This is a genomic window from Streptococcus sp. bf_0095, assembly GCF_004166885.1.
In the GTDB taxonomy this organism is placed as follows: Bacteria; Bacillota; Bacilli; order Lactobacillales; family Streptococcaceae; genus Streptococcus.
On record NZ_RCYU01000001.1, the window covers coordinates 286,901 to 344,571 of the forward strand.

Here is a 57,671-nt window from a genome sequence, read left to right on the forward strand (position 1 = left end):
ACAATGAAACGGAGAACGTATGAGTAGAGAATCAGAAAACCTATCCTATCATGAACAAAAGAGATTGGATTACCTTTATTCCAACTACCATTACCTGAACGAGAAAGAGCAGTCGGAATACAAGTACCTAAAAAATAAATCAGAGGGACGTTTCCAAGATGACCCCGTTTCAGCAATTGCTGAAGAGTCTGAGGCTTCTTCAAGTAGAGGAGAAAATGAGTCTGATGAATTACCTGTCTATCCATCACGTAGTCGAAAGGATAAAGCCAAATCCAATAAAAAGAATCGAGAGGAAGTAACAGGTCTTCCCAAACGTAAGAAGGGAAGAAAAATCCGCTTCAAACGTATTTTAAAGTGGATTGCTGTTTTCTTATTATTGGTTCTTGGTGGGATGGTCTTTATGTTTCTTAAGGGCTTGAATAGCAAACCTGGTGGAACCAATGCTCAACCAGCTGTTAAAGAGTATTTTAACGGACAGAAGACCAGTGACGGGGTCAATATTCTTATCTTGGGTACAGATGGTCGAATAGGGGAAAGCTCGTCTGAGACTCGAACGGACTCCATCATGGTGGTCAATGTCAATAATAAAGATGGCAAGATCAAGATGGTTAGCTTTATGCGGGATACTCTGGTACATATCGATGGCGTCAGCCAGCAAACAGATCCAGATTACTCAGACTACTATGACCAGAAGCTGAATACAGCCTTTACCATTGGAGAGCAGAATAACAACCAAGGAGCGGAATTGGTCCGTCAGATGCTCAAGGATAACTTTGACATTGATATCCAATACTATGCCATGGTCGATTTCCAAACCTTTGCGACAGCCATCGATACCCTCTTCCCGAATGGGGTGGAGATGAATGCGCAATTCTCCACCATTGATGGTGAACCCGTTTCTGAGGTTGAAGTTCCTGATGACTTGAATATGAAGGATGGGGTCGTTCCGAATCAGACCATTAAGGTCGGAAAACAACGGATGGATGGCCGGACCCTCCTCAACTATGCTCGTTTCCGTAAAGATGATGAGGGTGACTTTGGACGTACGAGACGCCAACAAGAAGTCATGTCTGCCATTGTTCACCAAATCAAGGATCCAACTAAACTCTTCACTGGTTCTGAAGCACTAGGAAAGGTCTTTGCTATGACGTCGACAAATGTACCGTTCTCCTTCTTGTTAACCAACGGGATTGGCTTAGTCGGAAGTGCCGGCAAGGGGATTGAACGCATTACCATTCCAGAAAATGGGGATTGGGTCGATGCCTATGATATGTATGGCGGTCAAGGACTGCTGGTTGATTTTGACGCTTATAAAAAGAAATTGTCCCAAATGGGCCTAAGATGATATAATTAAGGGATAGAGGCTGGGACAAAAGTCCTAGCCTCTCAATTGTCTTTAGATTGTCGAGCAAGACGCAGTGGTTGAGTGGTCTCTACTACGCTGATTTCATCAGCTTTTACAGCCCTACCCAACTGTGCGGAGGTGGGACAACGAAATCGAATTCTAACGAATTACCGATTTCTGTCCCACTCTCATTCCTTTTAATTTGTAGAAAGATAAAAAAATGCTAAATAAGAATGAAATTGTAACCGTAGAAATTGTTGATTTGACCCATGAAGGAGCAGGAGTGGCTAAGGTCGATGGCCTGGTCTTTTTTGTGGAGAATGCCCTGCCAGGAGAAGTCATCCGCATGCGAGTGCTCAAGGTCACTAAAAAGATCGGCTACGGTAAAGTAGAAGAATATCTAGAAAAGTCCCCTCATCGTAATGAGGAGCTAGACCTGGCTTACTTGCGTACAGGTATTGCTGACTTAGGCCACCTAGCCTATCCTGAGCAATTAAAATTTAAGGCCAAGCAGGTCAAGGATAGTCTTTACAAGATGGCGGGAATCGCTGATATAGAAGTACCCCTGACCTTGGGGATGGACCATCCTGTCCAATACCGCAATAAGGCCCAAGTCCCTGTTCGTCGCGTCAATGGTCAGGTCGAGACAGGCTTCTTTCGGAAGAATTCTCATGATTTGATGCCAATCGAAGACTTCTATATCCAAGATCCAGTCATTGATCAAGTGATCTTGGCGCTTCGGGATTTGATTCGTCGTTTTGATCTAAAGCCTTATGATGAGAAGGAACAGTCTGGCCTGATTCGTAACCTTGTCGTTCGTCGTGGGCACCATTCTGGAGAAATTATGGTCATTTTAGTCACTACTCGTCCCAAGGTTTTCCGTGTGGACCAGTTGATCGAGCAGCTGACTAAACAATTTCCTGAGATTGTATCTGTCATGCAGAACATCAACGACCAGAATACCAATGCTATTTTCGGGAAGGAATGGCGGGTTCTCTATGGTCAAGATTACATTACCGACCAAATGTTAGGCAATAGTTTCCAAATCTCAGGACCAGCCTTTTACCAGGTCAATACCGAAATGGCAGAGAAGCTCTATCAAACAGCCATTGATTTTGCGGACTTAAAAGAAGATGACGTCGTGATTGACGCCTACTCAGGAATTGGGACCATTGGCTTGTCAGTTGCTAAGCATGTCAAGGAAGTTTATGGAGTAGAAGTCATCCCCGAAGCAGTAGAAAATAGCCAGAAGAATGCAAGCTTAAATGGTATCACCAATGCCCACTATGTCTGTGACACGGCTGAAAATGCTATGAAGAATTGGCTCAAGGAAGGCATCCAACCAACCGCCATCTTGGTCGACCCACCACGCAAGGGCTTGACTGACAGCTTCATCAAAGCAAGTGCCCAAACAGGAGCTGACCGCATCGCCTATATCTCCTGTAACGTCGCCACCATGGCGCGTGATATTAAACTCTATCAAGAGTTAGGCTATGAATTGAAGAAAGTACAGCCGGTGGACTTATTTCCGCAGACGCATCATGTCGAGTGTGTGAGTTTGTTGGTTAAACGCAGCTAATCCTCAAAAGGTTCACTGAACCTTTTGAGTCCCACAAACGCACCATGTTGAGGCGGTTTCACTGCTTGTACGAGCTACGAAGTAGCATAGTAGAAACGGAAGGCCCACCATATTGAACTAATATAAGTATTAAAAATCCTGTAGACCAATGCAAATTTTGGAGGTGGAGTATGGCTTCAAGTAAAGAATATTTAGATTTCATTTTAGAACAATTGTCCGAGTTGGAAGAGATATCATATAGAGCAATGATGGGTGAGTATATAATTTATTATCGAGGGAAAATCATAGGTGGAATTTATGATGATAGATTTTTAGTGAAGCCTGTCAAATCTGCAATAGCGTATATGCCGAATGTAGAATACGAATTGCCGTATGAAGATGCAAAGGAAATGCTATTGGTAGATGATGTTGAGAACAAAGAATATTTAACTGGCTTATTTAATTCAATGTATGATGAGTTACCTGCACCAAAACCAAAGAAAAAGAAATAATAAAATCTCAGTTTATCTAGGTAATACCATTTAACGATAACCTTATGCTATCGTCAAAAAGTTTATAGAACAGACAAGATTACCTGGCATAATTAGTGTTCGCTCGTTTCATGCTGAGGCCGTACCACTGCTTGTCCGAGCTGAGGCATCAGCGAAGTAGAAGAAGATGTTCTGCCCATGGGATAGGACTCGTAGAAAGAGGAGAGAAACCGACGAAATGATACGGTAAGTCCGAACCGCTGAGTGCGTGGCTCTGCTCTTCCTATCTGAGACAGTCGAAAAGTAGAAAGGGATGGTATTGGTATCAATTAATGAGTAACAAAGTAACAGCATGATTCGAAACATTTGCTTGTAATTTGCGGAGGAACATCAATATGGATGGAATAACAAATGATTCTATAAAAACGGCTAAACTAATGAAACAATTATGGCCCCAATTGACCGATAAAGAAGCTATTGATGAAGTAAAAAAATATACGAATGGCAAAAATACTGCAATCTTTACTGAAGTTGAAGGTGACACAATTGTAGGTCTAGCACTATGTTCACTCAGATTTGATTATGTTGAAGGTTGTAAATATAGTCCTGTTGGATTCTTAGAAGGGATTATTGTCGACGAGGAATATCGTTTAAAGGATATTGCTAAAAATCTCTGTACAAAATGTGAGGAATGGGCGAAAAATAAAGGATGTAAGGAATTTGCAAGTGACTGTACTTTAACGAATACCGATTCTATAAGATTTCATCTCAATATTGGATTTCAGGAGGCAAATAGAATTATTCATTTTAAGAAAAAATTATAATTTCAGAACGTGGCCAACATTTATGTATCTTTAGAAAGTGTGATAACTTGAAAGAACAAATTTTTTTGATGGGTGGGAATCCGCCGATAAAGAACCATACGATTGTTAATAAAATTGTGTCATCAAGGAAGATCGAAAGAATTATCATTTTTACAGTTTTTCGTGAAAATTGGGAACCGTACATGAAAAAGTACACGGAAGTTTTTCAAAGTCATTTTCCTAATCTAAACGTTGATTACCTGCTCCTGGACACTGAGCAGATTGATTTTGATAGCTATCTAGATGCTGATCTAATTATCATCGGTGGTGGAAATACGGAAAAATATATAGCTACTTATGTCAATCAGGAGTTCAAAAAATATATCGATCATATGCTTAATAAAGAGGCGAAAATTATAGGATTTTCTGCAGGAGCCCTATTATTAGGAGAAAAAGTCTATGTCTCACCAAATGATAATTCAGATCATCAGATAAAGATAAAAGATGGATTAGGACTCTTTAATCAGTTTTTAATTAGTGTCCATTACGATTCATGGAATGATAAAGCTAATAGGGATAAAGCTGAAGAACTCGTTAATGTTCCCATAATTCCACTAAATGATCATTCCTGTCTTGTATTAGATAAACTTGGAAATATTATTGAGAAAATTGACTAGTTTTCATTATCTAAATCTTGATTTAGGTAACTAAAGTGTAAACGAACATTTAGATGAAAGGTTTAGAGTAAACATGAGTCTCTTATTTGAAGAATTTAAAACCATTTGTTTCCATTTAAATCGAGTCGGAATTACACCGACACTGATGGGTTCTTTGGGATTGGAGTTTAGAACGAAAGAAAATTGGGGGCCGTCTGACATTGACATTCATGTGCCTGGTGACCCTAGAGGTTGGGAAGCACCTGATCATCTCAGAATTTATGACTGGGACAAGATAATGAAAGTGATGAAAGACTTAGGCTACGTCTTAATAGATATTCATGAGCATGAATTCCAAAAGGATCGAGTGAGTGTTGAATTTGGAAGTATCGATTCCTTACCTGATTTTGCAGGAGTTTCGGAATCGGATATAGAGCTTATTCACATTGAAGGAATCACTTTTCGTTTTCCAAGTATGGAGCAGTATCTAAGTATTTACAAAGCTTCTTCTCAAGACTCCTATCGAAATGATCACAATGACAATAAGGATTTTAAAAAGATCGAGTGGCTGGAAAGACATTTGTAAATTATCATATGAAAAGTAGTAAGTTGTAAAACTGACTGCTATGTTATTTTTATTATCATTTTTATTGGTCATTAAATTTATACTATAGAAAAATCTGTCCAATTGATCTAATCATAATCAAATAACAAGTAGGAACATTCATGTTTAAATCCAATAAGCTGATTATTTTTTTAATTTCCCTTCCTTTCCAGTGCTTTCGACAAAGTCAAAGCAATTTTTGATGATGCTGGTGTTGATGTGGACTGGTTGTAAAAACTTACTAAAGAGGATCCATTGTTTTATTTAATCAAACTAAAAATTGAAATCTAAACCGAATTTCTATGTTTGTAACCGCTTTTTTCTGCTATAATAATACTAGATAGTAATGCGGGAGTTTATTATGGTTATAAAAGGTTTTTTTAAAAATGTCATCGTTGGGATAGTCGCGGTTTTCATGTCCTTAACCTTTGTTCATGGGGTTCAAGCTCAGCAAACTGGACTCGATTACCAAAGTCTTAACCTGCTACCTTTTACTGGTAATAAGCAGCTCGTTCTAGGTGAGTTTGATCATTTAGGTCGTGCAACTTCAGCACATATACAGTTACAAGACAAGGATGAACCAAAGCAGAAAAGAGAGCCACGGCTTACCTACAATCCAGTAGGCTGGCATAATTATAAGCTGTCCTATGGAAACAAAGGGAAGAAGGCCTGGTTGTTCCATAGAGGGCATCTGGTCGGCTATCAATTTAGTGGCTTGTCTAATGAAGGGAAAAATTTAGTTCCCTTAACTGCCTGGACCAATAGTGGAAATTATAGTGGCACTGCTGATAGTAATAATGAGGGGATGCTCTACTATGAAAAGCGCTTGGATAGTTGGTTGGCGACTCACCCTCATTATTGGTTAGACTACAAGGTGACTCCGGTTTATGAGGGTGATGAATTAATTCCGAGACAAGTCATCTTGCAGTATGTTGGGATTGATCAAGAAGGAAATCTACTCCGTATAAACCTAGGAAGTCCAAAAGAATCTGTAGATGCTTATGGGATTACCACTGTTACCTTGGACAACTACTCTAAGAATGCAACGATTGATTATGTAAAAGGAACAGCAACTCCATCACTGGTTCCGACTGAGCCAAGTAGTCAAGCACAACCTGCCAGTCCTCCTGTAGAGACCCAACCAAGTCAAGCTCCTCAACCGAGTCAATCAGTAGAGCCAGCTCAGCCAGTTCAACCTGTGGAGCCTACAGAACCAAGTCGTCAATTGGCTCCAGTAGTATATGTGGCAAGAAATGGGAGTGCGGATGTTTATTGGTATTCTTTAGACAACATGCCTCGCAATACTAATTTTTCTAAGGTTGTTCAGATGTCAGAAGAGCAAGCACTAAGTCTCGGAAAGAGGCATACAAGTAAGGAATGAGGATCAGTTATTTTGATAATAAGAAAGCCCAATTGCTGGGCTTTTTGTTGTAGGGTAAGTACTAAATAGGAGAACTAAAATGATTGAAAATATGCTATAATAATAGGACGGAGGTAGAATATGACCTTAGATGTAGATAAAGAAAAAATGATGATTATGGGTGTGGTTTTTGACAACAAAAAGGTTTTTAAGAGCGTCTGGTTTGCTCTGAGCACCAATATGATTGAAGGATGGCATCCCACGGTAGAAGACGTGGAGCGACTGAGAGAAGAGGCAGTTGCATTAGGAGTTGGATAATGGTCAGAAAAATATATGATGGGTATGATTATATAGACCCTGATAATTTGTACACCTATCCCCATTCATCTGTTCTCATAAATAAATTTAATGAGAAAAATGATAATAAAGCACGAGAATTAGAATATCGTTTAGTAGCAAGTCAAAGTTTAAAACTGTTTATTAATCCAATTGAAGTAAATACTGTTTCAGATATTTTAAAGATTCATAAGTTTCTTTTTGAAGGAATGTATACTTGGGCAGGTCAATACCGTCAAGTAAATATCTCTAAAAGTGGAAATGCTTTTATGCCAGTTCAGTCTTTTGATATGGCAGAAAAATTTTTAAATACTTTGCTTTCAAACTATTTACTTAACGCAAATAATAAAATTGAGATTTGTAAAAGTTTAGCTGAGATATTAGATAATCTAAATTATTTTCACCCATTTCGAGAAGGAAATGGTCGTACTCAACGAGAAGTTATCCGTTCTTTAGCTTTGATGAAAGGTTATGAATGTGAAATTTCAATTGGTTTAGATGATGATATCTATCACTTATATATGGATGGAACAGTTTATGGAGATACTAGTAAGCTCGAACAACTGTTCAATAAACTATTAACAGAAATATAGAACTGTAGTATATTTTAGTAGGAAACAGTATAAAGTGATGCTTATAAGGTAAAGTCATTGCTTCAACAAAAATCTTTAAGCCCAATCGTTGGGCTTTTTATGTGCAATACAATCTTAAAAAAGTTAGAAGTTATGAATGATCTCCTCTAATATCTTGCAAACCTTTTCATAAAGTTGTATACTAATAAATGATTTTGTGTAATCGTTTGCATAAATTGATAAATGATGAGAAAAGAAATAAAAGTAGGAGACTAGACAGATGGAATTAACAGCTATTTATCATCGGCCTGAATCGGAGTACGCCTATCTTTATAAGGACGGCCAGCTCCACATTCGCATCCGGACCAAGAAAGAAGATATCAAACGGATTGTCTTGCACTATGGGGATCCTTTTATTTTTATAGAGGGTCTTTATGAGGCATCCAAGGAAATGGATAAAGTGACGACAGACGACCTATTTGATTACTGGCAAGTGTCGGTATCTGTTGGCCATGCTCGGATCCAGTACCTCTTTGAATTAGAAGATACAAAAGGACAGAAGGTCTTGTACGGAGATCGAGGTGTGGCTTCCTATAACAAGGAGAACCTTGAATTCGTCATGAACGGATTTAAGCTTCCTTTTATCCATGAGATTGATGGTTGTGCTGTTCCAGATTGGGCGGCGCAGACGGTTTGGTACCAAATCTTCCCAGAACGCTTTGCCAATGGGAATCCAGCCCTTTCTCCGGAAGGCGTTCGCCCTTGGGATGCATCAATTGCTCCTAAAATATTGGATTTCTTTGGTGGAGATTTACAAGGGATTATCGATCACTTAGATTACTTGCAGGAGTTAGGGATTACAGGGCTCTACCTTTGCCCGATTTTTGAATCTCCGAGCAGTCACAAGTACGATACCATTGATTATTTTGAAATTGATCGACATTTTGGTGATAAGGAGACCTTCCGACAGCTAGTGAAAGAGGCCCACGCGCGTGGGATGAAGATCATGCTGGATGCCGTCTTTAACCATATTGGCTATGATTCACCTCAATGGCAGGATGTGCTCAAACACGGGGAGAGTTCGATATACAAGGACTGGTTCCACATCAAGGAATTCCCGGTAGAGACTGATAATTTGTGGAATAGTCGCGACTTGTCTTACCATGCGTTTGCCTTTGCGGGCTATATGCCCAAGCTCAATACGGCTAATCCAGAGGTGAAGGCCTATCTCTTGAAGGTGGCGACATACTGGATTGAAGAGTTTGATATCGATGCTTGGCGTTTGGATGTGGCGAATGAAATCGACCATCAATTCTGGCGCGATTTCCGTAAAGCAGTCTTGGCCAAGAAACCGGACCTCTATATCCTCGGAGAAATCTGGCATTCGTCCCAACCTTGGCTCAATGGCGATGAGTTCCATGCCGTTATGAATTACCCGCTCTCTGAAAGTATCAAGGATTATTTCCTGCGAGGACATAAGGAGACACAGCGCTTCATTTGGGAGATCAATAGCCAGTCTATGTACTACAGGCAGCAGATCTCTGAGGTTATGTTTAATCTCTTGGACTCGCATGATACAGAGCGCATCCTGACGACGGCCAAAGGTGATCTCCAGTCTGTTAAGTCTGCTCTCGCTTTCCTCTATTTGCAACGCGGTACGCCTTGTATCTACTATGGAACAGAGCTAGCTCTCATCGGTGGTCCAGACCCAGATTGCCGCCGTGTCATGCCATGGGAGCGCGTGGCAGCTGACAATGACATGCTAAACTTTATGAAGGACTTGATCCAGCTCCGAAAAGAAGTAGCGGGCATGATTCAGTATGGTAAAGTGAGTCTGGAAGAAGTGGAGCCAGATGTGGTGGCAGTGGAATGGCAATATGAAGGTGATATTCTCAAAGCCTACTTTAACCACTCAAAGAAAGACGTTGTCTTAGAAAGAGGACAGGCAAATCTGATCAGTCTTGTGAATATATCCGATGGTCGATTGATCATTCAGCCAAATGGCTTTGTTATTTATAGAGAAGATAAGTAGGTTTGAAGACTGCAATTGCTAGATTGCAGTCTTTTTTTATAAATAGTTTCTTTATTCGTACCCTTATATTATAATGGAGATGAGAAAGGGGGAGACGGTGATGAAGATGTTAGCAATCAATCCTATTTCGGTTAAAAAAAGAATGATAGAATTTCTATTCGATTATCTTTTCATTCTAACTTATTTAGTTTTTCTGTTTATAGTTTCGATGCTTATTTACATTATTTTTTTTAATGGTGTCCCAGAGTTTACAGAAATTCAGTCGCAGTGGCTCGTATTTTTTACCTCTATTTTACCAATCACACTCCTTTTCACATACTTGGATTATGCAAAAAATGGGAGTTTTGGGAAGGTAAAAGCAGGACTTGAACTGGTCTACCAGAAAAAAACAGTACAAGCTAGCTTGATCAGAAACACCATTAAATTTTTACCTTGGCAACTCGGTCATATGGGCACAATTCATGGCTTCTATAGTAATTTTGATGGATTATCCATTATCCTCTCTATTTCGGCGACTTTACTAGCAGTTTCCTTACTAGCAATGACGCTGTTTAGGAAAGATAAGAGGCATCTTGGAGACCTGCTAGCCCATACGCAAGTGCAACTAAAAGGTGACTAGGATACAGATTGTCTATTCTGTCCTAAAAGAAAAAATACACATAGTTAGGAAGTATCTGTATAAATGAGATCGTTGAGTTTACAATATTGCTTTATTAAGAACAAAATAACAAATTAATTTGACTACAAACAAGTAAAGGTATTCATTATGAAAGAATTTTTGAAATTTATTTTTTGGATGTTTGTTTCGATTTTTGTATTGATGGTAGTAGTTGTAGCTCTTATGTTAAATAGTTATGATAGAGCTTATGAGAATGCTCATAAGCATTCGAGTTATTCATGGAAAAAAGTAACTTATCCTGTAGAAAAATACTCTAATCCAATTGATGAATATAATGATAATTTCGAATTATTATTTAATTTGCTTGTTAAAAAACTTTTTTCTCCAACTTTAGTAGAAAAAGAATTTAAAAGGGCATATGAAACAGCTAAAAATCTGTCAGCGGATTCTCCTATTTCGATGCAGGCTATCAAAAATAAAATAAAGATTTATAATTATTCAGAAGGCGCTAACCAGTACGCTGTATATAAGCTTAATATAGACTGGAGAGAGCAGGCTGTTTTAGCAGCAAAATCACTTCAAAAGTATCGTTATTCAAAAGAAAAGTTAGTTGAGCAACTGATAAATGTTGCACTATTTACTCAAAAAGAGGCTGACTATGCTGTAGAACAAGTAAATTTCGATTGGAAGGAGAATGCTGTGAAAGAAGCGGAATCTTATGTAAACAGTGGCAAGATTTCGAAAGAAAAGTTATTAGAAATACTTGTTGAGAATAAAAAATTCACTCAAGAAGAAGCTGAGTATGCTATAGAACATGCCAAAATAGATTTGTTGGATTAGACAATAGTTCTAGTATTTATTTAAAGACCTTAAAAGAGGTTAATGAAGCTAAGATAGCTGCGGTAGAAAGTTATGAAAAGTGGCATAATGAGCATAAGGACACAATTACTATTTATGATCGCTATTTGAACAGTGATGATTTCAAAACAAGTTCAATGAAAACTATACAAGATCAACTGAAAACATTTTTAATGGACCATCACTACTATGAAGTAGCTATTCCCCTGATTAGACAATTAAGTAAGAGTTACGATCATTATTATAAAAAACTAACTGAGGCAAGTAACTATTATTTAAAGTAAAAGGAAGATGCACCACAGTAATTCGGAAATCAATATACTTCATAAGATTTAACGATGAAGAGATAGAGTGAGGGATGACTTGCCTTAGCTCTATTTTTCGGTTCCTTTAGTTGTACTTTTCCCCTACATAGGTGTATAATGTGTCCTTGGGTAAAGAAATTAGTAGAGTAAGGTGATTTATATGGAATTAAAAGATTTTACAGAAAAAGAACAAGAACAGATCAACCAAGGTTTGAGTACAGCTGAGATTTCTGATAAAGAAGCGGCGAAGAAGTTGCTTGCTCTTGTACCGCAAGAATGGGTCAAGCGTATTCCTTTCTTTGTCAGAGGGCATGCGACAACAAAGACGATCGAACGTGTGGCTATGCGCTATCCTGAACTCTATGCCGTGGCCAAACGCCAAGGAGACCTTCCTGAAAAAGAACGGGAAGAATTGCGAGTCATTATGACGGAAGTCTTTGAAGAAAAGATGAACAAACACAAGATTAAATAATCCTTTATTATTTTTTATCTCACAATTGAACAAGTGATTGCGGTTGAAATATTGCAGTCGCTTTTTTGTTCACTAGTATGAAGACTTTTACACTAGTAAATAAAAATGAACAATATTTCATGATATAATACTAATGAAAGCGGTTCTAGAGGGATGAAAGATTCCATTGGAGAAAAACAAGTAAAGGTATTCATTATGAAAAAATTTTTGATATTTATTTTTGCGATGTTTGGATTGTTCGTAGGATGGATAGCTATTATGGTATATAGTTATCAAAGAAGTTATAATGAATGGAAAAGTTCACGTTCAGGATCAAGAGTAACTTATCCAGTTGAAAAATACTCTACTTCAAGTTCTAGTACCAAGTATTATGATTATGAAAAATACTCTACTTCAAGTTCTAGTACGAAGTATTATGATTATAAAAAATCAAATGAATATACAGATGCATATGTAAAAGCTCTCTTTTTGTCAGAAAAATCTCATTTATCGAAACAGAAAATTGAACAAGATTTAACAAGGTTTGGAAGATATTCAGAGGATGCTACCCAGTACGCTATCAATAAGCTTAATATTGACTGGAAAGAGCAAGCACTTTTAAGAGCAAAATATTATCAAGAGTTTCATTATTCAAAAGAAAAATTAGTTGAGCAACTTATAAATGTTGAACTATTTACTCAAGAAGAGGCTGATTATGCTGTAGAACATGTTAATTTCGATTGGAAGGAGGACGCTATGAAAGAAGCGGAATCTTATGCAAACGGTACCAAGATTTCGAAAGAAAAGATGTTAGAAGTACTTGTTGAAAACAAAAAATTTACTCAAGAGGAAGCCGAGTACGCAATAGAACATGCCAAAATAGATTGGTCGAATTAAACAATAATTTTAATTTTGATTTTTGTAACATATTGAAGAGCTGGATAGTCTGCCAGCTCTTTTTTGCTACTTATAAAGTTTCCTTAATTCGTGAAAAATAGTTGGAGCTAAGTCAGTTTTAAACTATAATATAGGATAAGGAGATTCGATAGGAAGAAGAAATGAATGATGTTACAAAACACGATTCAATGTTACAAAACATCTTAGTATATAGAAAAGGAACCAGTTTATGAAACCATCTAAAAAAATCATGCTCCTTACTAGCTGTGCCTTGGCAATCTTTGCTTTAGCGGCTTGTGGGACCAATCAAAAGCAATCCAAGGAAAAGAAGGAAACTTCCATTGTGCAGAAATCTAGTTCAGACAAGGAGCACTACAAGGGAACATACAGCAACCTTAATAGCAAGGAAAGCGTCGAAGAAGTGCGGGCTCTCTTGTCTGCTTATTTGGATCAGGAAAGTGTAGACAAGTTTCTGGGTCTAGTAACGGACTATGATAGCATTGTCGGCTCGGTCGGTTTGACGGGTAACTTCAGCAAGTTCAAGAAAACAGACTACAATGTAGAAAAAATTAGTGACTTGTGGACCAAGCAGAAGGGCGATTTCGTCGGGACTAACTGCCGGATCAATAGCTATACTCTTCTGAAGAATCGCATTGAGATTCCTAAGATGAAAGCGGATAGTGAACTCTTGTTCGTGGACAATGACGCTATTGACAAAGGGAAAGTCTTTGATGAGGCAGACAAGGAAGCCTTTAACATTCTGTATTCACGGGTTCCGACAGAGGCTACAACGGATGTCAAGGTCCATTCTAAGAAGATGGAAGAGTTTTTTGCCAATTTCAAATTTAATGAAAATGCCCGCATGCTTTCTGTCATCGTTCATGATAACCTAGATGGCAACACCCTTTTTGTCGGACACGTCGGTGTCTTGGTTCCTGCCAAGGACGGCTATCTCTTTGTCGAAAAGCTGACCTTTGAAGAGCCCTATCAAGCGATCAAGTTTGCGACCAAGGAAGATGTCTACAAATACTTGGAGACCAAATACCAAGATTACACCGGTGAAGGTCTAGCTAAGCCCTTTATCATGGACAATGAAAAATGGGTTGAAACCAAATAGAATTTCTAGCTAGTTAAGTTTGATGGGAGCTCCAGCTAAGGAAAGGAGCTAAAGATGAATAAAAAAACGGAGCTACTTTGCTCTAGCCCTTATTCTTAACGGTTTTCTATTAGTAGAATCAAGTATGTATGTCCTACCCTATATTGAAGGATTTAAAGAATTAGAGCTTGCTGTTTTTATAATTGGAGTTCTAATCTTAGTGGGTGTCATCATCTTATTAACAAAGACTAAAAAGTATACTGATTAAGGCCGAGTCAACAATTGTACTGTGTATTTAGAATTTATGGTGGGAGAAATGGAATGGAGAGTTTAGAATCAGGACCAGTATTATTAAGTGTTGGTTTTATTGGCTTCTTCAGCATTACTTTATTCGTTCGTCGGTGGTTAGCTAGCCGACGTAGAGGAGGCTCATTTTTTGAACCTTACCATATTTCGAATGGCATCTTCTACATTCATGTGCCTTTGTGTTTCAGCCGTCGTATGATCCCATTGAAAGAGATGAAGCAGATAACTTACTTATTGCTCCGTGGTCGCGCTGGTGGTGGGAGTCGCTATTCTTTCTATATCGAACTCAGAAATGGAAAGACCATTCCCTTCTTTTTTAGTAAAAGTAAACAGAATGAACTGTTGGTTGAAAAACTCAAGCAAAATGCTGGTAAGTATGGATTTAAAGTACATTTTCAACGCTAGAATACAATCACCTGAAGGAAAAAAACTAGGATTTGATTATCTGTAAAAACGAAAGTGAGCAATTCTATGAACGATTCTATGAAAGAATATATCCACTTAAAAAAGCAGTTCCAAGCGCAAGATAAGGATTCATCCAGCGTGCTGGCTTTCTATGAATTTGCGGATCGACTGACCGTACTGGAAACTCCAGAAACTAAGCAGGTCTTGGTGGATGTGTATCAGGAGTTGGGCTTGTATGCCAGTGCCTTTGCTCTCTTCTCAGAGCTAGTAGACAAGTCTGATCGCAAGCAAGTTAAGAAACTTTTCACCTTAGAAAAGATGAGTCTAAGTCATGGAGATCGCTTTGCTCTCTCTCGTCCCTTGACCGAAAAAGAAAAAGAGGCTCATAAGGAGAAAGTCAGTGAATTGCCAACCTTCCGCTATCATCCGGATCCACTAGCGACTGGTGCCTTTAAGGAAGGGGAGTCTAAGACCTGTCCTTCGTGTGGGAAAGACCACACCATCTATTATGCGTTGAGACCCTATTGTGTGGAGGAGCTAAGCCATCTCTGTCCGACTTGTATTGCTACAGGTCGTGCTGCTCAGAATTTTGAAGCAGAGTTTATCCAAGATGCTGATTGGCAAGGGGTCATGGATAAGGAAAAAGACCAGGTCCTCTTCTGTCAAAATCCTGGCTATAGCAGCTGGCAGGGCGAATATTGGCTCTCTTGTTGCCAAGACTACTGTGCCTATCTGGGGACAGTTGGCACTCGTGAACTGGAAGAAATGGGCATAGCAGAGCAAGTTTTGGAAGAATATGAGGCGCGTGATGAATTTCAGGATGTGGCTGAATACTTAGTAAAGGATGGTTCTATGTGTGGCTATCTCTTTCGATGTCTACACTGTGAACTATACCATCTTTGGGTCGATGCGGATTAGGGGGGATCTATCTGATTTATCATCCTGTTACGGAGGAAAAATGAGCAAATTATTTTCAAAATCCTAGTAGCCTCTTGGCTAGTGGCTTTACGAAAATCATAGAGTAGAGCTTTACCTCTCAGCCGATTTCGGTGGGAGGTTTTATAATTTAGAGATTGGTGATATTTAGATAGAGCTGGTAAGCATTATATTTCGACTTTCATAAGTTTTGTGTTATGCTAAAACTAATATCATGGAAGGTTTTTCTGAAAATGCATTTAGCTGATTTAATGGAAAAAAGTGAGGGTGGGCAGTTTTTAATCCTGTCTCATCTGCAAAAGCATTCTCCAAGCAGTCTGTCAGAAGTGATGGCTGAGACGGAATTTTCCAAAGCAACATTGAACAAATATCTTGCACTGATCAATGACAAGGCCCAAGAAAATCAGCTGGCCCTTTCCATTGAGGTAGTAGATGAAAACCTTCGCCTTCTTGTGGATTCGGATACCAAGGGGCGGGACATTCGGCGGGCTTTTTTGGACAATGCCATCAAGTACCAACTATTGATCTATTTGCTTTATCATGGCCAGTTTCAAGCTCAGCAACTATCTCAGGAACTCTTGATTAGTGAAGCGACATTAGGGCGTCATATTTCGGGCTTAAACAAATTATTAGCTGAGTTTCAATTTTCCATCCACAATGGGCGCTTGAAAGGGCCTGAACATAAGATTCGCTATTTTTATTTTGGCTTGCTACGAAAGGTCTGGGCTAGTGCAGACTGGAAACAAGAACTGGACAAGAAAGAAAGACAAACCGAAATTGCAACCTTAGAAGAGCTCTGTGGAGCAAAATTGTCTCAAGGACAACGCTTGGATTTTGTTCTCTGGTCCCATATTACCCAGCAACGACTCAAGGTTAATGCCTGTCAGTTCCGAGAAATTGAACAGAAGATGAAGGGCTATACGGACAATATATTTTATCAACGTTTGTTTCATAGGGTAGACCAGCTCTTTTCAGGGAAACACATTGCTCTTAGCTATGAGGATGGAGAGATGTTGATCCTCTTTGCTTTTCTAGTCACCCATCGGATCCTCCCCCTTCATACCATGGAGTATATCTTAGGATTTGGAGGGGAGATTGGGGCTTTGACTACGCAGCTCATTCAAGAGATGAAAACACAGAAGCTTTTAGGAGAGTATATAGAGGGCCCAGTGACCTATGAATTGAGTCAAATTTGTGGCCAAGTTTATCTATTTTCTGGCTATCTGCTACAAGACAAGCATAAATACCAGCTTGAAACGCATCCTCCCTATGGATTTAGTAGCCATGACTATAGAGAAGTAGCAGATTCCATCTTTAGCAAACTGCCTCTCTTTTCCCAAGCGACTGCCCTGGATAAAAAAATTAGGTGGGAGTGGCTTCAATTAATGGATTATATCGTGGAGAATAGTGGGCGTCAAATTAAGATTGGCCTGGACTTAACAGTGGGCTATCTAGGCTATACACGGATGACAGAGGTCCTCAAGCGCTACTTGGAGTACAATCGTTTTATTACCATTGAAGCCTTTGATCCAGCTACGGATTATGATTTGATTGTGACCAACAATCCTATTAGCCATAGCAAGCGAATTCCTGTCTATTATTTGAAATATGACTTGGATCTGACAGATTTAGCCAATATTCGTCAGATGATTTATGGGGATGCCAATTCTTAGTAGATTACAAAGAAGACTTGGGTCTTCTTTTTTTGTTGGAAAATGCTTAGATTTGTCTGAAAATTTAATAGAACAGCAGTTTGGAAATCTCTTCTGTCTCAAGCGATTCAAGAGACGCTCCTCATATTTTTTAAAAATTAAAAAAAAATTGATGATCATGAAAGCGGTTTATTTTGTATACTAGACAATGTAAGGAGTACGTCTCCTAAAGAATATTTCTTTTTCCCAGGAGGACAGTTCATGTCACAAGAAAAATACATTATGGCCATTGACCAAGGAACAACAAGTTCAAGAGCAATCATTTTCAATAAAAAAGGAGAAAAAGTAAGCTCTAGCCAAAAAGAGTTCACGCAAATTTTCCCTCAAGCTGGTTGGGTTGAACACAATCCAAATGAAATCTGGAACTCTGTTCAGTCTGTTATCGCTGGTGCCTTTATCGAAAGTGGCATCAAGCCAGGACAAATCGAAGCTATCGGAATTACCAACCAACGGGAAACAACCGTTGTTTGGGATAAGAATACTGGACTTCCAATCTACAATGCCATTGTTTGGCAGTCTCGCCAAACAGCTCCTTTAGCTGAACAACTTAAGAGCCAAGGGTATGTCGAAAAATTCCACCAAAAAACAGGTTTGGTCATTGATGCCTACTTCTCAGCAACTAAGATTCGCTGGATCTTGGACCATGTAGAAGGAGCACAAGAACGGGCTGAAAAAGGAGAATTGCTTTTCGGTACCATCGATACTTGGTTGGTTTGGAAGTTGACAGACGGAGCTTCTCACGTAACAGACTATTCAAATGCTGCTCGTACCATGCTCTACAATATTAAAGACCTAAAATGGGATGATGAGATTTTGGAAATCCTCAATATTCCTAAGGCTATGCTTCCAGAAGTGCGTTCAAACTCTGAAATCTATGGAAAAACAGCTCCTTTCCATTTCTACGGTGGAGAAGTTCCTATCTCAGGTATGGCGGGTGACCAACAAGCAGCCCTCTTTGGACAGTTGGCCTTTGAACCAGGTATGGTCAAAAATACTTACGGTACTGGATCTTTCATCATCATGAATACAGGTGAAGAGATGCAGTTATCTGAAAATAACTTGTTAACTACCATTGGATATGGAATTAACGGGAAAGTATACTATGCCTTAGAAGGATCCATCTTTATCGCGGGTAGTGCCATTCAATGGCTTCGTGATGGTCTTCGTATGGTGGAAAACTCACCTGAATCTGAAAAATATGCGCGTGATTCTCACAACAATGATGAAGTTTATGTGGTACCGGCCTTCACAGGTCTAGGAGCACCATACTGGAATCAAAATGCTCGTGGTTCTGTCTTTGGCTTGACTCGTGGAACAACCAAAGAAGACTTTATTAAGGCGACTCTTCAATCCATTGCTTACCAAGTACGGGATATCATCGATACTATGCAGGTTGATGCTAAGACGGCTATTCAAGTCCTTAAAGTGGACGGTGGAGCAGCTATGAATAACTTCTTGATGCAGTTCCAAGCGGATATTCTTGGTATTGATATCGCTCGTGCTAAAAACTTGGAAACAACAGCTTTGGGGGCAGCCTTCCTTGCTGGCCTGTCAGTCGGCTACTGGAAAGACCTAGATGAATTGAAAGAACTCAATGCAACTGGTGAACTCTTCGAGCCTTCTATGAACGAATCTCGTAAAGAACAACTCTACAAGGGATGGAAGAAAGCTGTTAAAGCTACCCAACTCTTTGCAGAAATTGAAGACTAGTCAAGACTTCAGTAGGATAGAAAGTGAAGAATTATGGAATTTTCAAAGAAAACTCGTGAATTATCGATTAAGAAAATGCAAGAACGCACCCTGGATCTTTTGATTATCGGGGGAGGGATCACAGGTGCTGGGGTAGCCTTGCAGGCAGCAGCAAGTGGTCTTGAAACAGGTTTGATTGAAATGCAGGACTTTGCGGAAGGGACATCAAGCCGTTCAACAAAATTGGTCCACGGTGGACTTCGTTACCTCAAACAATTTGACGTAGAAGTGGTATCAGATACGGTATCAGAACGTGCAGTAGTGCAACAAATTGCTCCTCATATTCCAAAACCAGACCCAATGCTCTTACCAGTCTATGATGAAGATGGGGCAACTTTTAGCCTCTTCCGTCTTAAGGTAGCCATGGACCTCTATGACCTCTTGGCAGGTGTCAGCAATACTCCAGCTGCCAACAAGGTCTTGACCAAAGAAGAAGTGTTGGCTCGTGAGCCTGAGTTGAAACAAGAAGGTCTAGTCGGAGGTGGGGTCTACCTAGACTTCCGTAACAACGATGCTCGTTTGGTGATTGAAAATATCAAACGTGCCAACCAAGATGGGGCCCTCATTGCTAACCACGTAAAAGCTGAAGGATTCCTCTTTGATGAATCTGGCAAGATCACAGGTGTAGTGGCGCGTGATCTCTTGACTGATGAAGTCTTTGAAATCAAGGCTCGTTTGGTGATTAATACAACTGGTCCTTGGAGCGATAAAGTGCGTAACCTCTCAAACGATGGAGAGCAGCATTCACAAATGCGTCCAACCAAGGGTGTTCACTTGGTCGTAGATTCAAGCAAGATCAAAGTTTCTCAACCAGTCTACTTTGATACTGGTCTTGGAGATGGTCGGATGGTCTTCGTCTTGCCACGTGAAAACAAAACTTACTTCGGAACGACTGACACGGACTACACTGGCGACTTAGAGCATCCAACAGTAACTCAAGAAGATGTCGACTACTTGTTAGGAATCGTGAATAACCGCTTCCCAGAAGCTCACATCACCATCGATGATATCGAAAGTAGCTGGGCTGGTCTTCGTCCGTTGATCTCAGGAAACAGTGCTTCTGACTACAATGGTGGAAACAACGGCACTATCAGTGATGAAAGCTTTAATGCTTTGATTGCAACAGTTGAAGGCTATCTTTCTAAAGAAAAATCGCGTGAAGATGTTGAATCAGCAATCAGCCACTTGGAAGGCAGCACTTCTGAAAAACATTTGGATCCATCTGCTGTTTCTCGTGGATCAAGCTTAGACCGCGATGACAATGGTCTTTTGACCCTGGCTGGTGGGAAGATTACAGACTACCGCAAGATGGCTGAAGGAGCGATGGAGCGTGTCTTGACCATTCTCAAGGAAGAATTTGACCGTCAGTTCAAATTGATCAACTCTAAGACCTATCCAGTATCAGGTGGAGAAATTAACCCAACGAACGTGGATTCTGAAATCGAAGCCTTTGCTCAACTTGGCGTATCTCGTGGCTTGGATAGCAAGGAAGCTCACTACCTAGCTAACCTATACGGTTCTAATGCACCTAAGGTCTTCGCCCTTGCTCATAGCGTGGAACAAGCACCTGGATTGAGCCTAGCAGATACCTTATCACTTCACTATGCAATGCGCAATGAATTGGCACTTAGCCCAGTTGACTTCCTTCTTCGTCGGACGAACCACATGCTCTTCATGCGAGATAGCTTAGATGCAATTGTCGAACCTGTTTTGGATGAAATGGGACGCTTCTATGAATGGTCAGAAGAAGAAAAAGCTGGCTACCGTCAAGACTTGCAAGTCGCTTTGGAAAACAATGACTTGGCAGCATTAAAAAATTAAGAAAAACAAAAAGGGGTTGGAAAGAAGAATATCTGACCGGCCCCTCTTTATAATGGAGAAATAAATCATATGAAAGAATTATTTGGTGAATTTTTAGGGACCTTAATCCTGATTCTTTTGGGAAATGGGGTTGTAGCAGGAGTGGTTCTTCCGAAAACGAAGAGCCATAACTCAGGTTGGATCGTCATTACTCTTGGTTGGGGGATTGCAGTTGCAGTGGCAGCCTTTATCTCTGGCAAGTTAAGTCCGGCACATTTGAATCCAGCGGTGACGATTGGGGTTGCTCTTAATGGTGGACTAGCTTGGGCATCTGTGATTCCTTATATCATCGCTCAATTTGCTGGAGCCATGGTGGGGCAAGTCCTTGTCTGGTTACAGTTCAAACCGCATTACCTAGCAGAAGAAAATCCTGGAAATATCCTTGGAACATTCAGTACTGGTCCAGCAATTAAGGACACTACTTCAAACCTTATCAGTGAAATCCTCGGAACCTTTGTCTTGCTACTGACTATCTTTGCACTTGGTCTTTATGACCTTCAAGCAGGACTTGGTACTTTTGCCGTTGGTACCTTGATTGCAGGGATTGGTTTGTCTCTCGGTGGAACTACAGGCTGCGCTCTCAACCCAGCTCGTGACCTAGGACCTCGTATCATGCACAGCCTCCTTCCTATTCCTAACAAAGGAGATGGTGACTGGGGTTACGCTTGGATCCCAGTAGTTGGTCCAATCATCGGTGCAGTACTTGCAGTAGCAGTCTTTAAAATGTTTTAAAAAATGAAAGAGGCTGGGACAAAAGTCCTAGCCTCTCAATTGTCTTTGGATTATCGAGCAAGACGCAGTGGTTGAGTGGGCTCTACCACGCTGATTTCATCAGCTTTTACAGCCCTACTCAACTGTGAGGAGGTGGGACGACGAAATCGAATTCTAACGAATTACCGATTTCTGTCCCACTCTCTTTTAAAATACTGTATCAGATAAAGAGAGCTTTGTACGTTCTAACTTAAAACAAGCTATAAGAAATGTAAAACGCAATAAAGAAAATAATGATCGCAATAATGTATTGAACTGGTTTAGGTAGGTTATTCAATTTATCCATGAATTCTTTCATTGTTAGATCTCCTTATTATTTGATTGTCTTATAATTAGTGTAGCATGAAATAAGGCCCAAAACAATAGGCAATAGGAGTGTTTTTGTCAAGATATAAAACCCTTTTCAAAATTATTATAATCAGTTAATCTATTACTAAATAAAGATAAGATAGATTGTAAAATACTTTAGAAAATAACAGGCTAGAGTTTGACACTTTTTTCACAAAGGAGTATACTGTTAGCATAGTTTTGGAAGGAACTTATGATAGATTCACCCAAAACTGACTGTCAACCTTTGCTGTTCTTCTATGAACGTTTGCTGGTATCGGGGATACCAAGGAGGAATCATATGTCTAAAGTAGCTATTGTCACAGGTGCAGGTCAAGGGATCGGTTTTGCGATTGCAAAACGATTGGTACAAGATGGCTTCAAGGTCGGAGTCTTAGACTACAATGCTGAGACAGCAGAAAAAGCAGTAGCTGAGTTATCAGCAGAGAATGCTTTTGCGGTCGTTGCTGATGTCTCCAAACAAGCTGAAGTGGCTGCAGCTTTCCAAAAAGTTGTGGATCATTTCGGAGATTTAAATGTTGTCGTTAACAACGCTGGTGTTGCTCCAACTACACCACTTGATACGATTACAGAAGAACAATTTGAACGCACTTTTGCCATCAACGTTGGTGGTGTCATCTGGGGTGCTCAAGCTGCACAAGCTCAATTCAAGGCGCTTGGCCATGGCGGAAAAATCATCAATGCAACTTCACAAGCAGGTGTTGTAGGTAACCCTAACTTGACTGTCTATGGTGGTACTAAGTTTGCAGTTCGTGGTATCACTCAAACTTTGGCACGTGACTTGGCTGATTCAGGTATTACTGTCAATGCGTATGCACCTGGTATCGTTAAGACTCCAATGATGTATGATATCGCTCATGAAGTTGGTAAGAACGCTGGTAAAGATGACGAATGGGGTATGCAAACTTTCGCTAAAGATATTACCCTTAAACGTTTGTCCGAACCCGAAGATGTCGCTGCAGCGGTTAGCTTCCTTGCTGGTCCTGATTCAAACTACATTACAGGACAAACCATCATCGTGGATGGTGGGATGCAATTCCATTAACATTCAAATAGGGGTTGGGATTTTTTCCACCTCTTTTCTTATGTGCACCTTATTCCTCTCGTTCGCTTTTTTTGAAAAATTAGGGTAGAATAGAAGTCGTATTTTAAAAAGAATAGATCAATAGTGATAGAGGTGAATTCTCTTCTATCCATCAAAACGAAAAGAGGTGACCATATGTGGAAATGGATCAAACGACTCATCGGACTGACCTTCCTCCTAGTTATTGTCTTAGCAGTTTTCTTGATACCAGCAAAGGTTTCGACTCAAGAGCAATTTAAAAATGTAACAGTGAATACTTCGCTGGTAGATCTGGCTCAAGAAGGCTTCTCTACAGCAGACGTGACTGCTTCTGGCCTGCAAACAGAGCTTCAACTGAATTCTCCTCAATTGCGCCAAGTTATTAAATCCATGGCAGGGGAAATGACAGATGAAACTCTCCTCAATACAGCAGTTGCTATGAATGGAGAGTATATCAATGTTCAGGTTCCGATTGAACTGGGACCGGTGGAAACCATGGTGAGCATGGACTTTTCAGCTAGTGTGACGGATCAACAATTGACCTTGAACCTAGAACGGGCCCGTCTTGGACATCTGCCGATTCCACGTAGCTTGGTTGCTTCAAAGATTGCTGAAAAAGTTAACCAAGAGGGCACAGGAGCTACTATGATAGGGAATCAAATCCAATTGACCATGCCGACAAGTGGCTACCGAATCCATTCTGCGAAGGTCGAAAAAGGGAACATGGTATTACAGATTATTGTTCCAATTTCCTATTAAGCATCAACCATTGGTTTCTGATGAGGCTGATGGTTTTTCTAATTGACAAAGAAATGAAAAAAGAGTAAGGTAGAACAAGAAAACGATTTCAAATACAGGGAGATTTAGGATGCCGTTATATGAATTTTGTGCAGAGAACATAACACTGTTAGAGAAGGCTTTTCAAGCAGGAGCGCGTCGTGTAGAATTATGTGATAACTTAGCGGTTGGAGGTACGACTCCAAGCTATGGTGTGATCAAAGAGGCTGTGAAGCTTGCTAAAGATTATCAGGCAAAGGTCATCGTTATGATTCGTCCACGAGGTGGAGATTTTGTATACTCTGAGCAAGAGCTAGACATAATGTTAGAAGACTGGAAAATTGCCCGTGACCTGGGTGTTGATGGTTTAGCTGTTGGGGCTTTGACTGCTGACAATCAGCTGGATAAAGATGCCATGCTTCGTTTCATCGAAGCCAGTCAAGGATTTGAATTGACCATGCATATGGCATTTGACCAGATTCCTTTAGAAGATCAAGCTGCGAGTATCGAGTGGATGAAGAAAGTAGGCGTGACGAGACTATTAACAAGAGCCGGCAGTCCAGAAACAGACTTAGAACAACGGTTGCAACGCTACGAAGAGTATGCCCAGCTTGCAGATCGCCAGTTAGAAATCTTGGCAGGTGGAGGAGTCTCTTTGGAGAATCGTCAGCTTTTCCTTGATGTTCCAGGGGTGGATCAGGTCCATGGAACTCGTGTTGTCTTTTAAAGATATATGAGTTGAGGAAGAAATCTCAGCTCTTTTTTCTTGATTTTTGGTATACTGGAGGAAAGGAGTAGTACGTGTTTTTACCAGATTATTTTGAGAAATACAGTATAGACAATGAAAAAGCTCTAGCTTATGGGTTTTCAAAGCAGGGAGAGAAGTTTCACTATGATCAACAGATCCTGGATGGAGACTTCAAACTTTATGTGACTGTCCAAAGTAAGCAAGTGCATTTTTGGCTAGTGGATCAGGAGACAGGCGACGACTATGTGCAGCTTCATATGGACCAGATGGTTGGTCAATATGTTGGCCAAGTCAGAGAAGCTTGCCAGCAGGCCTTAGAGGATATCAGAAGCTCCTGTTTTGCTGTCAAAGATTTTTTGTATCCTCAGACCAAGCGCTTGGTGGATTGGATCAGCCGGCAATATGACCGTCCTATCGAATACCTCTGGGACCGTTCTCCGGACTCGGGCGTCTTCCGTCATCAAAAGGATCTCAAATGGTTTGGCGTCTTGATGAAGATAGACTGGTCCAAGCTAGATGCGAGGCAGGAAGGGAAGATTGAGGTCTTAAATCTTAAACAGGATCATGTCAGCCAACTCTTAGAAGAACCCCATTTCTATCCGGCTTATCATATGAACAAGAAGTACTGGATCAGCATTCCCTTGGATGGTCGAGTGGAGGATGATCTTCTCTTTGAGCTTGTGGCTAAGAGCTGGGTCTTGACTAAGAAGTAAGGTTAACCCAACTCATAAGTAAAAGTGAATGAAACATAAAAAGAGAGTGGGACAGAAATCGGTAATTCGTTAGAATTCGATTTCGTCGTCCCACCTCCGCACAGTTGAGTAGGGCTGTAAAAGCTGATGAAATCAGCGTAGTAGAGGCCACTCAACCACTGCGTCTTGCTCGATAATCCAAAGACAATTGAAAGGCTAGGACTTATGTCCTAGCCTCTTTTATAATGGAGAAATTCCCGGACTTATTGCTCTTTGGTCAATGAGAAGTGGAAATCTCTGTAATTGCTATAGTCAAACTCTGTATTGATATCTGTTGTGAAGGCTATCGGAGTATAATGACCTTCCTCAAGGATAAATCCTGGTTTGAAGCGGAAATTTGCTACTCCTAATCCAGTAATACCAGGAAGAAGAGCATCTGCGCCATTAAGACCTTCTGACTCCCAGTAATAGACATTACCAGATGCTTGAATAGCTCTTGCAGTATAGGTAGCTGTGCGTGTTGGTTCACTATCATTTTTAAAGCTAACGACAGTTGTAATATCTCCATTGGCTTCAATAGTCATTTTGATGCTATCCGCCTGAGGGCTAGATCCTACCCATGTGCCGACAAGATCTGCAGGAACAACTGCTTGATCAGTTGAAGTTGTATTTTCTGCCTTGTTCGGTTCAGTTGAAGCTGACGGGTTACTTGCCTGACTTGAAGGAGTAGTACTTTCTTTTGCTTGAGAAGAAGAAACTGTAGCTTTTTTATTCAAGCTAGCTTTTGGCTTTTTCTCAACTTTCGAGCTAGAAGCTTTTTCGGATGAGGAAGTTGTTTTATCTTTTGAGCCACACCCTCCCAAAGCAAGTCCAAGTGATGCAGCCAAAAGAGAGGCTGCAGTCCAACGAATCAAAGATCGTTTCATAATATCACCTCTTTATCTTTCTGACTTAGATTATACTCCTATTGTTACAGATGTCAAGCAATTTTTTGTAATAAATGTAAAATTTTTGTAACATAGTTTTATATATAAAAATAACTCAAGAATAGAAGGATGGGATTGAATTATAGATAAGCGATAATTTGGGGTAAAACCTCTTCCAGTTTATCCTGTTCAATGCGGGTAAAGGCATAGGGACAAGTTTGGATATAGGCTGATTCAAAGAAGCGAAGGGGAAGTCCACTGTGTTTTAGTCGTGCAATCGAAGAAACTTGTCTCAAATCTAGCAAGACTCCCCCAATGACAGGCCAAGCGGGAATGGGGAGAGAATGTTGATAGAGAAGAGAAGTAGCCTGCTCTGTTTGGATGGCTTGCTGTTGGTGAAGGAGTCCTTTATTTTTGGCAAACATTCCATTGTCAATATAGAGACTCAAGGCCTTCTGCATGACTAAGTTACTTTCGTAGTCGAGTGTTCCCTTCAATTTTAAGACAGGGGCAAGGAGGGCCTGTGGCAGGACCATAGAAGTGATCCGAAGGGCAGAGAAGAGGCTGGTAGAAAAGGACTTGATGTAGATGACCCGGTCAGATGCATCCAGATAATGAAAGCTAGGAGAAAAATGTGGATCATAATCTCCCAAGTAATCGTCCTCGACAATATAGACATCATAGAGTTCTGCTAAGGCCAAAATCTGTTCCTTCTCTTGTTTGCTATAACTATGTCCCAGAGGATAATGGTAGCGGGGAATGGTATAGAAAAATTTGATCCTGCCACTTTTGAAAATGGCTTCCAGTTGGTCAAAGTCAATTCCTTGAGGCAAGCGATTGATGCTTTGATAAGGTAAGTCTTGCTCCTGAATTAATTTATTGATGCGGTAATAGGTTGGTTGCTCTACTAGGATTTCTTCTTTTTGGTTTGGGAAGGCGACCTGGCTTAGGAGGTAGAGGGCTTGCTGGGTTCCTGAGGTGATAACGATTTGTTGCTCCTGGGTATAAATCGCATCTTCTCGCAGGAGAGAAGCAATAGATTGACGGAGATCGACAAGACCTTCTTGTTTTTCATAGTAGTTGAAGAGGTAATTATCACGACCGACAAGGGTTTCGTTGATACAAGTCCGAAAGTCTTCAAAGGCCTGGAAGCGATCTTCCTTGAGGCGAAGAGGCAGGTCGGTATGCTTTCCAGTCTCTTCCTCCAGGACATAATAGCCGCTTTGGGGCTTAGCATAGATATAGTTCTTGTAGCTGAGCTCGAGCAGGGCCCGTTGGACGGTATCCTTACTGCAGGCATACTGAGTGGCTAGTTGGCGAACGGAAGGCAGGCGGTCTCCAGTTTTTAGGATCCCCTGGTCAATCTGGTTTTTCAATGTAGTAAAAATCTTTTGGTATTTGGTTGTCATAACTGTCCCCGTACAATTTTTCTTTATTGTAGTCAATTGGGTGTAAAAAAGCAACTAAAAAGTGACTCCCTATAAGAGAGTCACTGTCTTACATGACATACACAATCGCGATATATTGGAGAGCAGAAGCGGCTAAGATGAAGAGGTGCCAAATCATATGGAAATAAGGTTTCTTTTTGGCGTAAAATCCAGCTCCAACTGTATAACACAGGCCACCCATCAGCATCAAACCCCAGAAGGTTGGACTTGTTTGGCTGATGATCTGTGGGATAATGAAAATCACCAACCATCCCATAATCAAATAGAGGGCCAAGCTGAATTTTTCATTTACCTTCTTAGCAAAAATCTTGTAGAGTATCCCAAAGATAGTCGTCCCCCATTGAATCAGGATAATGGCATAGCCGAACCAGTTGTTCATGAGAGAAAGAACGACGGGTGTATAGCTACCTGCAATGGCAATATAAATCATGGAGTGATCGATAATGCGAAGGACATACTTTTGAGGTGAGTCATAGGCCATGGCATGGTAAATTGTCGATGAGAGAAACATGAGAAAGAGACTGATGACAAAAATCGAGGTCCCGACAGCTGCTAAAGTCCCATGTGTTTCATAACTATAGATAGCAGAAGTTGGAATGAGAAAGAGCATCAAAACAGCCCCGACTGCATGGGTGACACTATTTGCGATTTCTTCTCCAAAGGATAATCGTTTACTTAATTTACTAGCATAATTCACTTTTATTTTTCCTCCTCAGAATGAACATGGATATAGGATAGGGTTTCTTGGTAGAGCAAAACGGTACGACAGGCAGATCCGATAATGGGTGCTAAAGGTTCTTTCTCTTCATGGAGAAAGTCCACAAAACTATTGTAGAGGTCTGCGGAGTTGGCTTGACTCTGCAAGAGGTTCAAGGTAGCCGCGATCTCTTGAATCGAAAAAACCGTCTTTAAGGTTGTAATAGCAATGAGACGGGCAACCTGCTGTCGCTTGTATTTCTTCTTATCTGGTTTTGGCAGGTAGCCGTGTTTAACGTAATTATTGACCATGGAAGCCGTTAAGCCCTTGTCTGTTTCTGAGATAAAAGGCGCACACACCTTATTGACATAGAGGAGGACTTGGTCCAAATAAAGATCAATATCAGGAATTTCTTCCCACTTGGGATAACTGTAGTTGAATAAAATAGTTATTACCTCTTTGTTATCTAGTTTTAATAACTAGATGATAACATGATGGTAATTTTATGTCAAGCGAAAATGAAATATGGTACAATAAATCTATGAAACTATTAATTCCAACTGCAAAAGAAATGAATCTGGATACCCCAGAAAAAACGGGTTATCCTGTATCAAATGAGACACAAGCGGTCATCGATGCCTTAGCTTCATTATCTCTAGAAGAGTTAGCCTCACTTTATAAGATTACTGAAGAGCGGGCAAGTGAAGAAGAGCAACGAATCCGAGCGCTCAAGTCGGGTACAGCTAAGACCTATCCAGCTTTGAATCTCTTCGACGGTCTCATGTACCGGAATATCCGCCGTACGGACTGGACGGAAGCAGAAGCGGCTTATGTGCAAGACCATCTCTTGATCACCTCAGCTCTTTATGGGGTGATTCCGGCCCTTACTCCGATTGCTCCCCATCGTTTGGACTTTCTCATGAAGCTTAAGGTCCAGGGGAAATCCTTAAAGACTTTTTGGAAGGCTAGCTATGATCAAGCTCTTCAGGAGGAAGATCTAATTATTTCTTTGCTTTCCAGTGAGTTTGAAACCGTCTTTTCTAAGGAGATTCAAGATCGGATGGTGACCTTTAAATTTCTAGAAGAGAAAAATGGTCAGTTGAAGGTGCATTCGACCATTTCTAAGAAAGCGCGGGGGGCTTTTGTGACAGCCTTACTAGAGAAGCAGATCACGAAGGTCGAAGAGATGAAGCAGTTAAGCTTTAATGGATTTACTTACCAACCTGATTTATCAACTGAAAAACAATTAGTCTTTGTGAAATATGAGTAAAATAGAAGGTACTAGTCAACAGCGACTAGTACATTTTGTTCTTGAGAATAAAAAAACGCGTTCATAGTTAGCCATGAACACGACTGATTGAATGATTAGAATTTAGTGGGAGCCCTTTAGTTTTTTCAGAAGAGTTTGCAGTTGTTTTTGCTCTTCTTCGCTAAAGACACTCATAACTTTTTGAACATTTCGTATATGATCAGGAAGAACTTCGATAATTTTTTTACGGCCCTTTTCTGTCAAAGAAACAATGCAGGCACGACGGTCGTCTGGATCCGTTTCGCGTTTGATCCATCCATCACGCACCATATTTCGAATGACGACAGTCATATTTCCAGAGGTCGCTAAAATACTGTCAATCAGGTTCTGAATCCGCAGATCCCCCTTACTATACAAGGTTTCCAAAACGGAAAACTGAGTAGGGGTCAACTGATGGTCCTTAAAGACATGGGACTCTGCTGCACGAAAAGTCCGTTCCGCCTTGTGAAAGACAATCATGGTTTTTAATTCTGTTTGGGCTTCTTCAAATAGTTTTTCTAAATTCTTCATACTATTATTTTATCAATAAATAGTATTAGACGCTATTAAGCCTTAATATCAAATAGATTACAGGCGGGTGACAAGATAATAGAATTATCAACACAAGAAATAGGTCTGTTAACTTTAATCTCAAATTATTTCTTTGTCGAATAGTAAGAAGGTGTAAAGTTTCTGGGTAATCCTTAGTAAAATCTTGCTCCAAGTCAGATAGATGGTGTATAATATAGGTATTGTAGCCAGCTTCTGGTAGAATCTTTGTCTAAATTTGTTCGTCTGTAGCTGGTCCCAAATAGAAAGTAGGTAAGGTATGAAAATTTCTGATCGTGTATTAAAGATGGAAGAAAGTGTCACCCTAGCAAGTGATGCCAAAGCAAAAAAACTAAAGGCAGAAGGAAAAGATATCCTCTTTCTAACCTTGGGGCAGCCTGATTTTCACACTCCTGAGAATATTCAAGATGCTGCAGTTCAAGCTATTCGGGATGGGCGGGCTTCTTTTTATACGGTTGCTTCTGGTTTACCTGCATTAAAGGCTGCCGTCAATACCTATTTTGAACGATACTATGGATATTCCGTTTCACCAAATCAAGTCACCTTTGCGACTGGAGCGAAGTTTTCGCTTTATACCTTCTTTATGGCTGTGGTTAATCCCGGCGATGAGGTCATCATTCCAACACCATACTGGGTCAGCTATGGAGACCAAGTCTTGATGGCAGAAGGGGTTCCCGTCTATGTTAAAGGACACCAAGCCAATGATTTTAAGGTATCCGTTGAGCAATTGGAAGAAGCTCGTACAGAAAAGACCAAGGTCTTGGTCTTAAACTCTCCTTCTAATCCGACGGGGATGATTTATAGCAAGGACGAACTCCTAGCCATTGGAAATTGGGCTGTCGAACATGACATTATTATCTTAGCGGATGATATCTATGGTCGCCTAGTCTATAACGGCAATGAGTTTGTTCCAATTTCAAGCTTATCCGAAGCCATCCGCAAACAAACGGTTGTCATTAACGGTGTTTCAAAAGCCTATGCTATGACAGGTTGGCGGGTTGGTTATGCGGTGGGTGACCCAGAAATCATTGCAGCCATGAGTAAGCTAACCGGTCAGACAACTTCCAATCTGACAGCTGTTTCTCAGTATGCTACGATTGAAGCCTTGACAGGTCCACAAGACTCAGTAGAGGTGATGCGTCAAGCCTTTGAGGAGCGCTTGAACACCATTTATCCTCTTTTGTGCGAAGTTCCAGGTTTTGATGTGATCAAGCCACAGGGAGCTTTCTATCTCTTCCCAAATGTCAAAAAAGCCATGGAGATGAAAGGTTATACGGATGTGACAGAGTTTGCAACTGCCATCCTGGAAGAAGTGGGAGTTGCCCTCATCACAGGTGCTGGATTTGGAGCTCCAGAGAATGTCCGTCTTAGCTATGCGACTGACTTGGAGACCCTGAAGGAAGCTGTTCGCCGCTTGCATCAATTTATGGAAAATTAAAAAGAGGCTGGGACAAAAGTCCTAGCCTCTCAATTATCTTTGGATTATCGAGCAAGACGCAGTGGTTGAGTGGGCTCTACTACGCTGATTTCATCAGCTTTTACAGCCCTACTCAACTGTGCGGAGGTGGGACGACGAAATCGAATTCTAACGAATTACCGATTTCTGTCCCACTCTCTTTTCTTTAGAATTATAAGAAATCGACAGAAAGAATAGTGTTCCCTTTTTTCACAGGAACACGGGTCTTAGCCCCATTGTTTCCTTTTGGGAGGCGGAATTTTTTCACTTCTGGACTAGATGGTTTTGCTTGAGTCTTCTTGCTAACAGGTACGCGGGTTTTTACAACATTATTTCCTTTTGGAAGACGAAGTTTCTGAACAGGTTTTACTGGAGTAGAAGGAGTCACAGGTTTCTCAACAACTGGGCTTGTCACTTCTTTATAGAAATAGGTTACAGTAACTAGGTTAGAAACATGGAGTTTATGGGAGGTTAGTTCCCCTTTGTCAGCTGATTGGAAGGTATAGGTTTTTCCATTAGCTTGGATCTGAGCGGGTGCTGTTGGTAGACCAGCTTCATAAGCCAAATCGAGACTACGCTCGACGCTATTTTCTTGAGAAGGCGCAATTTCTTGTCCCTTATCGTCTACAAAACGAGCACGTTTTACAACTTCCGGATTCAAATCGATATCGTCATAGAGATGAATGACTTCAATGACGGGCGCGGTAGCAGTTCCTTTTTCAGGAGCGCTCTTGTAATGGAATCCATCTTTAATATCAAGCTCAGAATATCTCACTCGATACCATGTTTTTCCATTTTCGTCTGTAACGGTTGCTGGTCCATTTCCAGAAACGTCATATTCGGTGAAAGCATGGGCTTCAACTGTCTTGTAGATGACATCTGTAGAAGATGCAATTGGAGAAAAGTCTGGTTTCAGAGTCCGACGACGATGGATGACACGAATTTCGGAGATTCGTGGATCTTCTGGAGTTTCAGCAGGAGCTGGGGTTGATTCCTCAACTGTTGGGGTTATTGTTTCTTCGCTAGGAAGTGGGGCTGTTGCTTCGTTTGTAGTTGTTGCGCCTGAAGTCTCTGAAGTTGCTGAAACAGGAGCAAGCCTATCTTGTCGTTCAGTGATAGGAGCAGTGACAGGGCCTGTCTGCTCATCCGCAAATGTGGTTGTCGCAAGACTGAGGGCTAAAACAGCTGCACACAATCCCGTAGTGAGTTGAATTTTCTTTTTCATATTTTCCTCCTTATACATACTGTTAGTATAACTTGTAAGCGTTTGACTTGTCAAAAACGACTGCTAGAAAGACCTAAAAAGATAGGATTTTCCTTTGAAAAATCAAAATATAGGATAAAATATTTAAATCGGTTCAAGAATTTGAAAAAGTTGATTGACTTTTCTTAAAAAAAGTCAGCTTTCGTTAAAAAAGACGGATTTTTAGCTTGTGAGAGATAGCTATCAGCTATTATTTGTGGTAAAATGAAAGGTAAGCATGTCTTCGGACAAGTACAATGAGAAAAGGAAGATCTATTATGACAAAACGGATTACTATCATCGAAGTAAAAGACTATGTTGGTCAAGAAGTGACCATCGGTGCTTGGGTGGCCAACAAATCAGGTAAAGGAAAAATTGCTTTCTTGCAATTGCGTGACGGGACTGCCTTTTTCCAAGGTGTAGCTTTTAAACCAAACTTTATCGAAAAATTCGGCGAAGAAGTGGGGCTTGAAAAATTTGACACCATCAAACGCTTGAGCCAAGAAACATCAGTGTTTGTGACTGGGATTGTCAAAGAAGACGAGCGTTCTAAATTTGGTTACGAATTGGATATTACAGACATCGAAGTTATCGGTGAATCGCAAGATTATCCAATCACTCCTAAAGAACATGGGACAGACTTCTTGATGGACAACCGCCACTTGTGGTTGCGTTCACGCAAACAAGTTGCCGTTATGCAAATCCGTAATGCCATTATCTATGCAACTTATGAGTTCTTTGATAAGAATGGCTTCATGAAGTTTGATAGTCCCATTCTTTCAGGAAATGCGGCGGAAGATTCAACAGAACTGTTTGAAACAGACTACTTCGGTACACCAGCTTACTTGAGCCAATCAGGTCAGCTTTACCTGGAAGCTGGTGCTATGGCCCTTGGTCGCGTCTTTGACTTTGGTCCAGTATTCCGTGCTGAAAAATCAAAAACTCGTCGTCACTTGACTGAGTTCTGGATGATGGATGCTGAGTACTCATACTTGACACACGATGAGTCACTTGACTTGCAAGAAGCTTATGTCAAAGCTCTTCTACAAGGTGTTTTGGATCGTGCTCCTCAAGCCTTGGAAACATTGGAGCGTGATACTGAGCTCTTGAAACGCTACATTGCAGAGCCATTCAAACGGATCACTTATGATGAAGCGATTGATCTCTTGCAAGAGCATGAAAACGATGAAGATGCAGATTACGAGCATTTGGAACATGGTGATGACTTCGGCTCGCCACATGAAACTTGGATTTCAAACCACTTTGGTGTGCCAACATTTGTCATGAACTACCCAGCAGCTATCAAGGCCTTCTACATGAAACCAGTTCCTGGAAATCCAGAGCGCGTGCTTTGTGCAGACTTGCTTGCTCCAGAAGGCTATGGAGAAATCATCGGTGGCTCTATGCGTGAGGAAGACTACGATGCCCTTGTTGCAAAAATGGATGAACTTGGCATGGATCGTACAGAGTATGAATTCTACCTTGATCTTCGTAAATACGGTACAGTCCCACACGGTGGCTTTGGTATCGGTATCGAGCGTATGGTAACCTTCGCGGCTGGTACAAAACACATTCGTGAAGCCATTCCATTCCCACGTATGTTGCACCGTATCAAACCTTAATAGCCATAAAAACGCCGTCTGGCGTTTTTATACTCTTCGAAAATCAAATTCAAACTACGTCAGCTTCACCTTGCCGTATATATGTTACTGACTTCGTCAGTTCTATCCACAACCTCAAAACAGTGTTTTGAGCAGCCTGCAGCTAGCTTCCTAGTTTGCTCTTTGATTTTCATTGAGTATTACTTTAAATGAATGAGGTGGAGAAAATGTAGGCAAATCTAAGTAAGTCTTTTAGAAACAGTCATACTACATATGGAAAGAGAGAAAACAATGTTTAAAAGAACTTACAAAGGCAATATTCCACTCTTAGCAGGTCTGGAATTCACTTCTTATTTTGGGATTACCAGTTTTTGGATTTTATTTTTTATCCAAAATGGTCTATCCTTGCTTCAAATCGGTTTACTAGAAAGTATCTTTCATGGGACCAGTCTCTTGTGTGAAATCCCATCTGGTATGTTGGCCGATCGATTTAGCTACAAGACCAATCTCTATTTGGCTCGCTTGGCCAGTATTGTGTCCTCTATCTTGATTTTGTTTGGTCAGGGGAATTTTTGGATTTATGCGATTGCCATGATGGTTAATGCTTGGTCCTACAATTTTGACTCGGGGACCAGTACCGCTTTCTTATATGATTCGGCGGTTGAAGCGGGTCAAAAGGACCGATATCTTCAGATTTCTAGCTTTTTGTCCGGTGTGGCAGAAGTCACCCGAACCTTAGGTACAGTTGTGGCAGGCTTCTTTATTCACGGAGCATTGGCTTGGACCTATCTGATTGCTATTGGCCTTTCATTGCTATCCATTCTCTTGATTTTTCTAATGAAAGAGCCAGAGAGCAAGAGTGGTGAAAGAAATCACTTGACCATAAAGCGTATATTGGTGGTAGTGAAACAAGAGTGGCAGGAAAAACCAGTCTTGTTTTACTGGATGTTCACCTATCAGCTGGTAGGAACCATCATGTGTATGTTTTATTTTTACTACCAACAGAAAATCAGTGACCTAGTCAGTTGGCAAGTTTCACTCATCATGTTGATTGGTAGTGGATTCAATCTTCTAGCGGTTTATCTAGCTAGTCAAATTGGGAAGAAATGGAATAGCAATCAAGTCTTTCCAATTCTGGTTGCACTGACAGGTTTGTCCTTGCTTTTGGTAGGCTTGAAGACTCCATTCGCCTATCTGAGTGTCTATCTCTTGACCAATGCCCTTTATGCAGTGTATCAACCCATTTACTACAATGATTTACAAGCTTATTTGCCTTCTAGTGTACGAGCAACCATGCTGAGTATCAATTCGATGATGTTTAGTTTGTCTATGATTGTGATCTTCCCACTGACTGGTTGGTTGATTGATACTTGTGGATTTGTAGCTGTTTTCCTTGTGCTAGGCCTGATAACACTTTTTTCTTACCCTCTCTTACTGATTGGATTAGGGAAAATGGGCAAGCTATTAAATAAGGGGACAAAGATGAAATAATATTCCTGACGTACATTGGGTCGTATTTCTCTCTTTCTAAATTGTGGTAAAATAAGTACATCCATTAGAAAGAGAAACTAGTAGTATGAAAGACTTATTGAAATACTTCAGGAATTATAAAAAAGAAACCATACTGGGACCGTTTTTCAAGTTGTTAGAAGCAAGCTTTGAATTACTGGTTCCACTTTTAATTGCCCATCTGGTCGATCAGCTCATCCCCCGTCAGGATCAAGGGGGGATATTTGGACTGGTTGGACTCTTATTTGTTTTTGCTGGTTTTGGGGTTCTTGTAGCGATAACGGCTCAATATTTTTCTTCGAAGGCAGCGGTAGGCTATACCAAGGAATTGACCAATGACCTATATGAGAAGATTCTCAGCTTGTCTAAGGAGCAAAGAGACCGTTTAACCACTTCAAGTCTCGTGACGCGCTTAACCAGTGATACCTATCAGATTCAAACGGGGATTAATCTATTTTTACGTCTATTTCTCCGAGCGCCAATTGTCGTTTTCGGATCTATTTTTATGGCCTTCACCATTAGTCCGCAACTGACCCTGTGGTTTATTGGTATGGTTGCTCTCTTAACCCTCATCATTGTCCTTATGTCTCGTCTGGTCAATCCTCTTTATGCGCGCATCAGGAAAATTACGGACCGAATGGTTACCATTACGCGTCAGCAGTTACAAGGGATGAGGGTTATCCGTGCCTTTGGGCAGGCAGCTCACGAAGAAGAAGAGTTTAATGAGGTCAACCAAGACTATACGAAGTGGCAATTAGTGGTCTCTAAATGGTCTAGTTTAATCAGTCCCTTGACTTTCCTCGTCGTGAATGGAACCTTGATCTGTATTCTTTGGCAAGGGCAAGCCTCTATTCAAATGGGGACCCTCAGTCAAGGAATGATGGTCGCTTTGGTCAATTACCTGCTTCAAATCTTAACAGAATTATTGAAGTTAGCCATGTTGGTGACCTCGCTCAATCAAAGCTATATTGCTGCTGGTCGGATTGTCCAGGTATTTGATGAGAAAAGTGAAGAGCTGGATCAAGAGTTGGATGATGTATCTGTTTCTGACCCTCAGCTGGCTCTTCAGATCCAAGACCTTGTCTTTACCTATCCTTTAGCCGCAAAACCATCCTTAGAAGGGATTCACTTATCCATAAACAAGGGCCAAACTTTGGGAATCATAGGAGGGACAGGTGCTGGTAAATCTACTTTGGTTCAATTGTTAGGTCATCTGTATGAAGCAAGTAAAGGAAGTCTAACGATTTTTAAAGATGGAGAAAATCCAAAGACTCTTAGTCAATGGCGTGACTGGGTAGCAGTAGTTCCTCAAAAGGCAGAGCTCTTTAAAGGGAGTATTCGTTCCAATCTAATGCTGGGATTAAATGAGGAAGCGAATGAAGAGCAGTTGTGGTGGGCCTTGGGAGTTGCGCAAGCAGCTGATTTCGTCCGTGAGAAAGTGGGAGGACTAGAGGCTCCCGTAGAAGCTTTTGGACGGAATTTTTCCGGTGGTCAGCGTCAACGTTTGACCATAGCACGTGCTGTCCTTCGCCAAGCGCCATTTTTGGTGCTGGATGATTCTACATCAGCCTTGGATTATTTGACAGAAGCACGACTTTTACAGGCTCTGAAAGAGGAATTGACGGAGACAAGCATCATTCTCATCTCGCAGCGGACCAATAGTCTGCGAAGTGCTGAGCAAATTCTCGTCTTAGATAAAGGTCGTCAAGTCGGCCTAGGAAGTCATGAAGACTTGGTGGCAACCAATCCTTTATACCAAGAGATTCATTTCTCCCAACAGAAGAGAGAGGAGGGAGCAGAATGAAACAGAAGACTTATTTACGGCGCTTGCTTGCTGATATAGCCAAGCAGCCCATCTGGCTAATCTTAGCCAGTCTGGGAACCATCATGCAAGTCTTGTTAACCGTCTATATCCCTATCCTGATCGGGCGGGCAATAGACTTAGTGGTGCTACCTGATGCAGCACACTTCTTGCTCCCACTTATCCTGCAAATGGGTCTAGTGATTCTCTTTGCAACCTTGATTCAATGGTTGAATCCCTTAATCTACAATCAGATGATCTATCGCTACAGTAAGGATTTAAGGGAGAAGGTCATTCAGAAAGTGCATGTCCTTCCTTTATCTTACCTGGATCGTCAAGGTACTGGGGATTTGGTCAGTCGCTTGACCACGGACGTTGAACAACTGAACAATGGTTTATTCATGGTCTTCAGTCAGTTCTTTGTTGGTCTTCTTACGATTCTAGTGACTCTAGCTAGTATGGCCCGATTGGATTGGATAATGATGTGCATGGTATTGATCCTGACTCCTTTATCTCTCTTTATCGCTCGTTTTATTGCCAAGCGTTCTTACCATCTCTTCAGGATGCAGACCCAGGCGCGTGGGGCTCAGACGCAGATGATTGAAGAATCTCTTAGTCAAGAAAGCTTGCTTCAAGCCTTCAATGCTCAGGATGCATTTCATAGGAAGTTTATTGAGATCAATGGCGACTATGCTGCTTACTCTCAAGAAGCGATTTTTTACTCCTCCACTGTTAATCCTGCGACGCGCTTTGTCAATGCCCTAATCTATGCGCTTGTGACGGGATTTGGTGCCTTCCGTATCCTATCTGGAACGAGCTTTACTGTTGGTCAGTTGGTAACCTTTCTCAACTATGTCAATCAGTATACTAAACCCTTCAATGACATCTCCTCTGTCCTTGCTGAACTGCAGAGCGCCTTAGCTTGTGCAGAGCGCCTCTATAGTATCCTAGACCAAGAGGAAGTGAAAGAAAGTGGTAAGAGAGACTTGCAAGAAGACGCTGTCAAAGGGGCAGTCCAATTCGATCATGTCAGCTTTGGTTATCGCCCTGATCAAACCCTCATAAAGGATCTCTCCATTTCCATCCCGCCGGCTAGTAAGGTAGCCATTGTTGGTCCAACTGGAGCTGGGAAATCTACATTGATTAACCTTCTCATGCGATTCTATGATGTGGATCAGGGGCAGTTGCGCTTAGATCATGAAGCTGTAGATAGCTATAGTCTAGCAAGCTACCGCAAGCAGTTTGGGATGGTGCTCCAAGAGACTTGGCTCAAAGTTGGAACGGTTCATGAGAATATCGCCTTTGGTCGACCTGATGCAAGTCGGGAAGAAGTGGTCCAAGCAGCAAAAGCTGCCAATGCTGATTTCTTTATTCAACAGCTTCCAGATGGCTATGATACCTATCTAGCCGATGCTGGAGACTCCCTCTCTCAAGGACAAAGACAGCTTCTGACTATTGCTCGGGTCTTTCTTGCAGTACCTAAGATCCTGATCCTAGATGAGGCGACCTCTTCCATCGACACGCGGACAGAGTTGCTTATTCAAGATGCCTTTCATAAGTTAATGGTGGGTCGGACCAGCTTTGTGATTGCCCATCGCCTGTCTACAATTGAAAATGCGGATCTCATCCTAGTCATGGTAGATGGAAATATCGTTGAACATGGGAATCATACGGAGTTGATGGCTCAAAGAGGTGTTTATTACAAAATGCAAACTGCCCAACTTTCTAGTAATTAAGACAGTAAAAGACTGGATCTTTGTCCAGTCTTTTGTGTTTAATCCTGCTGATCTTTTAAAAGATAGAGAAGAGAGAAGGCCAAGAGAGCCATAGCAAAACCTAATACGGTAAAGATGAAAGCGTTGCTGTCTGAGATGAGACCGATGGTATTGAGAGCGAAAGGTGTAATGGCCGCTCCAAAGCTACAGCCCAAGACGGCTACAGAGGTCACTTGGTTTAATCGTTTCGCAGGAATTTTGGCTGACAAGATTTGGAAAACCATGGTGAGAGCAGTGCTATACGTATAGCCGGAGAAGAGGGCGGATAGAGCAAGAAGAGGGATACTTGGAGAAAGGGCTACAGCCATCATGGAGAATCCGTAAGCAATCCCGGCATAAGTGATCAATTTGCTCTTGAACAAATGTACAAGGCCAGAGAAGGTGAGACCAGCTAGAATTCCGATTAATTGCATAGCACTTAGAATGAAGCTGGCTGAATTATGCTGATCCTTGAACGTGTAGGCGACAATACTTGGAATGCGAAGAGTTACTCCGACGTTGCAAAGGACAATCATTGCGGCTACAATGGCCAAAATAATAGTTAACTTCCATTCTTCTTTTTGGAGTGGTTCTTTCTGATTGGCTTGTGTATGCTGACTTTCTTCTTGCTGGTGGTAAGGGACAAAGGTCATGAAGAGAAAGAGAACGATTAAGCCGGCCCCGTAGGCTAGGAAGCTAGAAGTCCAGCCGAATTGGAGGAGGAAGCCGACTAATAAAGTGACGAGGGCTGTCCCTACGACCTCGGCAGAACCACGAAATCCAAGAGTTTGGACTCGTTCACGTCCATGATAGCGTTCGCTGATAATTGAAATAGCCTTAGCATTGATCAAACCGACACCCATTCCAAAGATGAAACGAGAGATGAAGAGGATAGGATAAGCTTGGTTAATGAAAGGGACCATTCCGAAGATTGAGAGGATTAACAGACCAGTGATAATCATCTTTCTCTCATCCAAGAAGCGTTCGATAAAGGTGTTGAGAAAGAGGGTGAGCATAATCCCAGCGGATGGAAGGGATACCAAGAGTTCGATCTGACTTTTAGGGAGATCCTTATAGTATTCAAACATATAGGGAAGTGCGCTAGAAATCGAAAAAGACGTTGTTAATACAAGAGATAAAGAAAGGATACTAACCTTTTCTAATAATTTTTTCATAATCATCCTTCAGTCACATATTTGGTCAAAAGACACTCTACTATGGTATAGTTTTTTGCTTCATTTAGCAAGTTATTTAAATGAAATTTCTTAATATTTTTATAATTAAGAGAAGAAAAAAACTGGAGGTTTAACTCCAGTTTTTTATTTCTATTAGACGTTTAAGACTTTATCCAAGAATTCTTTCAATCGTGGGTGTTGTGGGTTGTCGAATATTTGGTCTGGTTTGCCATCTTCGAGGAATTCCCCATCAGCGGTAAAGATGACACGATTGGCTACTTGGCGAGCAAATCCCATCTCGTGGGTAACGATAATCATGGTCATGCCTTGTTTAGCCAAGTCCTTCATAACGTTTAGTACATCTCCGACCATCTCAGGGTCAAGAGCAGAAGTCGGTTCGTCAAAGAGCATGACGTCTGGCTTCATAGCGAGACCACGCGCAATGGCTACCCGCTGTTTCTGACCACCTGACAAGCTATCAGGAGAGACATCAGCTTTGTCAGCCAGTCCCACCTTTTCCAAAAGTTCCATCGCTAGTTCTCTAGCTTCTTCACGATTCATGCGTTTGTGCTCTAAAGGAGCAAACATGATGTTTTCGATAACACTCATATGAGGGAAGAGGTTGAAGTGCTGGAAGACCATCCCAACATTTTCACGGACGATATCAATGTTGGTTTTTGGATCAGTAAGATCATAGCCGTTCACGGTAATCTGTCCCTTGGTTACTTCTTCGAGAAGATTGAGACTGCGTAGGAAGGTGGATTTACCAGAACCAGATGGTCCGATGATACAAACCACATCTCCTTCGTAGAATTTTGTTGAGATGCCTTTTAGGACCTCATTTTCACCGTAATATTTATGGAGGTCATGGACATCAATTTTTAATTTAGCCATTAGTTAGCCCTCTTTTCTAATTGTTTTGCAAAGCGTGTCAATAAGGTAATGATGACGAGGTAGAAGACGGCAAGGATCGCATACATCTTGAAACTTTGGTAGTTTCGAGCGATGATAATCTTACCAGTCTGGAAGAGCTCGACCAAACCGATCGCAGACACGATAGTCGTATCTTTCAGTGCAATAACGAATTGGTTGACGAAGTTTGGAAGCATCAGTTTAGTTGCTTGAGGCAAGATAATCTTGCGCATGGTCTTGCTATAAGAAATCCCGAGGCTTCGACTGGCTTCCATCTGTCCGGCAGGTACGGCTTGAATCCCACCACGAACAATCTCAGCGATATAAGCAGCAGCATTGAGGGAGAGAGCGATGGTACCTGCAAGGAAGTCATTGATTGGGGATTGGTGACCCGTCATGGACTCGATCAAATTGGGAATTCCCCAGAAGATGAAGGCAGCAAGGATCATCAGTGGGATACCACGGATGACATCGACGAAGATCTCAGCTGTCCAACGAAGCCATTTATAAGGACTCACACTGAACATTCCAAAGATGATCCCAATCACCATAGCAATCGCAAATGATAGAAGTGCTAGTGCAATAGTGACCCCAAGTCCACTTAACAATTGTTTGTAGTTGTTTTGGAGCAAGCCCCAGATAGTCGTTTCATCTACTGAAGTAGATTCAGTTGTTTCTTCGCTATCGCTTGAAAGGTATTTATCCAAGATCTTTTGGTATTCGCCACTTTCTTTTAAGTTGGCCAAACCGTTGTTAAACATTTCAATCAATTCAGGGTTTGAATCTTTTTGAACAGCAAAGGCAATCTGACCACTTGGAGTACCTTCGATAGGTGTTTTGAATTTACGTCCTTGTTTAATGGCGTATTTGATAACAGGTTCGTCATCCATGATGGCAGCTACAGAACCTGAGTTCAAACTGTCATACATAGAAGCCCCATCTGAGAAGGTTTTGATTTTATAGCCATACTTGCTCTTGTTTTCCTCGAGGAAAGTTTGAGAAGCAGTACCATTTTTGACACCAACTGTTTTTCCTTTTAGATCTTCGTAGGAAGAAATCTTACTACTTTCTTGAACTGCTAGGATCGAATTCGTTGTGTAGTATGGGTCAGAGAAGTCAAAAGTTGCCTTACGAGCATCTGTTACAGTCATGCCTGCAATCATTCCGTCCGCATTTCCATTCTGAACATCACTGACGGCGGCATCAAAACCAGGGTTGCTAATTTCTAGAGTAAAGCCTTGGTCTTTGGCAATGGCCTTAATTAATTCCATATCAATCCCAGTGTATTTGCTTTGATCATTTTGGAAGACGAAGGGAGCAAAAGAGGAATCACTAGAAATTTTGTATTTTTTCTTCTTAGGAGTCGCCTTTTGGCCAGCTTTTGTGCTCGTTTCAGGAACAGCAGAAGTGCTGGCGGTAGTCGTTGTTGAAGATGATGATTGGCTGCTACCAGTCCATTTTTCAATAATTTGGTCTAGTGTACCATCTTTCTTCATTTGAGCAAGGGCAGTATTGAATTGTTTAATAAGGTTTTCATGGGACCCATCTTTTTTGACTCCAAAAGCAAAGCTTCCAACAGCTTCTCCTTCCATATTAATAGAAAGATCTTGGCCTTGCTTAATGGCATATTCTATAACAGGTTGGTCGTCCATAATGGCATCCACTGCACCGGTTGATAAACTATTGTTCATCAAATCACTGGTATCGAATGTCTTGATCGTATAACCGTACTGATCTTTGTTCTTCTGAAGGAAGCGTTGAGCAGCTGTTCCGTTTTTGACTCCGACCGTTTTTCCTTTGAGCTGGTCATAGGAAGTGATTTTGTTAGCTTTCTTAGTCGCAATCACGACTTTTGTATCATAGTAGGTATCAGACATCGCAAAGACTTGCTCACGTTCCTTGGTCTTGGTCATCCCTGCCATAATGGCATCGGCTTGACCAGCTTGAACTGCATTGACCGCTGCATCAAAGCCTGGGAACGATTTTTCTAAGGTCCATCCGTTAATTTCAGCGACCTTATCCAAGATTTCAACATCAATTCCTTTATAAACTTGGTCTGAGTCTTTGAATTCGAAGGGCGCATATGCCGTATCGAAAACGACTTTTACAGTTTCAGCCTGTGCTTGACTCGCAAAGGCGAATAGTGGAAATAAGAAAAGCAAACATGCTACTAGTTTTTTCTTCATTTCGTTCTCCTTTATATCAAATCCAGTTGTCTCGAGAAGAGCAATGGAAGGGATACCCAAAAGGGCTCAAAAAAATAAAGAATTCATACTGAAAACAAGTATGAATTTCATCATTTATTAGTTACGAGGATTATCATACCATAAATGAAACCTAAAATCAAGAATTTTAACCAATCCATGTTATGTTTTCTGACATCATTAAATATTGCAGTCTCTGATTTTCTTTGCTACAATGAAACTATAAGATAAAAGGAGGAAGATAATGAAGAAAGGTAACATTTTTCAAGATATAAAAACTGACACCTCATGGTCAGTACTTGTTTCTACACTATTCTATGTGTTCTTAACTTTCCTATTTGTTGAAGGTGGGCTTTGGCTTGGGAGTGAGTTTGTAGGACCATTTTCTCTAGTCATAGAGTTTTTAACGGAGCTCTTTTCACCAGGAAATGGAGGCGCAAGTGTTCAAGAGTTCTTCTACCATTATTTTCTCTATTATGAGCTTTTCAGTTTTGTATTCATTCTCATCCTCTTTATTTTTTGGGTGAAGTTCATTGAGAAGAATCCCTTATCGACGTTAGGTTTTGTAAAAAGGAATTGGCTTAAGTATCTATGTTGGGGGATCTTGCTTTCCCTTCTTCAAATGGGAGTCATTGCACTTGTCTACCAGGTAGGTGGAATCGGGACTTTTGAGCTAAATGAATTAAGTTTAGAACCCATCCTCTTTATTCTCGGTTTATTTCCATTTTGGCTCCTTCAAGGAGGGACTGAAGAAGTAGCGACGCGGGGTTGGCTCCTCACTCGGATTGCAGCAAGAGCTAATCTACCATTAGCGATCGCAATTTCTAGTAGTCTCTTTGGCTTTCTTCATCTGGGAAATTCAGGAGTGACCTTCTTATCCGTCCTGAATATTGTCCTTGATGGGGTGCTAGCTGGTCTGCTCCTTGTCTACACCGATAGTATCTGGCTAGTGGTCGCTCAACACGGTACTTGGAACTATGTACAAGGAAATCTCCTTGGTTTTCAAGTCAGTGGGACGGGCGCAGATGCGTCTATCTTTAGCTTTACCATGGGATCAGGACCTGACTGGCTAACTGGAGGAGCATTTGGTGCAGAAGGATCGATCATCACCACTTTGGTTCTTCTATTATCCGTCGTGATTGTTTACCGCTTAGGTGAAAGAAGAGAAAAAGTTGTTAATGAACAAGTGTGAAATGGCTGATAGGAAATAAAAATAAAAACGAAGACTGGCAAAAGTGCCGGTCTTTTTTATCAATTATATAAAACAAGCCGAACACCTAATGATGAGTTCGGCTTGTTTTATATAATGGGAATAATTAGCTTGACTTGGGCACCATTATGAATATTTTCTAAATGCATCGTTCCATTATGAAGTTTCATGACGCGTTTTACGAAAGATAAACCAAGTCCATAGTGACTTTCTTGAGAAAGTGTTCTTGCTTGGTCCTCTTTATAGAAAAGATTTCCAGCATGTTGTAAAACATTTTTTGAAAATCTAGATTGATTATTCCATATAGTTAGAACTAATCGATTATTTTCTTGTGACATTGTTAGCTGTATCTTTGCATCATTATCTTTTTGATGTTGTATTGCATTATTAATAATATTTGTGATTGCTCGAAAAAACAAATTGGAATGAATGGCAATTTGTGTTGATGGAGTTACTGTATTTGAAAAAACAAATTGTGTATTTCTCGGGAGTAACGGAGTGATCTGTTCCTTCAATTGATGAGTTACTTGTTGAATTGATATGTTTTCAAGTTGAATATCATGGTCATAAAAAGTTTTGGAGTATTGGATGAAGTGGTTAAAATAATCATTTAATTGAATACTTGCTTGCTCCAGATCTTTTAGACATTCCATTGCTTGAGGTGTTTGCTCGGTGGATTGTAAGAATTCGGCATTTCCTCTGATGACAGTTAGAGGGCTACGAAGATCATGTGCAGCGCTAGATACTTGAAACATGAGTTCTTTTTTTTGATCTTTTTCATTTTGAATTCTATTTTTTATTTCAGATTGCATTTTTTCGATCAGATCGTTTGTTTCAATGAATTCTTTAATCTGCAAATGGTGATGTTCATTTTTGGTGAAATATAGACCACTATGATAAACCATGTTCAATTCTGTTTGAATCTTGGTTAATAATTGTTTAATATTTATTACAATGATAAAAATTAAAATGATGCAAAGATAAATCCAAGAACTGACGCTAAAAAATAAAGCAAAGTGATTGGCATTTTTCTCATTAATTCCAGATACAGAAGATAGAAGAGCTGGAACTATGTAAAAAAGTATCAGACATAGAAGAAATTGCCAAATGATTTTAAGGTAAGTACGCTTAATGAGTTGCTTGATTGTCAATTCTTTTTCCATTTGTATCCTCCTCCCCATATTGTTTTGATGGGGTCAATTTGATGGATCTTAAATTTTTGTCTGATTTGATAGATGTATTCAGTAATGGATCGTAGTTGTGCATCAGAGTCTACAGGATAGAGGTAATTGTAAAGTTCTTCTATGCTAAATATTCGGTTCTCATTTTTTGCTAAAAGATAAAGTAAATCAAACTCTCGCTTAGTTAATGAAATTCTCTTTGATTGATAATAAACTTCTTGACTATCTCGATAAAAAGCTATATTTGAATCCATCTCTTCTTTAGAGGCGTTGTGAGATCTTTCTTCTCTACGAAGGTGCATTTGAATTCTTGCAATCAATTCTTTAATGCTGAATGGTTTTGTGATGTAATCATCGGCTCCGGCTTGTATTCCTTTTAGTAAATCTTCTTCAAAATCTTTAGCGGTTAGAAATAGAATTGGAGTAGTAATTTGTGAACGAATGGAACGACAGATTTCTAAACCAGAAATAGGCATCATGACATCAAGTAGAATTAGATCGAATCCAGTAAAGTCGCAGATATTGATCTCCTCTATATATTTACGAGTTTCCACGTGAAAGTTATTCGCTTTTAATGCATTCGCTATTAATCGTAAGATTTTTTCATCATCGTCAATGGCTAAAATTTTATACTTCATAGTCCCTCCAATTGTATGAGCATATTATAGCAAATATAAAATGCAATTTGTTAGAAATGAAGAAAATAATTATTCTGATAATTTCCTGATTTTCTCCTGTTATACTTGCTCCAAGTGAAGGTGGAATTTCACTAAAAGTCAGAAGGGAAAAAGAATGAATGATAACAATTCAAAAGCTACATAAGGAATATAATAATAAAATTGTCCTTCAAAACGTGTCTTTCAAAGCCAAAAAAGGTGAGATTACTGGATTGATTGGACCGAATGGATCCGGAAAATCAACTTTAATCAGAATTTTACTTGGTTTAGAAAATAGTCAAACGGGGATAGCGTTGATCAATGGCAAAAAATACTCTCAATTGGGAGATAATCCTTTTGGTATTGTTGGATCATTCCTAGATAGTTGCCAACCTTATCCAACTAGAACAGGATTTCAGCATCTTCGGTGGATTGGCTTGGCTTGTGGCGTTGACAAAAATAGGTGCAATGAATGTTTAGAGTTGGTGGGGTTAAGTGAAGCTAAAAATAAAAAAGTAAAAGACTATTCATTAGGAATGAAGCAACGTCTTGGGTTAGCAACAGCATTATTAGCAAATCCTGATATCTTAATTTTAGATGAACCAATCAATGGACTAGATCCAGAGGGTATACGCTGGGTACGCAATTTTTTGCAGTCTTTTGTCAATGAAGGTAAAACTGTCTTAATGACAAGTCATTATATGAGTGAGTTAGAATTAACTGTAGATCATCTAGTTGGTATTTCTAATGGGAAAATTGTTATTGATGCTCCTACAAAAGATATTTTGAAACAGTTTGGATCTTTTGAGGAAGCATATTTTAAGGCGCTCGAAGGGAAAGAAGGTGAATAATATGTTGAAACGTTCCTTTTTTAGTGACCTCTATAAATATTGTAGTTTAGTTACTTTTAAATCCACTTTTTTTCTTATTTTGGGAGTCAGCATATTTTTTACAATTCAAAATATCCAGGTGATAAATGCCTTAGTAGAAGGAAATGGCCAAGCAGTTAACCTTGATCCGTCTATGTTATCATCGAATCCAGTCTATACAGTCAGGGATGCTCTCTTATCCTCTCCCTACCAAGCAAGTGTTATTTTCTTGCCAATCTTGGTTTCACTTGTTTATTCAACCCATTACCAATTTGGTGATGATAATTTTACTCAGTTATTGATTCCAAACTGGAAAGTTCGTCTTACTGGGTTTATGGCAAGTTCGATTGTTTTATCGTTACTTTCTACTTTAATAATTTCTATAGTAAATGCTGTTATCTTACTCATTTTTCTAGATTCAACTTTAAAGAATTATTTAGAATTGACTTTGTTCTTAGATGTTACGGTAAGAGTTATGATATTTGCAATCGTTCTTACTTTATTAGCTTTACTTTTCGTAATAGTAACGAAAAAATCAATGACTTCATTAATTGCAGATGTTTTATTATTGGTAATCAGTTTATCAGGTATTCTAAGAGGAATTTCCTCTAAAATAGAAAATCTATTGCCTTTGATTGGAGCAAAGTCATTTGCTTTTGGCCGAATTGAAGGGACTCAAACGAGCCAATTGTATGGATTTACACTTTTAGTAGTAGAAGGGATCTTGTTCTTGGTGTTCATAATGGTTGTAGAAAAGATTCGAATGGGGAGGAAGAATGGCAAAAGTATTTTTCAGTCTTATCGTCAAAAAATATAGTTTAAAACCCGTGAAGTACCAGATAACCATACAGTCATTTTTGATAGGTTTTGTGTGTCTCTTAAGTATTTTACCAGTTGCAATCAATGGTACAATTGTAGAATTATCTTTAAAGCAAGCTCTTGTTTTTGCATCAATGCTCTCTGTTGGTATTGGGAGTGTTAATGTATTTGTAGAGTTACAATCACACGAAACAAAACTAGTTTATTTGGTAAGTGGAAAAAGGATCTTAAGTTCAATTCGGATCCTGTTCGTAGAGTTATGTGATGTAGTACTACAATCAACCTTATATTTCATTGTACTGCTTATATGGTTTCATTTTTTTAGTAGCGAAAATGGTGTCAGTTTAGAAATTTTCAGTTTCTATTTGATTGGCTCCATCCAATACTTTTTGATTTCTTACTTCTTAAGTTATTTTTTCAAAAGTCCAATGGGGAGTTTAGCTATTTTGCTACTTTTTCCTATTTTGGTACAACCATTCATAGAAAGAGTAGTGGAACCATTGACTAGTTATCTATTTTATAATATTGTTGCGGATACCATATTAGGTAGTGCTTCCAATTTGCAACTCTGTATTTACGTTTTTGGACTTGTAAGTTCACTTGGAGCGACTCTCTACCTCTTGGTAAGGAATCAAGAAGTTAAGTAGTAAATAAAAATGATACTGATGAGCGAACCTTGCTAATTTTGTAAATCAATGACATTGATGTTAATTACGTATTTCATGGTTTTAGAATAAAAGACAAGACTTTCGAAGTAATTGCGAGAGTCTTGTTTAGTTTCCATGCTAATGCGTGTCTAATTAATGATGTTGTAATTCGGACATATCCCGATTTAACGGATCATTTTGTAACATGTTGTCTTCCCTCTTCATTCCTCATCTCAGAGAATTCTAGTGATTTATGGTAAAATAAGGTCTATATATGTGAGGATAAAGAGATGATTAATCGAGTAACTGATAACAAATTTAAACTAGTATCCAAATACCAACCGTCTGGGGATCAACCGCAGGCCATTGAGCAGTTGGTGGATAACATCGAGGGTGGCGAGAAGGCGCAAATCCTGATGGGAGCAACTGGTACGGGGAAGACCTATACCATGAGCCAGGTAATCGCTCAAGTCAATAAGCCGACCTTGGTTATCGCCCACAATAAGACGCTAGCAGGCCAGCTCTATGGAGAGTTCAAGGAATTTTTCCCGGAGAATGCGGTCGAGTACTTCGTATCTTACTATGATTACTACCAACCAGAAGCCTATGTGCCTTCGAGCGATACCTACATCGAAAAGGATAGCTCGGTCAATGATGAGATTGACAAGCTTCGTCACTCCGCGACTTCAGCATTGTTAGAGCGTAACGATGTCATCGTTGTCGCATCTGTTTCATGTATTTACGGTTTGGGTTCGCCGAAGGAATACGCCGATAGCGTGGTGAGCCTGCGTCCAGGTCTGGAGATTTCTCGTGATAAACTACTCAATGACCTGGTGGACATCCAGTTTGAGCGCAATGACATCGACTTTCAACGGGGAAAATTCCGTGTTCGGGGGGATGTGGTGGAGATTTTCCCAGCTTCGCGAGATGAGCATGCCTTTCGCGTTGAGTTTTTCGGGGACGAAATTGACCGCATCCGTGAGGTTGAAGCTCTGACTGGTCAAGTCCTTGGTGAAGTGGACCACTTGGCCATTTTCCCAGCTACCCACTTCGTGACCAATGACGACCATATGGAAGTAGCCATTGCCAAGATTCAGGCTGAACTAGAAGAGCAGTTGAAGGTTTTTGAAAAAGAAGGCAAGTTGCTGGAAGCCCAACGTCTGAAGCAACGGACGGAGTATGACATTGAAATGCTACGAGAGATGGGCTACACCAATGGTGTCGAAAACTATTCTCGTCATATGGATGGCCGGAGTGAAGGAGAGCCTCCTTATACTCTTCTCGACTTCTTCCCAGAAGATTTTCTCATCATGATCGATGAAAGTCACATGACCATGGGACAGATCAAGGGAATGTACAATGGTGACCGTTCTCGCAAGGAAATGCTGGTCAACTATGGTTTCCGTTTGCCGTCTGCCTTGGATAACCGGCCACTACGTCGTGAGGAGTTTGAAAGCCATGTCCACCAGATCGTCTATGTGTCTGCGACACCGGGTGATTATGAGATGGAACAAACCGATACCATCATCGAGCAGATCATTCGTCCGACAGGTCTACTCGATCCTGAGGTGGAAGTGCGTCCGACCATGGGTCAAATGGACGATCTCTTGGGTGAAATTAATGCGCGTGTAGAACGTGGAGAGCGGACCTTTGTTACCACCCTGACCAAGAAGATGGCAGAGGACTTGACCGACTATTTCAAAGAAATGGGGGTCAAGGTCAAATACATGCACTCAGATATTAAGACCTTGGAGCGGACGGAGATTATCCGTGATTTGCGTCTGGGCGTTTTTGACGTCTTGGTCGGGATCAACCTTCTTCGCGAAGGGATTGACGTTCCGGAAGTCAGTCTGGTTGCTATTCTCGATGCTGATAAGGAAGGCTTCCTTCGTAATGAACGCGGCCTCATTCAAACCATTGGTCGTGCAGCCCGTAATAGTGAGGGTCACGTCATCATGTATGCGGACACCATGACTCAGTCTATGCAAAAAGCCATTGATGAAACAGCCCGTCGTCGTAAAATCCAGATGGCTTATAACGAAGAGCATGGCATTGTGCCACAAACCATTAAGAAGGAAATCCGTGACCTGATCTCTGTTACCAAGGCTGTGGCCAAGGAAGAGGACAAGGAAGTGGATATCACCAGTCTCAACCGCCAAGAGCGCAAGGAACTGGTCAAGAAGTTGCAAGGCCAGATGCAAGAAGCCGTCGAAGTGCTTGACTTTGAGTTAGCAGCGCAAATCCGTGATATGATGTTGGAAGTCAAGGCATTGGATTAGATAGGATAAAGCGAATGAAGATTATCATTAAAACAATGGAAACTTCTGAAGAGATAGAAGGAAAATCTCTCGTTCATTGGCAAACGTGGAGAGAGGCATATGACGATCTTTTACCCGCGGAATTTCAGGAGACAATGACATTAGATAGATGTCGTTTCTTTAGTCAAAAGTATCCAGAAAATACATTGATTGCGATGGATGGAAAGAAGGTCGTTGGATTTATCAGCTATGGAAATTTTCGTGATGAGGCCATTCAAGCTGGTGAAATCATCGCCTTATATGTTTTAAAAGATTACTATGGAAAAGGTGTGAGTGAAAAGTTAATGCATGCTGCATTTGTTGCTCTCAATCATTTCTCTGAAATTTATTTATGGGTATTGAAAGAGAATAAGCGAGCCATTGCTTTCTATCAAAAAATGGGTTTTACTTTGGATGGCCTAGAAAAAATGCTTAAACTTGGAAAACCTGTTAAGGAATTGCGGATGATGTGTTCTTCAAATAAAAATTCCTAAAGGATCTATCTATCAATCTTTGAACCATTATCAACTAATAAAGTATAAAAGTGAAATAGATAGAATGAAAAAAAGATGAAGGAGAAGATGAATGAAAATTTTAGTCATCAATGGGCATCCTGATAAGGAAAGTTACTGTCAGGCTATTTTTCAAACCATTGTCGAAACTATTGACTCAGGTCGCCATGAACTTGAAGTCATCAACCTTAATGAAGAGGACTTTGATCCGGTTTTACGTTATGGCTATCGAAAACGGATGGAAGAAGATTCTTTTATCCTTCGTTCCCAAGAATTGATCCAGTGGGCGGATCACCTGATCTTTGTCTATCCCATCTGGTGGAGTAGTATGCCTAGCCTTATGAAGGGCTGGATCGATCGGGTCTTCACACCTGGAATTGCCTACTCGGCTAATGATCAGGGAAGCTTTATCTGGAATTACCTGAGAGGCAAGCAATTTAAGAAGTTGCTTAAAGGCAAAACGGCTAGTGTTTATGCGACCTCCATGGCGCCTACTTGGTGGTACAAGATCTTTTCAGGCCCTCTCAACATTCCTGATAGTTATGGTATCTCCGTTTTGAAAAATGCCGTCTTGAACCACTGTGGGATTAAAACCAAGCGCGTCTGCATTTTGGGTGAAGTCGGCCGCGATGTGAATACCGCTAGTATGCGGAAACAGCATCTCCAAAAGGTAGCAGTAGAAGTCAAGAAACTTTGATCAGAGATGGGTTACTACTGATAAGTTAGTGTCTTTAGTTGTATTTTGATTGGCTTTTGGTTAAACTATTACATAATCTATAAAACATAGGAATGATTCCATATGCTACTTTTTATCTATATGATCTATGTCATTTATTCACTATCAAAAATGAAAAGAGAAGGAAAAAGAGTCTCAATTTTCACTAAGTTGATTGTTTACGGCTTATTGATACTCTCTTCGTTTATGCTCTATTTCAGTTTATTGTCATTTTTATTTAGCCCGTTGCCATTTTTTGGCTTTCTAGCTACTCTTGCTATTGGTGGTATGATGCTATCTCTGAAAATAGTCATTGCCCTTGCTTTACTTTTGTTATCGCTCAGCCTATTCTTAGATAGTAAAAATAGTGATCCAGATACGCCTCTAATTGATCATTGGCTTCGATTAGGTGTTCATATCCTATTGATCATTATTTAAGGCAAGAACGTTTTTCGTTTTCATTTACAACTGGTATCCCTTCTATCGGACACAAATAGTCAGTTGGAAGAATGTCGAGGGGGGCTACTTTTTAGTCTCTTTGCTAGCCTGATCCTGGTATTATTCATTGAGTTGTTCTTTAGCAGTGATGTCATGGTTCGGTAACGATTCACTCGGAGTATTATTTAAAAGAGAAGTCAATTGTCTTTCAGAGAGGCTCTCTTTTGGATGCCTATGATGAATACCATGAGCTGGTAAATCCCTTTGTGATGAAAAAGAGATAAAGAAAAAAGTTTATATTGATTAATTGTCAATATCATAGAAAGGAAATATATGTCACGTACAACGCCTACTATACTGTGCAATCTTTGCATGGTCGAAGATCTTGAAAATGGGAAAGTAGTCCTCCAATACCGCTCACCTGAAAAGACTCACTGGGCTGGCTATGCTTTTCCAGGTGGCCACATTGAAGAAGGAGAAAGTTTGGTAGAATCCGTCATTCGTGAAGTCTACGAAGAGACAGGACTGACAATTGCAGATCCAAAACTGGTCGCAGTTAAAGACTGGGAGCCAGATGAGGGAGGTCGCTATATCGTCTTTTGCTACAAGGCGACAGAATTCACCGGCCAGCTAAGATCGTCTGAAGAAGGAGAAGTTTCTTGGGTTGAGAAGGACCAATTAAAAAAGTTGGACTTGTCCTACGATATGCTTCCTCTCCTGGAAGTGATGGAAGACCCGGACTTGTCTGAGTTCTATTATCGCAAACGGACAGACGATGATTGGGAAAAATTTCGCTATTAAGGAGTTGGGTACACCAGCTCTTTTCTTATTCTTGTAAGAAGTGGAAAAAAGTAGTATGATGGAAGGGTTTAGGAATACCTGATCTAGGGGGATTTATTACATATGAAGGATTTTCACTTTGATGCCATTGCAGCATTTGAAAATTACGAGATCGAAACTATGAGAGATGGCCATGTGGTGGTGACAACCAAGGTCGTGGAATCATCGCTCAATTATTATGGAAATGCGCATGGAGGCTATCTCTTTACTCTATGTGACCAGATCAGTGGATTGGTCGTGATTTCACAGGGAGTAGATGGTGTGACCTTGCAGTCATCCATCAATTATTTGAAAGCAGGGCGTCTAGGAGATATCCTAACCATCCACGGAGAATGTGTCCACAGTGGCCGGACGACTCGAGTTGTCGATGTCGACATTACCAATCAGGAAGGTGCCAATGTCTGTAAGGCGACCTTTACCATGTTTGTAACGGGAGAAAGAGATGAATCAGCAAAAGTACGCATTTAAAAACTATATTTTTGATTTTTATGGAACCTTGGTCGATATCGAAACCGATGAGTCGAGTCCAGTCTTGTGGGAGACCATGGCCCAAATCTACCAGTCCTATGGTGCTCATTATACAGGGGACAGCCTGCAAGTCCGCTATAAGGAGTTGGTACAGCAAGCTGAGCAAAGTATCGCTCGGGAAAAACAGGTTACATATCCGGAGATTGATTTGACCGTGATTTTCGTTCAGCTTTATCTAGAGAGTCATCCAACTGGAACTAGTGTCCATCATCTTAAAGAGTGGGGACGCTTGATCGCTCGGACTTTCCGTGTCCTCTCACGCAAACGCTTGGAGCTCTATCCGCACACGAAAGAAGTCTTAGAAGATATGAAGGCTGCAGGGTGTCGGATTTATCTCTTATCCAATGCGCAAGCGGACTTTACCAACCCAGAGATTGATTTGGTTGGCTTGAGAGAGATTTTCCACGACATTTATCTGTCGTCTGATGCAGGGATTCGCAAACCTCAGCGCGAATTTCTCATGAAAGTCACCAAAGACCACCAGTTGAATCCTGATAAAACGGTCATGGTAGGGAATGACTTCACTACTGATGTGGCTGTGGCGAAAAGTATCGGCATGCAAAGTATCTTGATCAATACCTTCCCCTACTCGGACGAAGAATTACAGAATAAGAGTCAAGCAGGAGTGCGCGTGATTCGAGACATTCAGGAATTGCAAGAAGATAAAGGTGATCATCAATTTTAGGAGGCTAAGTTGCCTCTTCTTTTATTGAAAATGCTTCAATAGAACGGTATTTGTCAAATTTTCCCTTTCATGGTATACTATGGGAGTTAATTTTGCTAAGGAGATTGAAATGAATAACTTACCAAACTGTCCAAAATGTAACTCTGAATACGTCTATGAAGATGGTGCGCTCTTGGTCTGTCCAGAATGTGCTTATGAATGGAACCCAGCTGAAGTCGTAGAAGAAGAGGGTGTTGTAGCCATCGACGCGAATGGGAACAAATTGGCTGATGGCGATACTGTCACCTTGATCAAAGACTTGAAAGTGAAGGGTGCACCAAAAGATTTGAAACAAGGAACGCGCGTGAAAAACATTCGCATCGTTGAAGGCGACCACAACATTGATTGTAAGATTGATGGATTTGGCGCAATGAAACTCAAATCAGAATTTGTGAAGAAGATCTAAGAATAAGAAGAAGGGCCTAGCCCTTTTCTTTCAGGAGAATACTATGAAATTCAAACTATTGTTTAGTTATCGTTTTCTATTGTTTATCTTAAGTGTCATCGGTGTTTATCTGCAACTCACTAAGCATGGTGGCTTTGGGATGATGCTTTATTACACCATTTTGTCTAACATGTTGGTCATGTTCTTCATGGGAGATATGGTTTGGCGCATGCTTCGTGGTCGTTCGACCCAGACCCAGGGCTATCTTCGCTTGAAGGGTGGTGTCACCATGTCTATCATGATTACCTGTGTCATCTACCACTTTATGCTAGCCCCCATCGCGACACCTGAGAAGTTTTACCGCTTGGAAAACTTCCTCTGTCACTACATTGTTCCTTTGATGTTCTTCTTTGACACCCTGGTGATTGATAAACCAAAACAGTACCGTAAGTCGGATCCATTGGCTTGGACCGTGCTTCCCGTACTCTATATGGTCTTTGCTCTTCTCAACGGTTTGGTCCTTAAGTGGCCGGTTCCAGGTGCCAAAGACAGTCCTTTTCCTTATTTCTTTATCAATGTCAATCGTTTTGGTTGGCTTTATGTGGTTAAGATGGCGACCATCATTTTTGTCGCTTATTTACTAGCTGGATGTGGCTTGTTTGCCTTGAAGAAGATTGGGAAAAAAGGAACAGATCATCATTAAATAAAAGATTTGTGGATGTAAATCCGAACATTCGTAGAAAATAATGAGTTTTTTCTTGCATCCCACTATAAACTGTGATATAGTATGGATAATTAAATAGTCCTTTAATCCTGTCCCGTGAGGCAGGCAAGGAGTCTGATCAAAATAAGGGGTGAACTAGATGCGTTCTAGATCTTATCTCTTGATATTTTTCTGAAGCCTCCTTGAAAAGGGAGGCTTTTTTCTATCAATTAGGAGGAAAAGATGAAGATCAAAGAAGTCGTTGATGATTTGACCATGAAGCGAGCGATTACTCGCATCACTTATGAAATCATTGAACGGAATAAGGATCTGAGCCAAATTGTTTTGGTAGGGATCAAAACTCGTGGCGTTTTCATTGCCAATCGCATCAAAGAAAGGTTAGCACAGCTAGAACAAATAGAAGTTCCAGTCTGTGAATTGGATACCAAGCCTTTCCGTGATGATATCAAAGTAACAGAAGATTCAACCGTTTTACCAGTAGATATTACTGGCAAAGATGTCATCCTGATTGATGATGTCCTTTATACAGGTCGGACCATTCGAGCAGCCATCGATAATCTTGTCAGTCGTGGACGTCCATCGCGTGTCAGCCTGGCAGTCCTAGTGGATCGTGGTCATAGAGAATTGCCGATCCGACCAGATTATGTTGGAAAGAACATTCCAACAAGTCGATCAGAGGAAATCATTGTCGAGATGACTGAGCTGGATGGTCAAGATCGCATCTTGATCGAGGTGAGTGAATAAGGTAGTTTTCAAATCGTCGCTATATACAGGAGTGACTGAGGAAGCTTCCTGTATCGTTTTCACATATGCATATCTTTGGAATGGAGTTACAACATGTCTACAAATCAAATCGCACTTAAAAACCTTGTCTCAATGGAAGCTTTATCAAACGAAGAAGTTATGGCCTTGATTAAGCGTGGAATTGAGTTTAAAAATGGAGCAAAGGCTCATTATGATGAGCAACATATCGTGTCTAATCTCTTCTTTGAGTCGTCAACACGTACGCACAAAGCATTTGAAGTGGCTGAGTTGAAATTGGGTTGTGATCTCCTTGACTTTGATGTGAAAACGAGCTCTGTAAACAAGGGTGAAACTCTCTATGATACGATTTTGACCATGTCAGCTCTCGGAGTAGATATCTGCGTCATCCGTCACCCAGAAGTAGACTACTACAAGCAATTGATTGAAA

General features: G+C 40.6%; 57 protein-coding genes (2 of these 57 running past the window's edge). 46 read left to right on the top strand and 11 right to left on the bottom strand.

Annotation, left to right across the window (positions count from 1 at the left end; translation table 11 throughout):
• The 26 genes from pheA to EAI95_RS01590 all read left to right on the top strand — a co-directional run.
• Positions 1-23 carry the final stretch of a prephenate dehydratase gene (gene pheA / locus EAI95_RS01450; protein WP_023026959.1) on the top strand. The gene continues 832 nt to the left of window position 1, outside the view, so 23 of the gene's 855 nt are visible here — the last part of the coding sequence; the start codon falls outside the window, past its left edge; it ends in the stop codon at positions 21-23.
• On the top strand, positions 20-1,345 hold the full coding sequence (locus EAI95_RS01455; RefSeq protein ID WP_023023583.1) for an LCP family protein: 1,326 nt from the start codon (positions 20-22) through the stop codon (positions 1,343-1,345). Before pheA ends, EAI95_RS01455 begins: the two co-directional genes overlap by 4 nt.
• 220 nt (positions 1,346-1,565) lie before the next feature.
• Positions 1,566-2,924 (top strand): 23S rRNA (uracil(1939)-C(5))-methyltransferase RlmD, encoded by a 1,359-nt coding sequence (gene rlmD, locus EAI95_RS01460; protein WP_129821991.1) that lies wholly within the window; start codon positions 1,566-1,568, stop codon positions 2,922-2,924.
• A gap of 170 nt (positions 2,925-3,094) precedes the next feature.
• Positions 3,095-3,415, top strand: a complete 321-nt coding sequence (locus EAI95_RS01465) for a TfoX/Sxy family protein (RefSeq protein ID WP_129821992.1) — start codon at positions 3,095-3,097, stop codon at positions 3,413-3,415.
• 374 nt (positions 3,416-3,789) lie between these two features.
• On the top strand, positions 3,790-4,218 hold the full coding sequence (aac(6'), locus tag EAI95_RS01475) for an aminoglycoside 6'-N-acetyltransferase (protein WP_023023578.1): 429 nt from the start codon (positions 3,790-3,792) through the stop codon (positions 4,216-4,218).
• 47 nt (positions 4,219-4,265) lie between these two features.
• Complete coding sequence (locus EAI95_RS01480; RefSeq protein ID WP_129821993.1) at positions 4,266-4,874, top strand: Type 1 glutamine amidotransferase-like domain-containing protein; 609 nt, start codon at positions 4,266-4,268, stop codon at positions 4,872-4,874.
• A gap of 73 nt (positions 4,875-4,947) precedes the next feature.
• Entirely contained in the window at positions 4,948-5,439 is a 492-nt protein-coding gene (locus tag EAI95_RS01485; RefSeq protein WP_129821994.1) for a nucleotidyltransferase, read from the top strand.
• Positions 5,440-5,818: 379 nt separating this feature from the next.
• A complete protein-coding gene (locus tag EAI95_RS01490; protein WP_023023572.1) occupies positions 5,819-6,838 on the top strand; it encodes a DNA/RNA non-specific endonuclease in 1,020 nt (339 codons plus the stop codon).
• 120 nt (positions 6,839-6,958) lie between these two features.
• Positions 6,959-7,135, top strand: a complete 177-nt coding sequence (locus tag EAI95_RS09945; RefSeq protein WP_023023570.1) for a hypothetical protein — start codon at positions 6,959-6,961, stop codon at positions 7,133-7,135.
• On the top strand, positions 7,135-7,746 hold the full coding sequence (locus EAI95_RS01495) for a Fic family protein (RefSeq protein ID WP_023023568.1): 612 nt from the start codon (positions 7,135-7,137) through the stop codon (positions 7,744-7,746). The genes EAI95_RS09945 and EAI95_RS01495 overlap by 1 nt, the downstream gene beginning before the upstream one ends.
• 259 nt (positions 7,747-8,005) lie before the next feature.
• Complete coding sequence (locus tag EAI95_RS01500) at positions 8,006-9,757, top strand: glycoside hydrolase family 13 protein (protein ID WP_120701865.1); 1,752 nt, start codon at positions 8,006-8,008, stop codon at positions 9,755-9,757.
• A 79-nt stretch (positions 9,758-9,836) separates the two neighbouring features.
• The gene (locus tag EAI95_RS01505) at positions 9,837-10,376 is read left to right on the top strand and encodes an RDD family protein (protein ID WP_120701866.1); all 540 of its coding nucleotides are present in this window, start codon (positions 9,837-9,839) and stop codon (positions 10,374-10,376) included.
• A gap of 147 nt (positions 10,377-10,523) precedes the next feature.
• Positions 10,524-11,216: an Ltp family lipoprotein gene (locus tag EAI95_RS01510; RefSeq protein ID WP_117744348.1), complete on the top strand. Its 693-nt coding sequence runs from the start codon at positions 10,524-10,526 to the stop codon at positions 11,214-11,216.
• Positions 11,217-11,699: 483 nt separating this feature from the next.
• Positions 11,700-12,011, top strand: coding sequence for a hypothetical protein (locus EAI95_RS01520; RefSeq protein ID WP_117744347.1), 312 nt, complete (start codon positions 11,700-11,702; stop codon positions 12,009-12,011).
• A 153-nt stretch (positions 12,012-12,164) separates the two neighbouring features.
• Complete coding sequence (locus EAI95_RS01525) at positions 12,165-12,887, top strand: Ltp family lipoprotein (RefSeq protein WP_238662880.1); 723 nt, start codon at positions 12,165-12,167, stop codon at positions 12,885-12,887.
• Between the two features lie 229 nt (positions 12,888-13,116).
• A complete protein-coding gene (locus EAI95_RS01530) occupies positions 13,117-14,004 on the top strand; it encodes a DUF4300 family protein (RefSeq protein WP_129821995.1) in 888 nt (295 codons plus the stop codon).
• Positions 14,005-14,304: 300 nt separating this feature from the next.
• Positions 14,305-14,694 carry a hypothetical protein gene (locus EAI95_RS01540; protein WP_061564056.1) on the top strand — a complete coding sequence of 130 codons (390 nt, stop codon included), beginning with the start codon at positions 14,305-14,307 and terminating at the stop codon, positions 14,692-14,694.
• A gap of 66 nt (positions 14,695-14,760) precedes the next feature.
• Positions 14,761-15,612 (top strand): CbrC family protein, encoded by an 852-nt coding sequence (locus tag EAI95_RS01545; RefSeq protein WP_129821996.1) that lies wholly within the window; start codon positions 14,761-14,763, stop codon positions 15,610-15,612.
• A 251-nt stretch (positions 15,613-15,863) separates the two neighbouring features.
• Positions 15,864-17,303: a helix-turn-helix domain-containing protein gene (locus EAI95_RS01550; RefSeq protein WP_129821997.1), complete on the top strand. Its 1,440-nt coding sequence runs from the start codon at positions 15,864-15,866 to the stop codon at positions 17,301-17,303.
• A 240-nt stretch (positions 17,304-17,543) separates the two neighbouring features.
• The gene (gene glpK, locus EAI95_RS01555; RefSeq protein ID WP_129821998.1) at positions 17,544-19,052 is read left to right on the top strand and encodes a glycerol kinase GlpK; all 1,509 of its coding nucleotides are present in this window, start codon (positions 17,544-17,546) and stop codon (positions 19,050-19,052) included.
• 33 nt (positions 19,053-19,085) lie between these two features.
• Positions 19,086-20,912 carry a type 1 glycerol-3-phosphate oxidase gene (gene glpO / locus EAI95_RS01560; RefSeq protein WP_117744339.1) on the top strand — a complete coding sequence of 609 codons (1,827 nt, stop codon included), beginning with the start codon at positions 19,086-19,088 and terminating at the stop codon, positions 20,910-20,912.
• A gap of 69 nt (positions 20,913-20,981) precedes the next feature.
• On the top strand, positions 20,982-21,683 hold the full coding sequence (locus tag EAI95_RS01565) for an MIP/aquaporin family protein (protein WP_129821999.1): 702 nt from the start codon (positions 20,982-20,984) through the stop codon (positions 21,681-21,683).
• A gap of 667 nt (positions 21,684-22,350) precedes the next feature.
• The gene (locus tag EAI95_RS01575; protein WP_023023545.1) at positions 22,351-23,115 is read left to right on the top strand and encodes a (S)-acetoin forming diacetyl reductase; all 765 of its coding nucleotides are present in this window, start codon (positions 22,351-22,353) and stop codon (positions 23,113-23,115) included.
• Positions 23,116-23,289: 174 nt separating this feature from the next.
• Entirely contained in the window at positions 23,290-23,892 is a 603-nt protein-coding gene (locus EAI95_RS01580; protein ID WP_129822000.1) for a hypothetical protein, read from the top strand.
• 109 nt (positions 23,893-24,001) lie between these two features.
• Complete coding sequence (locus EAI95_RS01585; RefSeq protein ID WP_023023434.1) at positions 24,002-24,637, top strand: copper homeostasis protein CutC; 636 nt, start codon at positions 24,002-24,004, stop codon at positions 24,635-24,637.
• Positions 24,638-24,711: 74 nt separating this feature from the next.
• The gene (locus tag EAI95_RS01590; RefSeq protein ID WP_129822001.1) at positions 24,712-25,371 is read left to right on the top strand and encodes an MmcQ/YjbR family DNA-binding protein; all 660 of its coding nucleotides are present in this window, start codon (positions 24,712-24,714) and stop codon (positions 25,369-25,371) included.
• Positions 25,372-25,613: 242 nt separating this feature from the next.
• Here the strand turns inward: EAI95_RS01590 and EAI95_RS01600 are convergent, their stop codons facing one another.
• The 4 genes from EAI95_RS01600 to EAI95_RS01615 all read right to left on the bottom strand — a co-directional run bounded on the left by EAI95_RS01600 (position 25,614) and on the right by EAI95_RS01615 (position 28,867).
• Complete coding sequence (locus EAI95_RS01600; RefSeq protein ID WP_129822002.1) at positions 25,614-26,276, bottom strand: hypothetical protein; 663 nt, start codon at positions 26,274-26,276, stop codon at positions 25,614-25,616.
• Between the two features lie 140 nt (positions 26,277-26,416).
• Entirely contained in the window at positions 26,417-27,685 is a 1,269-nt protein-coding gene (locus EAI95_RS01605) for a PLP-dependent aminotransferase family protein (protein WP_129822003.1), read from the bottom strand.
• An 88-nt stretch (positions 27,686-27,773) separates the two neighbouring features.
• Positions 27,774-28,421: a hemolysin III family protein gene (locus tag EAI95_RS01610; protein WP_023026889.1), complete on the bottom strand. Its 648-nt coding sequence runs from the start codon at positions 28,419-28,421 to the stop codon at positions 27,774-27,776.
• A gap of 2 nt (positions 28,422-28,423) precedes the next feature.
• Positions 28,424-28,867 (bottom strand): DUF1836 domain-containing protein, encoded by a 444-nt coding sequence (locus EAI95_RS01615; protein ID WP_042361110.1) that lies wholly within the window; start codon positions 28,865-28,867, stop codon positions 28,424-28,426.
• 95 nt (positions 28,868-28,962) lie between these two features.
• Between EAI95_RS01615 and yaaA the strand changes: the two genes are divergently transcribed.
• Positions 28,963-29,691, top strand: a complete 729-nt coding sequence (gene yaaA / locus EAI95_RS01620; protein WP_129822004.1) for a peroxide stress protein YaaA — start codon at positions 28,963-28,965, stop codon at positions 29,689-29,691.
• Positions 29,692-29,793: 102 nt separating this feature from the next.
• On the opposite strand, the gene EAI95_RS01625 is transcribed toward yaaA, so the two are convergent.
• On the bottom strand, positions 29,794-30,240 hold the full coding sequence (locus tag EAI95_RS01625; protein ID WP_125329358.1) for a MarR family transcriptional regulator: 447 nt from the start codon (positions 30,238-30,240) through the stop codon (positions 29,794-29,796).
• 298 nt (positions 30,241-30,538) lie between these two features.
• Here EAI95_RS01625 and EAI95_RS01630 point away from each other — a divergent pair, with 298 nt between their 5' ends.
• A complete protein-coding gene (locus EAI95_RS01630; protein ID WP_129822005.1) occupies positions 30,539-31,717 on the top strand; it encodes a pyridoxal phosphate-dependent aminotransferase in 1,179 nt (392 codons plus the stop codon).
• 190 nt (positions 31,718-31,907) lie between these two features.
• On the opposite strand, the gene EAI95_RS01640 is transcribed toward EAI95_RS01630, so the two are convergent.
• Complete coding sequence (locus EAI95_RS01640) at positions 31,908-32,960, bottom strand: cell surface protein (RefSeq protein ID WP_129822006.1); 1,053 nt, start codon at positions 32,958-32,960, stop codon at positions 31,908-31,910.
• Positions 32,961-33,253: 293 nt separating this feature from the next.
• Between EAI95_RS01640 and asnS the strand changes: the two genes are divergently transcribed.
• The 4 genes from asnS to EAI95_RS01660 all read left to right on the top strand — a co-directional run bounded on the left by asnS (position 33,254) and on the right by EAI95_RS01660 (position 39,625).
• On the top strand, positions 33,254-34,600 hold the full coding sequence (gene asnS, locus EAI95_RS01645) for an asparagine--tRNA ligase (RefSeq protein WP_003007581.1): 1,347 nt from the start codon (positions 33,254-33,256) through the stop codon (positions 34,598-34,600).
• A 270-nt stretch (positions 34,601-34,870) separates the two neighbouring features.
• Entirely contained in the window at positions 34,871-36,070 is a 1,200-nt protein-coding gene (locus tag EAI95_RS01650; protein ID WP_129822007.1) for an MFS transporter, read from the top strand.
• Between the two features lie 85 nt (positions 36,071-36,155).
• Positions 36,156-37,892 carry an ABC transporter ATP-binding protein gene (locus EAI95_RS01655; protein ID WP_129822008.1) on the top strand — a complete coding sequence of 579 codons (1,737 nt, stop codon included), beginning with the start codon at positions 36,156-36,158 and terminating at the stop codon, positions 37,890-37,892.
• Positions 37,889-39,625, top strand: coding sequence for an ABC transporter ATP-binding protein (locus tag EAI95_RS01660; RefSeq protein ID WP_129822009.1), 1,737 nt, complete (start codon positions 37,889-37,891; stop codon positions 39,623-39,625). The genes EAI95_RS01655 and EAI95_RS01660 overlap by 4 nt, the downstream gene beginning before the upstream one ends.
• 38 nt (positions 39,626-39,663) lie before the next feature.
• Here the strand turns inward: EAI95_RS01660 and EAI95_RS01665 are convergent, their stop codons facing one another.
• The 3 genes from EAI95_RS01665 to EAI95_RS01675 form a co-directional block, all read right to left on the bottom strand.
• The gene (locus EAI95_RS01665; protein WP_048716164.1) at positions 39,664-40,818 is read right to left on the bottom strand and encodes an MFS transporter; all 1,155 of its coding nucleotides are present in this window, start codon (positions 40,816-40,818) and stop codon (positions 39,664-39,666) included.
• Positions 40,819-40,971: 153 nt separating this feature from the next.
• Positions 40,972-41,712 (bottom strand): amino acid ABC transporter ATP-binding protein, encoded by a 741-nt coding sequence (locus EAI95_RS01670; protein WP_048716162.1) that lies wholly within the window; start codon positions 41,710-41,712, stop codon positions 40,972-40,974.
• Positions 41,712-43,916, bottom strand: coding sequence for an ABC transporter substrate-binding protein/permease (locus tag EAI95_RS01675; RefSeq protein WP_129822010.1), 2,205 nt, complete (start codon positions 43,914-43,916; stop codon positions 41,712-41,714). The genes EAI95_RS01670 and EAI95_RS01675 overlap by 1 nt, the downstream gene beginning before the upstream one ends.
• Before the next feature lie 262 nt (positions 43,917-44,178).
• On the opposite strand from EAI95_RS01675, the gene EAI95_RS01680 reads away from it, so the two are divergent.
• A complete protein-coding gene (locus EAI95_RS01680; protein ID WP_048690608.1) occupies positions 44,179-45,126 on the top strand; it encodes a type II CAAX endopeptidase family protein in 948 nt (315 codons plus the stop codon).
• A gap of 107 nt (positions 45,127-45,233) precedes the next feature.
• Here the strand turns inward: EAI95_RS01680 and EAI95_RS01685 are convergent, their stop codons facing one another.
• Entirely contained in the window at positions 45,234-46,307 is a 1,074-nt protein-coding gene (locus EAI95_RS01685) for a HAMP domain-containing sensor histidine kinase (protein ID WP_048690610.1), read from the bottom strand.
• On the bottom strand, positions 46,292-46,963 hold the full coding sequence (locus tag EAI95_RS01690) for a response regulator transcription factor (protein WP_048690612.1): 672 nt from the start codon (positions 46,961-46,963) through the stop codon (positions 46,292-46,294). The genes EAI95_RS01685 and EAI95_RS01690 overlap by 16 nt, the downstream gene beginning before the upstream one ends.
• A 158-nt stretch (positions 46,964-47,121) precedes the next feature.
• On the opposite strand from EAI95_RS01690, the gene EAI95_RS01695 reads away from it, so the two are divergent.
• The 13 genes from EAI95_RS01695 to EAI95_RS01765 form a co-directional block, all read left to right on the top strand.
• Positions 47,122-47,832: an ATP-binding cassette domain-containing protein gene (locus tag EAI95_RS01695; RefSeq protein ID WP_048690614.1), complete on the top strand. Its 711-nt coding sequence runs from the start codon at positions 47,122-47,124 to the stop codon at positions 47,830-47,832.
• 1 nt (position 47,833) lies between these two features.
• Positions 47,834-48,667 (top strand): hypothetical protein, encoded by an 834-nt coding sequence (locus EAI95_RS01700; RefSeq protein WP_048690616.1) that lies wholly within the window; start codon positions 47,834-47,836, stop codon positions 48,665-48,667.
• The gene (locus EAI95_RS01705) at positions 48,627-49,316 is read left to right on the top strand and encodes a hypothetical protein (RefSeq protein WP_048690618.1); all 690 of its coding nucleotides are present in this window, start codon (positions 48,627-48,629) and stop codon (positions 49,314-49,316) included. The genes EAI95_RS01700 and EAI95_RS01705 overlap by 41 nt, the downstream gene beginning before the upstream one ends.
• A 290-nt stretch (positions 49,317-49,606) precedes the next feature.
• Positions 49,607-51,595, top strand: a complete 1,989-nt coding sequence (gene uvrB / locus EAI95_RS01710; RefSeq protein WP_129822011.1) for an excinuclease ABC subunit UvrB — start codon at positions 49,607-49,609, stop codon at positions 51,593-51,595.
• A 14-nt stretch (positions 51,596-51,609) separates the two neighbouring features.
• A complete protein-coding gene (locus tag EAI95_RS01715) occupies positions 51,610-52,107 on the top strand; it encodes a GNAT family N-acetyltransferase (RefSeq protein WP_125329368.1) in 498 nt (165 codons plus the stop codon).
• Between the two features lie 91 nt (positions 52,108-52,198).
• The gene (locus tag EAI95_RS01720) at positions 52,199-52,822 is read left to right on the top strand and encodes an NAD(P)H-dependent oxidoreductase (RefSeq protein WP_129822012.1); all 624 of its coding nucleotides are present in this window, start codon (positions 52,199-52,201) and stop codon (positions 52,820-52,822) included.
• Between the two features lie 789 nt (positions 52,823-53,611).
• A complete protein-coding gene (locus EAI95_RS01735) occupies positions 53,612-54,079 on the top strand; it encodes an 8-oxo-dGTP diphosphatase (RefSeq protein ID WP_173018595.1) in 468 nt (155 codons plus the stop codon).
• Positions 54,080-54,181: 102 nt separating this feature from the next.
• A complete protein-coding gene (locus tag EAI95_RS01740) occupies positions 54,182-54,586 on the top strand; it encodes a PaaI family thioesterase (protein ID WP_125336082.1) in 405 nt (134 codons plus the stop codon).
• Positions 54,561-55,331 carry an HAD family hydrolase gene (locus EAI95_RS01745; RefSeq protein ID WP_129822013.1) on the top strand — a complete coding sequence of 257 codons (771 nt, stop codon included), beginning with the start codon at positions 54,561-54,563 and terminating at the stop codon, positions 55,329-55,331. The genes EAI95_RS01740 and EAI95_RS01745 overlap by 26 nt, the downstream gene beginning before the upstream one ends.
• A 109-nt stretch (positions 55,332-55,440) precedes the next feature.
• The gene (locus EAI95_RS01750; RefSeq protein ID WP_009731127.1) at positions 55,441-55,776 is read left to right on the top strand and encodes a zinc ribbon domain-containing protein YjdM; all 336 of its coding nucleotides are present in this window, start codon (positions 55,441-55,443) and stop codon (positions 55,774-55,776) included.
• A 43-nt stretch (positions 55,777-55,819) separates the two neighbouring features.
• A complete protein-coding gene (locus EAI95_RS01755; RefSeq protein WP_125336084.1) occupies positions 55,820-56,458 on the top strand; it encodes a Pr6Pr family membrane protein in 639 nt (212 codons plus the stop codon).
• Between the two features lie 243 nt (positions 56,459-56,701).
• A complete protein-coding gene (gene pyrR, locus EAI95_RS01760) occupies positions 56,702-57,223 on the top strand; it encodes a bifunctional pyr operon transcriptional regulator/uracil phosphoribosyltransferase PyrR (protein ID WP_006596278.1) in 522 nt (173 codons plus the stop codon).
• A gap of 93 nt (positions 57,224-57,316) precedes the next feature.
• On the top strand, positions 57,317-57,671 hold the 5' portion of the coding sequence (locus EAI95_RS01765; RefSeq protein ID WP_048788845.1) for an aspartate carbamoyltransferase catalytic subunit. Its footprint extends 563 nt past the window's final position; only the first 355 of its 918 coding nucleotides appear in the window; it begins with the start codon at positions 57,317-57,319; its stop codon lies beyond the right edge, outside the window.

Coding starts and splice junctions, on each gene's coding strand:
- glpO (WP_117744339.1), top strand. CDS start 19,086: ATGGAATTTTCAAAGAAAACTCGTGAATTATCGATTAAGAAAATGCAA.
- EAI95_RS01530 (WP_129821995.1), top strand. CDS start 13,117: ATGAAACCATCTAAAAAAATCATGCTCCTTACTAGCTGTGCCTTGGCA.
- EAI95_RS01520 (WP_117744347.1), top strand. CDS start 11,700: ATGGAATTAAAAGATTTTACAGAAAAAGAACAAGAACAGATCAACCAA.
- EAI95_RS01495 (WP_023023568.1), top strand. CDS start 7,135: ATGGTCAGAAAAATATATGATGGGTATGATTATATAGACCCTGATAAT.
- EAI95_RS01510 (WP_117744348.1), top strand. CDS start 10,524: ATGAAAGAATTTTTGAAATTTATTTTTTGGATGTTTGTTTCGATTTTT.
- glpK (WP_129821998.1), top strand. CDS start 17,544: ATGTCACAAGAAAAATACATTATGGCCATTGACCAAGGAACAACAAGT.
- EAI95_RS01680 (WP_048690608.1), top strand. CDS start 44,179: ATGAAGAAAGGTAACATTTTTCAAGATATAAAAACTGACACCTCATGG.
- EAI95_RS01630 (WP_129822005.1), top strand. CDS start 30,539: ATGAAAATTTCTGATCGTGTATTAAAGATGGAAGAAAGTGTCACCCTA.
- EAI95_RS01690 (WP_048690612.1), bottom strand. CDS start 46,963: ATGAAGTATAAAATTTTAGCCATTGACGATGATGAAAAAATCTTACGA.
- EAI95_RS01500 (WP_120701865.1), top strand. CDS start 8,006: ATGGAATTAACAGCTATTTATCATCGGCCTGAATCGGAGTACGCCTAT.
- rlmD (WP_129821991.1), top strand. CDS start 1,566: ATGCTAAATAAGAATGAAATTGTAACCGTAGAAATTGTTGATTTGACC.
- EAI95_RS01640 (WP_129822006.1), bottom strand. CDS start 32,960: ATGAAAAAGAAAATTCAACTCACTACGGGATTGTGTGCAGCTGTTTTA.
- EAI95_RS01580 (WP_129822000.1), top strand. CDS start 23,290: ATGTGGAAATGGATCAAACGACTCATCGGACTGACCTTCCTCCTAGTT.
- uvrB (WP_129822011.1), top strand. CDS start 49,607: ATGATTAATCGAGTAACTGATAACAAATTTAAACTAGTATCCAAATAC.
- EAI95_RS01545 (WP_129821996.1), top strand. CDS start 14,761: ATGAACGATTCTATGAAAGAATATATCCACTTAAAAAAGCAGTTCCAA.
- EAI95_RS01600 (WP_129822002.1), bottom strand. CDS start 26,276: ATGAAACGATCTTTGATTCGTTGGACTGCAGCCTCTCTTTTGGCTGCA.
- EAI95_RS01485 (WP_129821994.1), top strand. CDS start 4,948: ATGAGTCTCTTATTTGAAGAATTTAAAACCATTTGTTTCCATTTAAAT.
- EAI95_RS01525 (WP_238662880.1), top strand. CDS start 12,165: ATGAAAGATTCCATTGGAGAAAAACAAGTAAAGGTATTCATTATGAAA.
- pyrR (WP_006596278.1), top strand. CDS start 56,702: ATGAAGATCAAAGAAGTCGTTGATGATTTGACCATGAAGCGAGCGATT.
- EAI95_RS01465 (WP_129821992.1), top strand. CDS start 3,095: ATGGCTTCAAGTAAAGAATATTTAGATTTCATTTTAGAACAATTGTCC.
- EAI95_RS01565 (WP_129821999.1), top strand. CDS start 20,982: ATGAAAGAATTATTTGGTGAATTTTTAGGGACCTTAATCCTGATTCTT.
- EAI95_RS01585 (WP_023023434.1), top strand. CDS start 24,002: ATGCCGTTATATGAATTTTGTGCAGAGAACATAACACTGTTAGAGAAG.
- EAI95_RS09945 (WP_023023570.1), top strand. CDS start 6,959: ATGACCTTAGATGTAGATAAAGAAAAAATGATGATTATGGGTGTGGTT.
- EAI95_RS01720 (WP_129822012.1), top strand. CDS start 52,199: ATGAAAATTTTAGTCATCAATGGGCATCCTGATAAGGAAAGTTACTGT.
- EAI95_RS01455 (WP_023023583.1), top strand. CDS start 20: ATGAGTAGAGAATCAGAAAACCTATCCTATCATGAACAAAAGAGATTG.
- EAI95_RS01675 (WP_129822010.1), bottom strand. CDS start 43,916: ATGAAGAAAAAACTAGTAGCATGTTTGCTTTTCTTATTTCCACTATTC.
- EAI95_RS01685 (WP_048690610.1), bottom strand. CDS start 46,307: ATGGAAAAAGAATTGACAATCAAGCAACTCATTAAGCGTACTTACCTT.
- EAI95_RS01665 (WP_048716164.1), bottom strand. CDS start 40,818: ATGAAAAAATTATTAGAAAAGGTTAGTATCCTTTCTTTATCTCTTGTA.
- EAI95_RS01745 (WP_129822013.1), top strand. CDS start 54,561: ATGAATCAGCAAAAGTACGCATTTAAAAACTATATTTTTGATTTTTAT.
- EAI95_RS01750 (WP_009731127.1), top strand. CDS start 55,441: ATGAATAACTTACCAAACTGTCCAAAATGTAACTCTGAATACGTCTAT.
- EAI95_RS01490 (WP_023023572.1), top strand. CDS start 5,819: ATGGTTATAAAAGGTTTTTTTAAAAATGTCATCGTTGGGATAGTCGCG.
- EAI95_RS01540 (WP_061564056.1), top strand. CDS start 14,305: ATGGAGAGTTTAGAATCAGGACCAGTATTATTAAGTGTTGGTTTTATT.
- EAI95_RS01575 (WP_023023545.1), top strand. CDS start 22,351: ATGTCTAAAGTAGCTATTGTCACAGGTGCAGGTCAAGGGATCGGTTTT.
- EAI95_RS01755 (WP_125336084.1), top strand. CDS start 55,820: ATGAAATTCAAACTATTGTTTAGTTATCGTTTTCTATTGTTTATCTTA.
- EAI95_RS01550 (WP_129821997.1), top strand. CDS start 15,864: ATGCATTTAGCTGATTTAATGGAAAAAAGTGAGGGTGGGCAGTTTTTA.
- EAI95_RS01705 (WP_048690618.1), top strand. CDS start 48,627: ATGGCAAAAGTATTTTTCAGTCTTATCGTCAAAAAATATAGTTTAAAA.
- yaaA (WP_129822004.1), top strand. CDS start 28,963: ATGAAACTATTAATTCCAACTGCAAAAGAAATGAATCTGGATACCCCA.
- EAI95_RS01660 (WP_129822009.1), top strand. CDS start 37,889: ATGAAACAGAAGACTTATTTACGGCGCTTGCTTGCTGATATAGCCAAG.
- EAI95_RS01695 (WP_048690614.1), top strand. CDS start 47,122: ATGATAACAATTCAAAAGCTACATAAGGAATATAATAATAAAATTGTC.
- EAI95_RS01625 (WP_125329358.1), bottom strand. CDS start 30,240: ATGAAGAATTTAGAAAAACTATTTGAAGAAGCCCAAACAGAATTAAAA.
- EAI95_RS01670 (WP_048716162.1), bottom strand. CDS start 41,712: ATGGCTAAATTAAAAATTGATGTCCATGACCTCCATAAATATTACGGT.
- EAI95_RS01505 (WP_120701866.1), top strand. CDS start 9,837: ATGAGAAAGGGGGAGACGGTGATGAAGATGTTAGCAATCAATCCTATT.
- EAI95_RS01715 (WP_125329368.1), top strand. CDS start 51,610: ATGAAGATTATCATTAAAACAATGGAAACTTCTGAAGAGATAGAAGGA.
- EAI95_RS01735 (WP_173018595.1), top strand. CDS start 53,612: ATGTCACGTACAACGCCTACTATACTGTGCAATCTTTGCATGGTCGAA.
- EAI95_RS01740 (WP_125336082.1), top strand. CDS start 54,182: ATGAAGGATTTTCACTTTGATGCCATTGCAGCATTTGAAAATTACGAG.
- EAI95_RS01700 (WP_048690616.1), top strand. CDS start 47,834: ATGTTGAAACGTTCCTTTTTTAGTGACCTCTATAAATATTGTAGTTTA.
- EAI95_RS01655 (WP_129822008.1), top strand. CDS start 36,156: ATGAAAGACTTATTGAAATACTTCAGGAATTATAAAAAAGAAACCATA.
- EAI95_RS01650 (WP_129822007.1), top strand. CDS start 34,871: ATGTTTAAAAGAACTTACAAAGGCAATATTCCACTCTTAGCAGGTCTG.
- EAI95_RS01605 (WP_129822003.1), bottom strand. CDS start 27,685: ATGACAACCAAATACCAAAAGATTTTTACTACATTGAAAAACCAGATT.